53 protein-coding genes, 2 tRNA genes and 1 pseudogene (1 of these 56 running past the window's edge) are annotated in these 57,671 nt (G+C 58.6%); 38 read left to right on the top strand and 18 right to left on the bottom strand.

Going from position 1 to position 57,671, the window contains the following annotated elements:
• The 4 genes in view from ALQ04_RS14005 to ALQ04_RS13990 are tightly spaced (at most 11 nt apart) and all read left to right on the top strand, a layout consistent with a single transcriptional unit that may run on beyond the window.
• A protein-coding gene (locus tag ALQ04_RS14005) for a DUF1365 domain-containing protein (protein ID WP_122316348.1) crosses the window boundary here: on the top strand, nt 1–734 show its 3' portion. The gene continues 70 nt to the left of window position 1, outside the view; the window shows 734 of its 804 coding nt (coding positions 71–804); its start codon lies off the left edge, out of view; the stop codon is at nt 732–734.
• Nucleotides 718–1,989, top strand: a complete 1,272-nt coding sequence (locus ALQ04_RS14000) for a cyclopropane-fatty-acyl-phospholipid synthase family protein (protein ID WP_122316347.1) — start codon at nt 718–720, stop codon at nt 1,987–1,989. Before ALQ04_RS14005 ends, ALQ04_RS14000 begins: the two co-directional genes overlap by 17 nt.
• Complete coding sequence (locus ALQ04_RS13995; RefSeq protein WP_122316346.1) at nt 1,982–2,485, top strand: DUF2878 domain-containing protein; 504 nt, start codon at nt 1,982–1,984, stop codon at nt 2,483–2,485. The genes ALQ04_RS14000 and ALQ04_RS13995 overlap by 8 nt, the downstream gene beginning before the upstream one ends.
• An 11-nt stretch (nt 2,486–2,496) precedes the next feature.
• Complete coding sequence (locus ALQ04_RS13990; protein WP_122316408.1) at nt 2,497–2,796, top strand: YkgJ family cysteine cluster protein; 300 nt, start codon at nt 2,497–2,499, stop codon at nt 2,794–2,796.
• A 70-nt stretch (nt 2,797–2,866) separates the two neighbouring features.
• On the opposite strand, the gene ALQ04_RS13985 is transcribed toward ALQ04_RS13990, so the two are convergent.
• The 6 genes from ALQ04_RS13985 to hemA all read right to left on the bottom strand — a co-directional run bounded on the left by ALQ04_RS13985 (nt 2,867) and on the right by hemA (nt 8,264).
• Nucleotides 2,867–3,385, bottom strand: a complete 519-nt coding sequence (locus ALQ04_RS13985) for an acyloxyacyl hydrolase (protein WP_122316345.1) — start codon at nt 3,383–3,385, stop codon at nt 2,867–2,869.
• A 116-nt stretch (nt 3,386–3,501) separates the two neighbouring features.
• On the bottom strand, nt 3,502–4,317 hold the full coding sequence (murI, locus tag ALQ04_RS13980) for a glutamate racemase (RefSeq protein WP_122316344.1): 816 nt from the start codon (nt 4,315–4,317) through the stop codon (nt 3,502–3,504).
• Nucleotides 4,310–5,077 carry a molybdopterin-synthase adenylyltransferase MoeB gene (locus ALQ04_RS13975; RefSeq protein WP_183142172.1) on the bottom strand — a complete coding sequence of 256 codons (768 nt, stop codon included), beginning with the start codon at nt 5,075–5,077 and terminating at the stop codon, nt 4,310–4,312. Before ALQ04_RS13975 ends, murI begins: the two co-directional genes overlap by 8 nt.
• Nucleotides 5,071–5,907 (bottom strand): peptide chain release factor N(5)-glutamine methyltransferase, encoded by an 837-nt coding sequence (gene prmC / locus ALQ04_RS13970; protein WP_122316342.1) that lies wholly within the window; start codon nt 5,905–5,907, stop codon nt 5,071–5,073. Before prmC ends, ALQ04_RS13975 begins: the two co-directional genes overlap by 7 nt.
• A complete protein-coding gene (gene prfA, locus ALQ04_RS13965) occupies nt 5,908–6,990 on the bottom strand; it encodes a peptide chain release factor 1 (RefSeq protein ID WP_122316341.1) in 1,083 nt (360 codons plus the stop codon). It lies immediately after the preceding gene.
• Nucleotides 6,987–8,264: a glutamyl-tRNA reductase gene (hemA, locus tag ALQ04_RS13960; RefSeq protein WP_122316340.1), complete on the bottom strand. Its 1,278-nt coding sequence runs from the start codon at nt 8,262–8,264 to the stop codon at nt 6,987–6,989. The genes prfA and hemA overlap by 4 nt, the downstream gene beginning before the upstream one ends.
• A 227-nt stretch (nt 8,265–8,491) precedes the next feature.
• Here hemA and ALQ04_RS13955 point away from each other — a divergent pair, with 227 nt between their 5' ends.
• From ALQ04_RS13955 to ALQ04_RS13915, 9 genes are all read left to right on the top strand, one after another.
• On the top strand, nt 8,492–10,219 hold the full coding sequence (locus tag ALQ04_RS13955) for a tetratricopeptide repeat protein (RefSeq protein ID WP_122316339.1): 1,728 nt from the start codon (nt 8,492–8,494) through the stop codon (nt 10,217–10,219).
• Nucleotides 10,220–10,223: 4 nt separating this feature from the next.
• Nucleotides 10,224–10,841 carry a lipoprotein insertase outer membrane protein LolB gene (gene lolB, locus ALQ04_RS13950; RefSeq protein ID WP_122316338.1) on the top strand — a complete coding sequence of 206 codons (618 nt, stop codon included), beginning with the start codon at nt 10,224–10,226 and terminating at the stop codon, nt 10,839–10,841.
• A 2-nt stretch (nt 10,842–10,843) separates the two neighbouring features.
• Nucleotides 10,844–11,692: a 4-(cytidine 5'-diphospho)-2-C-methyl-D-erythritol kinase gene (gene ispE, locus ALQ04_RS13945; protein ID WP_122316337.1), complete on the top strand. Its 849-nt coding sequence runs from the start codon at nt 10,844–10,846 to the stop codon at nt 11,690–11,692.
• A gap of 38 nt (nt 11,693–11,730) precedes the next feature.
• Nucleotides 11,731–11,805 (top strand) — tRNA-Gln (locus tag ALQ04_RS13940).
• Between the two features lie 46 nt (nt 11,806–11,851).
• Nucleotides 11,852–12,793, top strand: a complete 942-nt coding sequence (locus ALQ04_RS13935) for a ribose-phosphate pyrophosphokinase (RefSeq protein WP_025258597.1) — start codon at nt 11,852–11,854, stop codon at nt 12,791–12,793.
• A 138-nt stretch (nt 12,794–12,931) separates the two neighbouring features.
• Entirely contained in the window at nt 12,932–13,537 is a 606-nt protein-coding gene (locus ALQ04_RS13930; protein ID WP_122316336.1) for a 50S ribosomal protein L25/general stress protein Ctc, read from the top strand.
• Nucleotides 13,538–13,701: 164 nt separating this feature from the next.
• Nucleotides 13,702–14,286 carry an aminoacyl-tRNA hydrolase gene (pth, locus tag ALQ04_RS13925; RefSeq protein WP_122316335.1) on the top strand — a complete coding sequence of 195 codons (585 nt, stop codon included), beginning with the start codon at nt 13,702–13,704 and terminating at the stop codon, nt 14,284–14,286.
• 21 nt (nt 14,287–14,307) lie between these two features.
• Nucleotides 14,308–15,408, top strand: coding sequence for a redox-regulated ATPase YchF (ychF, locus tag ALQ04_RS13920; protein WP_122316334.1), 1,101 nt, complete (start codon nt 14,308–14,310; stop codon nt 15,406–15,408).
• Between the two features lie 230 nt (nt 15,409–15,638).
• Nucleotides 15,639–16,871 (top strand): MFS transporter, encoded by a 1,233-nt coding sequence (locus ALQ04_RS13915; protein WP_122316407.1) that lies wholly within the window; start codon nt 15,639–15,641, stop codon nt 16,869–16,871.
• Here ALQ04_RS13915 and ALQ04_RS13910 read toward each other — a convergent pair.
• Nucleotides 16,868–17,101: a hypothetical protein gene (locus ALQ04_RS13910; RefSeq protein WP_122316333.1), complete on the bottom strand. Its 234-nt coding sequence runs from the start codon at nt 17,099–17,101 to the stop codon at nt 16,868–16,870. The two genes, ALQ04_RS13915 and ALQ04_RS13910, sit on opposite strands and share 4 nt — an antisense overlap.
• A 104-nt stretch (nt 17,102–17,205) precedes the next feature.
• On the opposite strand from ALQ04_RS13910, the gene ALQ04_RS13905 reads away from it, so the two are divergent.
• The 4 genes from ALQ04_RS13905 (at nt 17,206) to ttdB (ending at nt 21,178) form a co-directional block, all read left to right on the top strand.
• Nucleotides 17,206–17,979, top strand: a complete 774-nt coding sequence (locus ALQ04_RS13905) for a helix-turn-helix domain-containing protein (RefSeq protein WP_122316332.1) — start codon at nt 17,206–17,208, stop codon at nt 17,977–17,979.
• Nucleotides 17,980–18,230: 251 nt separating this feature from the next.
• The gene (locus ALQ04_RS13900; RefSeq protein ID WP_122316331.1) at nt 18,231–19,613 is read left to right on the top strand and encodes a dicarboxylate/amino acid:cation symporter; all 1,383 of its coding nucleotides are present in this window, start codon (nt 18,231–18,233) and stop codon (nt 19,611–19,613) included.
• A 60-nt stretch (nt 19,614–19,673) separates the two neighbouring features.
• On the top strand, nt 19,674–20,573 hold the full coding sequence (ttdA, locus tag ALQ04_RS13895; RefSeq protein ID WP_122316330.1) for a L(+)-tartrate dehydratase subunit alpha: 900 nt from the start codon (nt 19,674–19,676) through the stop codon (nt 20,571–20,573).
• Nucleotides 20,570–21,178 carry a L(+)-tartrate dehydratase subunit beta gene (gene ttdB, locus ALQ04_RS13890; protein ID WP_122316329.1) on the top strand — a complete coding sequence of 203 codons (609 nt, stop codon included), beginning with the start codon at nt 20,570–20,572 and terminating at the stop codon, nt 21,176–21,178. The genes ttdA and ttdB overlap by 4 nt, the downstream gene beginning before the upstream one ends.
• Nucleotides 21,179–21,211: 33 nt before the next feature.
• On the opposite strand, the gene ALQ04_RS13885 is transcribed toward ttdB, so the two are convergent.
• Nucleotides 21,212–21,649, bottom strand: coding sequence for a YqaA family protein (locus ALQ04_RS13885; protein ID WP_122316328.1), 438 nt, complete (start codon nt 21,647–21,649; stop codon nt 21,212–21,214).
• Between the two features lie 40 nt (nt 21,650–21,689).
• Nucleotides 21,690–22,877, bottom strand: a complete 1,188-nt coding sequence (locus ALQ04_RS13880; RefSeq protein ID WP_122316327.1) for a TDT family transporter — start codon at nt 22,875–22,877, stop codon at nt 21,690–21,692.
• Nucleotides 22,878–22,980: 103 nt separating this feature from the next.
• Between ALQ04_RS13880 and ALQ04_RS13875 the strand changes: the two genes are divergently transcribed.
• The 6 genes from ALQ04_RS13875 (at nt 22,981) to ALQ04_RS13850 (ending at nt 29,578) form a co-directional block, all read left to right on the top strand.
• Complete coding sequence (locus tag ALQ04_RS13875) at nt 22,981–23,892, top strand: LysR family transcriptional regulator (protein ID WP_122316326.1); 912 nt, start codon at nt 22,981–22,983, stop codon at nt 23,890–23,892.
• Nucleotides 23,893–24,204: a hypothetical protein gene (locus ALQ04_RS13870; RefSeq protein ID WP_122316325.1), complete on the top strand. Its 312-nt coding sequence runs from the start codon at nt 23,893–23,895 to the stop codon at nt 24,202–24,204.
• Between the two features lie 153 nt (nt 24,205–24,357).
• Nucleotides 24,358–25,434, top strand: coding sequence for a dTDP-glucose 4,6-dehydratase (gene rfbB / locus ALQ04_RS13865; RefSeq protein WP_122316324.1), 1,077 nt, complete (start codon nt 24,358–24,360; stop codon nt 25,432–25,434).
• Nucleotides 25,431–26,336, top strand: a complete 906-nt coding sequence (gene rfbD / locus ALQ04_RS13860; RefSeq protein ID WP_122316323.1) for a dTDP-4-dehydrorhamnose reductase — start codon at nt 25,431–25,433, stop codon at nt 26,334–26,336. The genes rfbB and rfbD overlap by 4 nt, the downstream gene beginning before the upstream one ends.
• Nucleotides 26,333–27,223, top strand: coding sequence for a glucose-1-phosphate thymidylyltransferase RfbA (gene rfbA, locus ALQ04_RS13855; RefSeq protein ID WP_122316322.1), 891 nt, complete (start codon nt 26,333–26,335; stop codon nt 27,221–27,223). Before rfbD ends, rfbA begins: the two co-directional genes overlap by 4 nt.
• A 363-nt stretch (nt 27,224–27,586) precedes the next feature.
• Nucleotides 27,587–29,578 (top strand): bifunctional diguanylate cyclase/phosphodiesterase, encoded by a 1,992-nt coding sequence (locus tag ALQ04_RS13850; protein ID WP_122316321.1) that lies wholly within the window; start codon nt 27,587–27,589, stop codon nt 29,576–29,578.
• A 101-nt stretch (nt 29,579–29,679) separates the two neighbouring features.
• Here ALQ04_RS13850 and ALQ04_RS27690 read toward each other — a convergent pair whose 3' ends face one another.
• Nucleotides 29,680–30,711 carry a methyl-accepting chemotaxis protein gene (locus tag ALQ04_RS27690; protein ID WP_409077258.1) on the bottom strand — a complete coding sequence of 344 codons (1,032 nt, stop codon included), beginning with the start codon at nt 30,709–30,711 and terminating at the stop codon, nt 29,680–29,682.
• 1,677 nt (nt 30,712–32,388) lie between these two features.
• On the opposite strand from ALQ04_RS27690, the gene ALQ04_RS13840 reads away from it, so the two are divergent.
• From ALQ04_RS13840 to pcsA, 7 genes are all read left to right on the top strand, one after another.
• Nucleotides 32,389–32,465 (top strand) — tRNA-Met (locus ALQ04_RS13840).
• 194 nt (nt 32,466–32,659) lie between these two features.
• A complete protein-coding gene (locus ALQ04_RS13835; protein ID WP_122316320.1) occupies nt 32,660–33,169 on the top strand; it encodes a sigma-70 family RNA polymerase sigma factor in 510 nt (169 codons plus the stop codon).
• 3 nt (nt 33,170–33,172) lie between these two features.
• Nucleotides 33,173–34,111, top strand: coding sequence for a FecR domain-containing protein (locus ALQ04_RS13830; protein ID WP_122316319.1), 939 nt, complete (start codon nt 33,173–33,175; stop codon nt 34,109–34,111).
• Nucleotides 34,112–34,230: 119 nt separating this feature from the next.
• The gene (locus tag ALQ04_RS13825) at nt 34,231–36,657 is read left to right on the top strand and encodes a TonB-dependent siderophore receptor (protein ID WP_122316318.1); all 2,427 of its coding nucleotides are present in this window, start codon (nt 34,231–34,233) and stop codon (nt 36,655–36,657) included.
• 432 nt (nt 36,658–37,089) lie between these two features.
• Nucleotides 37,090–39,471 (top strand): TonB-dependent siderophore receptor, encoded by a 2,382-nt coding sequence (locus ALQ04_RS13820; RefSeq protein ID WP_122316317.1) that lies wholly within the window; start codon nt 37,090–37,092, stop codon nt 39,469–39,471.
• Between the two features lie 197 nt (nt 39,472–39,668).
• Complete coding sequence (locus ALQ04_RS13815; RefSeq protein ID WP_122316316.1) at nt 39,669–41,684, top strand: alkaline phosphatase D family protein; 2,016 nt, start codon at nt 39,669–39,671, stop codon at nt 41,682–41,684.
• Nucleotides 41,685–41,778: 94 nt separating this feature from the next.
• Nucleotides 41,779–42,498 carry a phosphatidylcholine synthase gene (gene pcsA / locus ALQ04_RS13810; protein ID WP_122316315.1) on the top strand — a complete coding sequence of 240 codons (720 nt, stop codon included), beginning with the start codon at nt 41,779–41,781 and terminating at the stop codon, nt 42,496–42,498.
• Between the two features lie 49 nt (nt 42,499–42,547).
• On the opposite strand, the gene ALQ04_RS13805 is transcribed toward pcsA, so the two are convergent.
• On the bottom strand, nt 42,548–43,750 hold the full coding sequence (locus ALQ04_RS13805) for a sugar transporter (RefSeq protein ID WP_122316314.1): 1,203 nt from the start codon (nt 43,748–43,750) through the stop codon (nt 42,548–42,550).
• A gap of 357 nt (nt 43,751–44,107) precedes the next feature.
• On the opposite strand from ALQ04_RS13805, the gene ALQ04_RS13800 reads away from it, so the two are divergent.
• Entirely contained in the window at nt 44,108–44,554 is a 447-nt protein-coding gene (locus ALQ04_RS13800) for a universal stress protein (RefSeq protein WP_122316313.1), read from the top strand.
• Here the strand turns inward: ALQ04_RS13800 and ALQ04_RS13795 are convergent.
• From ALQ04_RS13795 to ALQ04_RS13785, 3 genes are all read right to left on the bottom strand, one after another.
• Nucleotides 44,522–44,920 carry a DoxX-like family protein gene (locus tag ALQ04_RS13795; protein ID WP_122316312.1) on the bottom strand — a complete coding sequence of 133 codons (399 nt, stop codon included), beginning with the start codon at nt 44,918–44,920 and terminating at the stop codon, nt 44,522–44,524. The two genes, ALQ04_RS13800 and ALQ04_RS13795, sit on opposite strands and share 33 nt — an antisense overlap.
• Nucleotides 44,913–45,356 carry a thiol-disulfide oxidoreductase DCC family protein gene (locus ALQ04_RS13790; protein WP_122316311.1) on the bottom strand — a complete coding sequence of 148 codons (444 nt, stop codon included), beginning with the start codon at nt 45,354–45,356 and terminating at the stop codon, nt 44,913–44,915. The genes ALQ04_RS13795 and ALQ04_RS13790 overlap by 8 nt, the downstream gene beginning before the upstream one ends.
• A 136-nt stretch (nt 45,357–45,492) precedes the next feature.
• A complete protein-coding gene (locus ALQ04_RS13785) occupies nt 45,493–45,834 on the bottom strand; it encodes a zinc ribbon domain-containing protein YjdM (protein ID WP_122316310.1) in 342 nt (113 codons plus the stop codon).
• A 126-nt stretch (nt 45,835–45,960) separates the two neighbouring features.
• Here ALQ04_RS13785 and ALQ04_RS13780 point away from each other — a divergent pair, with 126 nt between their 5' ends.
• The 3 genes and pseudogenes from ALQ04_RS13780 (at nt 45,961) to ALQ04_RS27680 (ending at nt 48,417) form a co-directional block, all read left to right on the top strand.
• Nucleotides 45,961–46,632, top strand: a complete 672-nt coding sequence (locus ALQ04_RS13780) for an HD domain-containing protein (RefSeq protein WP_122316309.1) — start codon at nt 45,961–45,963, stop codon at nt 46,630–46,632.
• Between the two features lie 156 nt (nt 46,633–46,788).
• Nucleotides 46,789–47,334 (top strand): annotated as a pseudogene (locus ALQ04_RS27685) (MCP four helix bundle domain-containing protein); the annotation flags it as partial.
• 207 nt (nt 47,335–47,541) lie between these two features.
• Entirely contained in the window at nt 47,542–48,417 is an 876-nt protein-coding gene (locus tag ALQ04_RS27680; RefSeq protein WP_409077257.1) for a methyl-accepting chemotaxis protein, read from the top strand.
• 108 nt (nt 48,418–48,525) lie between these two features.
• Here the strand turns inward: ALQ04_RS27680 and can are convergent, their stop codons facing one another.
• The 3 genes from can to ALQ04_RS13760 all read right to left on the bottom strand — a co-directional run bounded on the left by can (nt 48,526) and on the right by ALQ04_RS13760 (nt 50,504).
• Nucleotides 48,526–49,161, bottom strand: coding sequence for a carbonate dehydratase (gene can, locus ALQ04_RS13770; RefSeq protein WP_122316307.1), 636 nt, complete (start codon nt 49,159–49,161; stop codon nt 48,526–48,528).
• A 94-nt stretch (nt 49,162–49,255) separates the two neighbouring features.
• Nucleotides 49,256–49,708, bottom strand: coding sequence for a ribosomal protein S18-alanine N-acetyltransferase (gene rimI / locus ALQ04_RS13765; RefSeq protein ID WP_122316306.1), 453 nt, complete (start codon nt 49,706–49,708; stop codon nt 49,256–49,258).
• Nucleotides 49,701–50,504, bottom strand: a complete 804-nt coding sequence (locus ALQ04_RS13760; RefSeq protein WP_122316305.1) for an energy transducer TonB — start codon at nt 50,502–50,504, stop codon at nt 49,701–49,703. Before ALQ04_RS13760 ends, rimI begins: the two co-directional genes overlap by 8 nt.
• Nucleotides 50,505–50,648: 144 nt before the next feature.
• Between ALQ04_RS13760 and mksB the strand changes: the two genes are divergently transcribed.
• The 3 genes from mksB to mksF are packed head-to-tail and all read left to right on the top strand — an operon-like array spanning nt 50,649 to nt 55,439.
• Nucleotides 50,649–51,926 (top strand): Mks condensin complex protein MksB, encoded by a 1,278-nt coding sequence (gene mksB / locus ALQ04_RS13755; protein ID WP_122316304.1) that lies wholly within the window; start codon nt 50,649–50,651, stop codon nt 51,924–51,926.
• Nucleotides 51,916–52,620 (top strand): Mks condensin complex protein MksE, encoded by a 705-nt coding sequence (mksE, locus tag ALQ04_RS13750; protein ID WP_122316303.1) that lies wholly within the window; start codon nt 51,916–51,918, stop codon nt 52,618–52,620. The genes mksB and mksE overlap by 11 nt, the downstream gene beginning before the upstream one ends.
• A complete protein-coding gene (gene mksF, locus ALQ04_RS13745; RefSeq protein ID WP_122316302.1) occupies nt 52,617–55,439 on the top strand; it encodes an Mks condensin complex protein MksF in 2,823 nt (940 codons plus the stop codon). The genes mksE and mksF overlap by 4 nt, the downstream gene beginning before the upstream one ends.
• Before the next feature lie 88 nt (nt 55,440–55,527).
• On the opposite strand, the gene ALQ04_RS13740 is transcribed toward mksF, so the two are convergent.
• Nucleotides 55,528–56,583: a tartrate dehydrogenase gene (locus ALQ04_RS13740; protein WP_122316301.1), complete on the bottom strand. Its 1,056-nt coding sequence runs from the start codon at nt 56,581–56,583 to the stop codon at nt 55,528–55,530.
• A 135-nt stretch (nt 56,584–56,718) separates the two neighbouring features.
• Between ALQ04_RS13740 and ALQ04_RS13735 the strand changes: the two genes are divergently transcribed.
• Nucleotides 56,719–57,630: a LysR family transcriptional regulator gene (locus ALQ04_RS13735; protein ID WP_122316300.1), complete on the top strand. Its 912-nt coding sequence runs from the start codon at nt 56,719–56,721 to the stop codon at nt 57,628–57,630.
• Nucleotides 57,631–57,671 lie beyond the last annotated feature (41 nt).

Raw genomic sequence — 57,671 nt, 5'->3', positions numbered from 1 at the left:
ATCGAATCGGCCTGCTGTATCTGGATCTGGACGAACAGGACGCGGTGCTCAACCTGTCGCCGCTGGCCGGCAACAAACGCTTTTCGCCATTCTCGTTCAGAGAGCATGACTACCTGCCGGAACTGACCGGGCGCGGCGTGCCGCTGCAGGAAGCGGTGCGCGAGCGCGTCGGGATCGCGCTGGGACATATGCCGCTGGGTCGGGTATGCCTGCTGACCCAGGCGCGCAGTTGGGGCCTGTCATTCAACCCGGTGAGTTTTTTCTACTGCCATGAAATCGACGGGACTCTGGCTGCGATCTTCTGTGAGGTCACCAATACGCCCTGGGGCGAACGCTATCACTATGTCCTGCCCGCCAACGGCGAAGGCCATCAGCACTTTGCCGTGGCCAAGGCGTTTCATGTGTCGCCGTTTCTACCCCGCGACCTCGAATACCGCATGAGCTTCAGCCAGCCCGCCGAGCGAATCGGCGTGCACATGGCCGACTGGCAAGGCGAGCTGAAAATGTTCGATGCCACTCTCAACCTGAGGCGTCAGAGCCTCAACCGTCAAACGCTGCACCGTTACCTGCTCACCTTCCCGTGGATGACTGCCAAGACATGTCTTGCAATCTATTGGCAGGCCATACGCCTTTTCCTCAAGCGCATACCGATTTTCAATCATCAGACTGCTGACGGTGACTACCGTACCGGCACCCCGCAACCCAAGGATCGACGTAATGAAAAACATCAGTAGTAGTGGTTTTTCTGCCAATCTGGGTACTCGTAATCTGACCGGTAACCTCCTGCGCCGTGGTGTGCTGCGCCAACTGGCCAAGCTGCGCAACGGCCAGCTGGTGGTGATAGAGGGCACCGAACGCCATGTCTTCGGCAAGGCCGGGGCACTTATTCAGGGCGAGATTCATATACGCGATTCCGCCATCTGGGGCATGGTTGCCAGCGGCGGTTCCATCGGTGCCGGTGAAGCTTTCATTCATGGCTACTGGACGACGCCGGACCTGACCGCAGTGGTGCGGGTTTTCGTCAGCAATCTCGATGTGCTCGATGCCATGGAAGGTGGTATCGCGCGCCTGACACGACCGCTGGTCCAGGGTCTGCACTGGCTCAACCGCAATACCCGTAAAGGCTCGCAGAAAAACATCGCGGCACATTACGACCTGGGTAACCAGCTGTTCGAGCAGTTTCTCGACCCGACGATGATGTATTCGGCCGCACAGTTCCTGAGCGAAACCGACACCCTTGAGCAGGCGCAACTGAACAAGCTGGAGCGCATCTGCCAGAAGCTGGCGCTCAAGCCCGAAGATCACCTGCTGGAAATCGGCACGGGCTGGGGCAGCATGGCGATTTATGCGGCACAGCATTATGGCTGCCGGGTCACCACCACAACTCTGTCCAGGGAACAGTTCGCCTACACCGAAAAACGCCTGGAGCAACTGGGCTTGCAGGATCGCGTCACACTGCTGCTCAAGGACTACCGCGACCTCACCGGCCAGTACGACAAGCTGGTGTCCATCGAAATGATCGAAGCGGTGGGCCACAAGTTTCTGCCGACGTACTTCAAGCAATGCTCGCACCTGCTCAAGAGCAACGGGCTGATGCTGTTGCAGGCCATCACCATTCGCGAGCAGCGTTATGAGCAGGCCAAAAGCAGTGTGGACTTCATCCAGCGCTACATCTTCCCCGGTGGAGCATTGCCGTCGGTGCACAAGATGATGGAAATCGTCGGAGGCGATACCGACATGAACCTGCTGCATATGGAAGATTTCGGCCTGCACTACGCACGGACCCTGCACCTGTGGCACGACAACTTCCGTCATGCCCACAGCGCATTGCTGGAACTGGGTTACGACGAGTACTTCCTGCGCCTGTGGGAGTTCTATCTGTGCTACTGCGAAGGCGGATTCCTGGAACGCACCATCGGCACCGCCCAATTGCTGCTGGCCAAGCCTGAAGCATTGCGTGCACCTGTGCTGGGACTGTTCGATGCTTAAAACCCTCGCCAATGCGCTGCTGTTCCAGATTGGCTGGTTCGCCTGCGTGCTGGGTGGCAACAGTGCCTGGCTGCTGATTGCAGTCGCTGTGGTGGCGATTCACGTGTTGTGGAGAAACGAAGTCAGGTTGTTGCTGGCCGTCACGGTTACGGGAACGTTGCTCGACAGCATCCTGATGAATATTGGAGTATTCGACTTCGGCACCGATGGCCCACTGATTCCCCTGTGGCTGGTCATACTCTGGGCGGTGCTGGCCACCACACTCAGGCATTGCCTGGCCTGGACCGCCTGCCCATGGTGGCGCGCCAGCCTGCTCGGCGCGATTGGCGGCCCGATGTCGTACTATGCCGGCTCGCAACTGGCAAACGTCCAGTTGCCCATGGGATTGTGGCCAAGCCTCGTGCTGTTGGGGCTGGTCTGGGCAGTCGTCTTTCCCTTGCTGCAACGACTGGCAAGCCATCCACTCATCAATACACGCACCGGAGCCTCCCACTGAAATCCCCGCTCATTACCCTGACCCAGCTTCCCAGCGAACCGGTCGTCACCTGCTCGACCTGCGCGGCATGCTGCTGCCAGCTGGAGGTGATGCTGATCACCGACACCGGCGTGCCCGAGCGCTATATCGATACCGATGAGTGGGGTGGCGAAGTCATGTTGCGTCTGGAGGATGGCTGGTGCGCGGCGCTGGATCGCGACAGCATGATGTGCACCATCTACGAAAGACGCCCGTTGATCTGCAGAGAGTTTGAAGCGGGAGCAGACGATTGTCTGAATGAGCGCAAGGGAATTGCGACGGCGTATCTGTAGGTGGGGTGCCATCATTCGCGAATAAATTCGCTCCGTGTGGGAGCGGATTCATTCGCGAAGGCGATGCTACTTAGAACGGCATCTTGTAGTGCAAGGCGTAGCTTTCTATCCCGTCGTTCGGCTGTTTGATGCCGGCGTTGGAATAGTGAGTGGCACGAATACCGACTTCATGCCCGCCCGCGAAACGCAGGCCAAAACCGATACGGTCTTCAAAGTTGAAAGCCGAACCCAGTTTGTTGTCTTCAACCTGAGTATTGGAGAATACCGAAACCCCAATACCCGCCTCGATATAAGGCTTCACGTTCTGTCCGGCGAACTCGTAGACCAGCACCGGCGAAAACGACAGGCTGTTGTTGCTGGATTGCTTGTCACCTTCCCAGTGCGTGTAGGCTCCATCCCAGTAACCGGTCAGGCGCCCCACGTCGCTTTTCAGCCAGCTTTTATCCCAGTCGAACTGCACGCCCAGACGATAAGTCATGGTCGATTGACTGGTATGGCCTACCGAAAACTCAACTCCGTCGGCTTGCGCCAATGAGCTTTGCCCCGCAAGAGCAGCCGCTATAACGGCCGCACAAAAGAGTTGCTTCATAGAAATATCCATTTCATATGTAGTTGTTAGTAAAGTGCTGGAAACCTGGCGGACGCAGTATAGAAAGCCGTAGCAAAGCGTTAGTTCAGCCCCAAAAAGTCTTTTTCACGATTTTTTTACAAACCCAAGCTTCGCACACTGCCGGGACTTTGCCATAGGGCTGGCAGAATTTTTTTGAAATCATTTGGATTGCCACTCGTCCAGTAGGACGTTTCGCATCCAGGCGTAAGACTCAAGAGATCGGATTGGGCCAGCAGGCGCTGGAGTTGACGGGCTACCGCGGCACCGGTGTCGATCAGACTGATCGAGTCGGGAATCATCTGACGCAGCAGTGGCTTGAGAAACGGATAGTGGGTACAGCCAAGGATGATGGTGTCACATCCTTCAGCCAGCAACGGCTCGACATAGCTCCAGAGCAACTGGCGAATGGTCGGGCTGAGCAGGTCGCCAGTCTCGATCAGCTCGACCAGACCCGGGCATGGCTGGGTCACCACCCGCACATCACTGGCAAAACGGTCGAGCAACGCCGCGAACTTGGCGCTTTGCAGGGTCCCGGTGGTGGCCAGAACGCCGACCACGCCGCTGCGCGTTGCAGCCGCAGCCGGTTTGACCGCCGGCTCCATGCCAACGATGGGCCAGTCGGGGTAGCGCTGACGTATCTGGGCAACGCCAGCCACTGTCGCGGTATTACAGGCCAGCACCAGAGCCTTGGCGCCTTGTTCACGGAGAAAACCGGCAATCGCCAGGCAGCGCTGGATAATGAATTCCGGAGTCTTCTCACCATAGGGAATATGCCCGCCGTCCGCGACATACAGTAGCGATTCGTCGGGCAGCAACTGGCGAATCTCGGTCAATACCGAAAGCCCGCCCACGCCGGAATCAAACACTCCAACCGGCGCATTGCGACTGTAAGGCGTACGAGTGTCAGTCATGCCTGGCCTGCCGAGCAGTACCGCAGACACCGCAGGCCGGATCACGCTTGACCTTCAATTCGCGGAAACGGCTGGTCAAGGCATCGATCAGCAGCAGACGGCCGACCAGAGGCTCGCCAAAGCCTGCCAACAGTTTCAAGGCTTCCAGGGCTTGCAGGCTGCCGACCAGCCCCACCAACGGGCCGATGACACCAGCTTCGCTGCAGGTCAGCTCGGCTTCGCTGCCGTGCCCGTACAGGCAGTGATAGCAAGGGCTCTCGGCGCGACGCGGGTCGAACACCGACAACTGGCCTTCGAGGCGAATCGCCGCGCCGCTGACCAATGGCTTGCCTGCGGCAACACACGCGGCATTCACCGCCTCGCGGGTTGAGAAGTTATCCGAGCAATCGAGCACCAGATCCACCGCCTGCACGGCAGCACTCAGCGAATCGGTATCCAGGGCCGCGCGATGGGCGACCAGCGTCACTTCAGGGTTAATGGCCGCCAGACGGGCCATGGCAGAGTCTACCTTGGTCTGGCCGACGCTCTGGCTGTCATGGATGATCTGGCGCTGCAGGTTGGTCAGGTCAACGCTGTCGAAGTCGGCCAGATGCAATTCACCCACCCCGGCTGCCGCCAGATACAGTGCCACCGGAGAGCCAAGGCCACCCAGACCGACGATCAGCGCACGGCTGTGCCTGAGCTTTATCTGGCCGTCGATGTCGACATGTTGCAGCAGGATCTGCCGGCTGTAGCGCAGCAGTTCCTGGTCACTCAGCACGGCAGGCATCCAAAGGTGATGCGCTCATGTTCGCCCAGATCGCGACGGGTCTGGACCCGCTCGAAACCACGGGTCGTCAGCAGATTGCGCACCGCAGCGCCCTGGTCATAGCCATGTTCGAGCAACAACCAGCCACCACTGCGCAGGTAGGCCGGCGCCTGCTCGACGATGGCGCGCAGGTCGTCCAGGCCGTCGCTGCCTGCAACCAGCGCACTGCTTGGCTCGAAACGCACATCACCGGCAGCCAGATGCGGATCGGTGTCGGCAATGTAGGGCGGGTTGCTGATGATCAGGTCGAACTGCCGCGCCTCCTCCAGCGCACTGAACCAGTGGCTGTTGAGCACCACCGCGTTGTCCAGTTGCAGGCGCTGGCGGTTGCGTTCGGCCAGGGCCACGGCTTCCAGCACGCGGTCCACGGCGGTCACTTTCCACAGGTGGCGCTCATTGGCCAATGCCAGGGCAATCGCCCCGCTGCCGGTACCGAGGTCCAGAATCTGTGCCGGTGCAAAAGCCGGTACCAGTTCCAGCGCCGCTTCGACCAGCATTTCGGTTTCAGGGCGTGGAATCAGGGTATGTGGCGCGACTTCCAGATCGAGTTTCCAGAAGCCTTGCTGGCCCAGAATATAAGCCACCGGCTCACCGGTGCGTCGACGCTGCAGATAGCCGGCGAAAGCCAGCGCCGCTTCGGTGCTGACAATCCGCTCGGGCCAGGTATGCAGGAAGCTGCGCGGCTTGCCCAGGGCAGCGGCCAGCAGCAACTCGGCATCCAGCCGGGCGGTTGGTGAGTCGGGAAGTTCAGCGCTTCTTAACAAGCTGGCGATGATGGTCATTTACTCACCCAGTGCCGCAAGTTGATCAGCCTGATATTCAGCGAGTAGCGGCTCTATCACTGCATCGACGCCACCGGCGAGAACTTCATCCAGTGAATACAACGTCAGATTGACGCGGTGATCCGTCACTCGCCCTTGAGGGAAGTTATAGGTGCGAATACGCTCCGAACGATCGCCCGAACCGACCAGCAGCTTGCGCTCGCTGGCGATGGCATTGGCTGCCGCGCTGGTCTGCTGATCATTCAGTTTGGCAGACAACCAGGACATTGCCCGGGCTCTGTTCTTGTGTTGCGAACGTTCTTCCTGGCACTCCACGACAATACCCGATGGCAAGTGGGTAATGCGAATCGCCGAGTCGGTCTTGTTGACGTGCTGTCCACCGGCGCCCGAGGAACGATAGGTGTCGATGCGCAGGTCCGCCGGATTGATCTCGATTGCCTGCTGCTCGTCAGGCTCGGGCAACACCGCCACGGTACAGGCCGAGGTGTGGATACGGCCCTGTGATTCGGTTTCAGGGACCCGCTGGACACGGTGGGCGCCGGACTCGAACTTCAGCTTGCCGTAGACATTCTCGCCTTCGACCCTGGCAATGACTTCTTTATAGCCGCCGTGCTCGCCTTCGTTCTCCGAAAGGATTTCCACCCGCCAGCCACGCCGCTCGGCATAGCGCGAGTACATGCGGAACAGATCGCCGGAGAAAATCGCTGCCTCGTCACCACCGGTACCGGCGCGGATTTCCAGAAACACGTTGCGGCCGTCATTCGGATCCTTGGGCAGCAGCATGCGCTGCAACTGCGCTTCCAGTTCCAGCAGTTGCTGCTTGCCTTCACGAACTTCCTCGACCGCCATTTCACGCATGTCCGGGTCGCTGTCCTTGAGCAGTGCCTGCGCACCGTCCAGATCGGCGAGCACCTTGATCCGCTGCCGGTAAACCTCGATGACCGGCTCTACTTCGGCGTATTCACGCGAATAGGCGCGGAATTTGGTCTGGTCGCTGATAACTTCCGCATCGCCAAGCAGCGCGGTCAGTTCTTCAAAACGGTCGCTGAGCACATCCAGCTTATTGAGCAGTGAAGCTTTCATTGCGAAGGTTTATCCGTCGAGCCCTCACCGAGGGCAAAAAGTTCCTGAGCCATGGCCAGCGCATCGACGCGCCCCTCGGCAGACAGCTTTTTAAGCTGGACGCTTGGGGCGTGCAGCAGTTTGTTGGTCAGGCCACGGGCCAGGTGAATCAATACTTCTTCGGCATTGCTGCCGTTGGCCAGCATGCGCTGGGCCTTGCTCAGCTCTTCGTCGCGCAGCCGCTCGCTTTGCTGACGATAGGCACGCAGTACATCGACTGCCGCCAGCTCGCGCAGGCGCGACATGAAATCGTCGGCGCCGACACTGACCAGTTGCTCGGCCGCCAGGGCCGCGCCTTGCCGGCTCTTGAGGTTTTCGGCGACCACTTCGTGCAGATCGTCGACGCTATACAGGTAAACGTCGTCCAACTCACCGACTTCGGGCTCGATATCCCGGGGAACGGCGATATCCACCATGAAAATAGGCTTGTGCTTGCGCAGCTTCAAGGCGCTTTCCACCGCGCCCTTGCCGAGGATCGGCAACTGGCTGGCCGTGGAACTGATCACGATGTCGCTGTTGACCAGCTCAGCCGGAATATCCGAAAGCAGTACCGCATGGGCGCCGAACTCGGCGGCCAGGATACTGGCGCGCTCCAGGGTACGGTTGGCTACCACGATACGCTTGACGCCCAGATCCCGCAGATGCCGGGCAACCAGGGTAATGGTTTCACCAGCACCGATCAGCAGCGCCTGGCTGCGTTGCAGGTCGCTGAAGATCTGTTTCGCCAGGCTGACAGCAGCAAACGCGACCGATACCGGGTTTTCGCCGATGGCGGTGTCGGTGCGCACCTGCTTGGCGGCACTGAACGTGGCCTGGAACAACCGCCCGAGCAACGGACCAACGGTCCCGGCTTCGCGGGCAACGGCATACGCGGATTTCATCTGGCCAAGAATCTGCGGCTCGCCGAGTACCAGGGAGTCCAGGCCCGAGGCCACGCGCATCATGTGCCGTACGGCGGCATCGTCTTCATGTATGTAGGCGCTGGCGCGCAACTCATCCAGGCTCAGGTGGTGATAATCCGCCAGCCAGGCCAGAATGCTTTCAGCTGCGAGCTGGTCGTGCTCTATATACAGCTCGCTACGGTTACACGTCGAGAGGATCGCGGCTTCGCGACTGCTGGTAAGACGGCAAAGCTGCTGCAAGGCCTCAACCAGCTGTTCCGGCGTAAATGCCACGCGCTCGCGAACGTCTACCGAGGCAGTCTTATGGTTAATACCAAGTGCAAGGAAGGCCATTCAGGGTCGCTGGTGGTGACGTGAAGCCCGCAATTGTCCTACTTCGATAAGCTCAGAACAACCACTGCATATTATTGTCCCACTAGAATCGCTCGTTGCGGGCCCTGTCCAAAGGCCAGCAACGCCGCCAAAACCGCTGTTGCAGTAGTTTTTCCGCCGGTTGTGGGTTTTGCCGACAGCCTTGTGTCATGATGCTCCAAACCGCAGGTAAGCCGCCTTTCTCATATATGACTAGATCCTCCGCGCTGTTCCTCGCCCTCGTCTTTCTTGGTGGTTGCCAGTCCACGGCACCCGTTTCACAGCAACCTGTGACGCCACAGAAAGACACCACTCCCGCGCCTGAAACCAAGCCGCTGGTCTATGGCTCGTTCACTCAGGAAACCCTGGTAAGCCTGCTGAGCGCCGAACTGGCTGGCCAACGCAACCGTTTCGACATTGCGCTGGATAACTACGTCACCCAGGCGGTTACCACTCAGGACCCTGGCGTTTCCGAACGTGCCTATCGGATTGCCGAGTATCTGGGCGCCGATCAGGCCGCGCTGGATACCGCACTGATCTGGGCGCGCAACGACGCGACCAACCTGGAGGCGCAAAGAGCCGCCGCCATTCAACTGGCGCGTTCCGGACGCTATGACGACTCCATGATGTATATGGAGAAGGTCCTGCAAGGCCAGGGCGACACGCATTTCGACTTTCTGGCGCTCTCCGCGGCGGAAACCGACACCGATACCCGCAACGGCCTGCTCAAGAGCTTCGACCGGTTGCTGGGCAAGTACCCGAACAATGGCCAGTTGATTTTCGGCAAGGCATTGCTCCTGCAACAGAACGGCGATTCCGAACAATCGTTGCGTCTGCTTGAAGACAATCCACCCAAGGAAGGCGAAATCGCGCCGATCCTGCTGCGTACTCGCCTGCTGCAAGGCATGAGCCGTGGCAAGGAAGCGCTGCCGATCCTGGAAAAAAGCCTCAAGAAATACCCGGAAGACAAACGTCTGCGCCTGACCTACGCACGCATGCTGGTCGAACAGAACCGCATGGAAGACGCCAAGGTCCAGTTCTCCAGCCTGCTGCAGCAATATCCGGATGACGACGACCTGCGTTTCTCGCTGGCACTGGTCTGCCTGGAAGCCAAGGCCTGGGATGAAGCGGCCGGCTATCTGGAGGAACTGGTCGAGCGCGGCGCGCATGTCGATTCTGCGCACCTGAATCTGGGTCGTATCCACGAAGAGCGCAACGACCCGCAAAGCGCCCTTGCCGAATACGCCCAGGTCGGGCCGGGCAGTGATTTCCTGTCTGCCCAGTTGCGCCAGAGCGACATTCTGATGAGCAACGGCAACGCGGCCGAAGCGTCCAAACGCCTCGCCGAAGCCCGCGATACGCAACCGGACTACGCGATCCAGCTGTACCTGATCGAAGCCGAAACCCTGACCAGCAACAATCAGCCCGATCGTGGCTGGCAAGTATTGAATCAGGCGCTCAAGCAGTACCCGGACGACGTGAACCTGCTTTACACCCGCGCCATGCTGGCGGAAAAGCGCAACGATCTGGCCCAGATGGAAAAGGACCTGCGGACCATCATCAAGCGCGAACCGGAAAATGCCATGGCTCTGAACGCCCTGGGCTACACCCTTTCGGATCGCACGACCCGCTATGCCGAAGCCAAGCAACTGATCGAAAAGGCCCACAGCCTCAATCCGGAAGATCCGGCCGTGCTCGACAGCCTTGGCTGGGTCAATTACCGCATGGGCAACCTGGACGAGGCCGAACGCTTGCTGCGCCTTGCGCTTGAGCGCTTCCCCGACCACGAAGTTGCCGCTCATCTGGGCGAAGTACTCTGGGCCAAGGGCGAGCAGCGTGAAGCCCGTAAAGTCTGGGGCAAAGCCCTTGAACAGCAACCCGACAGCCCTATTCTGCGCAGCACGCTGCTGCGCCTGACCGGATCAGAGACTCTTTGACGTTATGTTTTTGCGCCATGTAATCGTATTCAGCCTTATCGCCCTGCTCGCCGGCTGTGCCGGCATGACCTCCCGCGAAGCCCTTCAGGGCAAGGGCAATCCCGCGCAATGGCGCGAGCACAAGCAACAACTGAGCAGCCTCGATGGCTGGCAGATCAACGGCAAGGTCGGCATCCGCGCCCCTCGCGACTCCGGCAGCGGTACCCTGTTCTGGCTGCAACGCCAGGATTATTACGACATTCGCCTCTCCGGCCCGCTGGGACGCGGCGCGGCACGCCTGACCGGTCGTCCGGGCAGCGTGAGCCTGGAAGTCGCCAATCAGGGCCGCTATGAAGCCGCGACGCCGGAAACCCTGCTGCAAGACCAGTTGGGCTGGAAGCTTCCGGTTTCGCATCTGGTCTGGTGGGTACGCGGTCTTCCCGCTCCCGACAGCAAGAGCCGCCTGACCCTGGATGACGACAGCCGGCTGGCCAGCCTTGAACAGGATGGCTGGCAGGTGGAATACCTCAGCTATGCCGAGCAGAACGGTTACTGGCTGCCCGAACGCATCAAACTGCATGGCCAGGACCTCGATGTCACGCTGGTGGTCAAGGACTGGCAGCCTCGCAAGCTGGGGCAATGAGCATGAACACGCCACAACTGACCCTGCCGGCTCCGGCCAAGCTGAACCTGATGCTGCACATTCTTGGCCGTCGTCCTGACGGCTATCACCAACTGGAAACCATCTTTCAGTTTCTCGACTACGGCGACGAACTCGGTTTTGCCGTACGCGAGGACGGTGAAATCCGCCTGCAGACCGATGTTCCCGGTGTTCCCCACGACAGCAATCTTATCGTCAAGGCAGCCCGGGCACTGCAGCAACAGTCCGGCTGCACACTGGGCATGGATATCTGGCTGGAAAAACGCCTGCCCATGGGCGGCGGCATCGGCGGCGGCAGTTCCGATGCGGCAACGACCCTTCTGGGTCTGAATCATCTGTGGAATCTTGGCTGGGACGAAGATCGTCTGGCCGCACTGGGCCTTACGCTGGGCGCCGACGTCCCGGTTTTCGTGCGTGGACGCGCAGCATTTGCCGAGGGCGTGGGAGAAATCCTGACCCCCGTAAACCCCGAAGAACCGTGGTATTTGGTACTTGTGCCGCAAGTATCTGTAAGTACAGCAGAAATTTTTTCAGATCCACTGTTGACACGTGACACTCCTCCCATTAAAGTGCGCCCCGTTCCCAAGGGAAACAGTCAAAACGACTGTAGAGCGGTTGTAGAGAAGCGTTATCCAGATGTACGTAACGCTTTGAATTTGTTAGGTAATTTTACCGAAGCAAAATTAACCGGAACTGGAAGTTGTGTGTTTGGGGCCTTCCCAAACAAAGCTGAAGCTGATAAAGTCTCGGCCCTTCTTACAGAGACCCTTGCAGGGTTCGTAGCAAAAGGAAGCAACGTTTCGATGTTGCATCGCAAGCTACAGATTCTGTAAACGGAATTGAGTGCCAGGCACTCAGATTGATTCAATACAGGGGCGTCGCCAAGCGGTAAGGCAGCAGGTTTTGATCCTGCCATGCGTTGGTTCGAATCCAGCCGCCCCTGCCATTTTCTATACTCATCCAGGTATACCCTCAGCCTCCAGGTACTGCGCGTGTCCAAGATGATGGTCTTTACGGGGAACGCTAACCCCGATCTGGCTCGGCGTGTAGTACGTCAGCTGCATATCCCATTGGGTGATGTCTCTGTCGGTAAATTCTCCGACGGCGAAATCAGCACTGAGATCAATGAAAACGTCCGCGGTAAAGATGTCTTCATTATTCAGCCGACTTGCGCTCCGACAAACGATAACCTGATGGAACTCGTCGTGATGGCTGATGCCTTCCGCCGTTCCTCAGCGTCCCGAATCACTGCTGTGATTCCTTACTTTGGTTATGCCCGTCAGGATCGCCGTCCGCGTTCCGCACGTGTTGCAATCAGCGCGAAAGTCGTTGCTGACATGCTGACCGTGGTGGGTATCGATCGTGTTCTCACGGTTGATCTTCATGCTGACCAGATTCAAGGTTTCTTCGATATTCCGGTAGATAACATCTACGGCTCCCCGGTTCTGGTGGATGACATCGAAGACCAGCGCTTTGAAAACCTGATGATCGTTTCCCCGGATATCGGTGGCGTCGTGCGTGCACGTGCCGTTGCCAAATCCCTGGGTGTCGATCTCGGGATCATCGACAAGCGCCGTGAGAAAGCCAATCACTCCGAAGTGATGCATATCATCGGTGATGTCGAAGGGCGTACCTGTATTCTGGTCGATGACATGGTCGATACCGCCGGCACTCTGTGCCATGCGGCCAAGGCCCTGAAAGAGCATGGCGCTGCCAAGGTCTTTGCCTACTGCACACACCCTGTGCTGTCGGGTCGGGCGATCGAAAACATTGAAAATTCCGTGCTGGACGAACTGGTGGTGAGTAACACCATCCCGTTGTCCGCTGCTGCACAAGCCTGTAGCCGTATCCGTCAACTGGATATCGCACCGGTAGTCGCTGAAGCGGTTCGCCGTATCAGCAACGAAGAATCGATCAGCGCGATGTTCCGCTAAGGGTTTTTCCCTGGCCTGCATCTCGTCGACGAAAAGCGCCCCGCCCTGACATTCGGTCAGGGCGGGGCTTTTTTGCCCATATCGTCCCGGCGCTGGTCGCAAACGCCGAGCCGAATGTGGTTATTTTGGAGAAACAACATGAATGATTTCACTCTGAATGCTGAAGTGCGTTCCGACCTGGGGAAAGGTGCGAGCCGCCGCCTGCGTCGTATCGCAAGCCTGGTTCCAGCTGTTGTCTACGGTGCCGACAAGGCTCCTGAGTCCATCAGCATGCTGGCTAAAGAAGTTGCCAAGCTGCTGGAAAACGAGGCTGCTTTCAGCCACGTTATCGAGCTGAACGTTGGTGGCACCAAGCAGAACGTCCTGATCAAGGCTCTGCAGCGTCACCCGGCCAAAGGCCACGTGATGCACGCTGACTTCGTTCGCGTTGTAGCTGGCCAGAAACTGACCGCTATCGTTCCGGTTCACTTCATCAATGAAGAAGCTCCGGTCAAGAAAGGCGGCGAGATCTCGCACACTACTACCGAGCTGGAAGTTTCCTGCCTGCCAAAAGATCTGCCTGAGTTCATCGAAGTCGATCTGGGCGCTCTGGAAATCGGTTCCAACGTTCACCTGTCCGACCTCAAGGCGCCAAAAGGCGTTGAGTTCGTCGCACTGGCACACGGCACCGACCTGGCTATCGCCAACGTCCACGCTCCACGTGTAGCTGCTGAAGACACCAAAGAAGAAGGCGCTGCCGAGTAATTCATTACTCGATAACGTCGGAGTTGCTCAGGAAACATCGCGAGCGATAGCAGGCAAAGCGGGCGGGATCGCGGAGTTTACATCATGGTAAATGAGCATTTTTCGTCCACCGTAGCCGCTGTCGTCAGCGGTGTTATCCACAACTCCAAGGAAGAGCCCCTGTCGTGACCGCCATAAAACTGATCGTTGGCCTGGGAAATCCAGGCGCAGAATACGAACAGACCCGGCATAACGCAGGGGCTCTTTTCGTTGAGCGTATTGCTGCGGCGCAACGAGTCGATCTCGTTCCCGAGCGCAAATTTTTCGGCCTGACCGGGCGTTTCACGCATCAGGGTCAGGATGTTCGCCTGTTGATCCCCACCACGTACATGAACCGTAGCGGCCAGGCCGTAGCGGCGCTCGCCGGTTTCTATCGAATTCCGGTCGACGCAATCCTGGTGGCCCACGACGAACTCGACCTGCCTCCCGGCGTTGCCAAACTGAAAGTTGGCGGCGGGCATGGCGGTCACAACGGCCTGCGCGACATCATCGCGCAACTCGCCAACCAGAACACTTTCCATCGCTTGCGGCTCGGCATCGGCCACCCAGGCGATGCCAGCAAGGTATCCGGTTTTGTCCTGGGTCGAGCGCCACGCGCCGAACAGGAGAAACTGGACGCCAGTATCGACTTTGCCCTCGGCGTGCTGCCGGATATCTTCGCCGGTGAATGGAGCCGGGCGATGAAAAACCTGCACAGCCAGAAGGCCTGACATCACTCGAGGGGAAACACCATGGGATTCAATTGCGGCATCGTCGGCCTGCCTAACGTCGGCAAGTCCACCCTGTTCAATGCCCTGACCAAATCCGGGATTGCGGCAGAGAACTTTCCCTTCTGCACCATCGAGCCGAACAGCGGCATCGTGGCCATGCCCGACCCGCGTCTGGCGGCTCTGGCAGCCATCGTAAACCCCAAGCGCATCCTGCCGACCACCATGGAATTCGTCGACATTGCCGGCCTGGTTGCCGGTGCCTCGAAAGGTGAAGGCCTGGGCAACAAGTTCCTGGCCAACATCCGCGAGACCGACGCCATCGCTCACGTGGTGCGCTGCTTTGAAGACGAGAACGTGATCCACGTTTCCAACAGTGTCGATCCCAAGCGCGACATCGAAATCATCGACCTGGAACTGATCTTCGCCGACCTCGACAGCTGCGAAAAACAGCTGCAGAAAGTCACCCGCAACGCCAAGGGCGGCGACAAGGAAGCCGTGACCCAGAAGGGCCTGCTCGAACAGCTCATCGCCCACTTCACCGAAGGCAAGCCGGCACGCAGCCTGATGAAGAACATGAGCACCGAGGAAAAAGCGGTCATTCGTGGCTTCCACCTGCTGACCACCAAGCCGGTCATGTACATCGCCAACGTTGCTGAAGACGGCTTCGAGAACAACCCGCTGCTGGACGTGGTCCGCGCCATCGCCGAAGAAGAAGGCGCGATGCTGGTACCGGTCTGCAACAAGATCGAAGCGGAAATCGCCGAGCTGGACGACGGCGAAGAAAAGGACATGTTCCTCGAAGCCCTGGGCCTTGAAGAACCAGGCCTGAACCGCGTAATCCGCGCAGGCTACGAAATGCTTCACCTGCAGACCTACTTCACCGCCGGTGTAGAAGAAGTCCGCGCCTGGACCGTCCGCGTCGGTGCCACTGCACCACAGGCCGCTGGCGTGATCCACACCGACTTCGAGAAAGGCTTCATCCGCGCCGAAGTCATCGCCTACGAAGACTTCATCCAGTTCAAAGGCGAAGCCGGTGCCAAGGAAGCAGGCAAATGGCGCCTGGAAGGCAAGGAATACATTGTCAAGGACGGCGACGTGATGCACTTCCGCTTCAACGTCTGACAGCAGCCGTGGCATTCCACGGAGCTTGATGCACACCAAAACCCCCGTATTCGCCTGGCGATACGGGGGTTTTGCGTTCAAGGGGCAATCATTACGTCAATGTCCGTATCAAGATAGTTCACGCCGGTATCACGTGAGACAGGCGGCAAGGAGCTGCATAACCTGTGCAGGCCATTGAATCGCGGTCGCCACGGATCGTGTATGTCTCACTCGCCAGCCGAACTCTGCCCATGACTATCAAGCCAGCCGCTCTCGATAACATCGCGCCGCCTCTCGCCGCCCAGGAACCCTCGGGCTTTCTTGTCCGCATCGTCGGTGCAGCTGCATTCGCCCATCTGCTAAATGACTTGATCCAGGCCGTCTTGCCTTCGATCTATCCCATGCTGAAAAGCAACTTCTCGCTCAGCTTCGCGCAGATTGGCTGGATTGCACTGGTCTACCAGATCACTGCGTCGTTGCTGCAACCCTGGATCGGCATGTACACCGACAAGCATCCGAAGCCTTATCTGCTGCCATCCGGGATGATTATCACGTTGCTGGGTATCGCCCTGCTCGCCTTTGCCAACAGTTATGAAATGCTGCTGATCGCCTCAGCGGTGGTTGGAGTAGGCTCTGCCACTTTCCATCCGGAAGCGTCGCGGGTGGCCAGGATGGCTTCGGGTGGGCGTTTCGGCACTGCGCAGTCGACGTTTCAGGTCGGCGGCAACACAGGCTCTGCCATTGGCCCGTTGCTGACGGCAGCGATTGTCATTCCTTACGGCCAGTCGGCAATCGCCTGGTTCATGCTGGTGGCAGGCCTGGCGGTGTGGGTGCTGTGCAGAATCACCGGCTGGACCATTCGTCATGGACAAACCCAGCTCAATGCCCTGAAACGCAATCAGGCTGCCGGCCTGAGTCGCAACAATATCATTCGGGCCATTCTGGTGATTGCACTGCTGATGTTTGCCAAGTTTGTCTACATTGCGGCATTCACCAACTACTTCACGTTCTATCTCATCGAGCGCTTCAGCCTGTCAGTCCAGCAGAGCCAGTTGTATCTGTTTGCATTTCTGGCGGCGGTTGCTCTGGGAACATTTGCCGGCGGGCCGGTGGGTGACAGGATCGGACGCAAGGCCGTGATCTGGGTATCGTTTCTCGGCGTCGCGCCTTTCGCGCTGATACTGCCCTACGCCAATCCGGTCTGGACTGTAGTGCTCGCAGTAACGATAGGCCTGATCATGTCCTCGGCCTTTGCCGCGTTGGTGGTATATGCCCAGGAGGCGGTACCCGGCCGCGTCGGCATGGTGTCCGGCATCATGTTCGGCCTGATGTTCGGGATCGGCGGCATCGGTGCTGCCGGCCTGGGTGAGCTGGCAGATATCCATGGCATCGTCTGGGTCTATAAACTCACTTCGTTCCTGCCGTTGCTGGGCGTGGTCACGGCCTTGCTGCCCGTGACCAAGGCGAAGCAACTGGCTGGCTAGTGGCTTGCGCGGTTTTCCAGTTGCACGCGCAGGCGATAGGACAGTTCCACAAGCGCAGAGAAATGCTGCTGCCGGGCCTGCGCGATCCTATGCATCAACTCGGTATGTTCGCTGTTCCTGGCACTGGCAGCCTTGCCTTCTGCTGCACTGATTTGAGTGAGCAGGTACTGGTATGCAGCGTCCACTCGCTGTAATTGTTCAATCAGAGGTTCGGCATTGAGTATGGGCATGATCGGGACTCAACCATCAGAGAGAAGATGCAACCCATGCTAGGGTGCAACGCAAATGCCGTCTCACTCGTTAAAGGCCATCGCTACCGCGAAAGAGGCACTCCATGATCACGCCGCTGGATGAGTTTCTGCTGGAGGAGGATGAATGGACCTGGGCCATTACCAGCAGCGCGACGGATTATCCTGACGGCTGGCTGATCCAGGCCCATACACACGGCAGGCATCAGTTGATTCATGCCATCGAAGGGGTAATGACGGTGCATGCCGGAGCCGTACGCTGGACGGTGCCGCCCAGTCGAGGCATCTGGATGCCGCAGGGCCAGACTCATGCGATTCGCTGTATCGGCCCGGTAAAGATGCGCAGTATCTTCGTGCAGCCGAACGACGCACTGAACCTCCCCGCACAAAGCAAGGCGATCAGTATTTCTCCGCTGTTAAGCGAGTTGATCAAGTCTTCCGTGGATATCGTGCCGCCTTATGGCGCAGATTCGCGGGAAGCACGAATCATGCGTCTTATCCTCGATGAGATCTGTGTGCTGCCGACCTTGCCGCTCAAATTGTCGCAGCCCAATGATCGACGGCTAAAAGTCATCTGCGCATCCCTGCAGGAAAATCCGGGGGATAACTCGACCATGGCTGACTGGGCGGCGCGACTGAAGATCGACGAAAAAACCATTCAGAGGCTGTTCCACAAACAGACCGGGATGACCTTCGGTCAGTGGCGTCAACAGGCTCGATTGCTGCTGGCGCTGGAGCGTATTGCCCAGGGCGAAAAGGTCATTGATGTCGCCGGACTGCTTGGTTATGACAGCCCAAGCGCTTTCGCCAGCATGTTCAAGAAGCAATTCGGTACGACGCCCAGTCGCTTTTTCAAGTAACCCCTGCAACGCCATCCCCTCCCCCCGATTGGAAGTTCGGCTCAACACTACTGCCAATAATTAACTGCAAGTTAACAATGAAGTGAATTTCATTGTATTACCGCACTTCAAAAAAACCATTACCTTTCCTTCCGTGTTTGACCCCACAAAACCTGGGCTATCCAGCCGTAACAACCCGGTTCTGTCTGCAGTACTCGATAGCCCAGTCGCCACCAAATAATCCGACTCATAAAAATAATGCGGAGAAGGCTATGGCCAAGCGATTCATAGGAAAGCTGTATGTGCAGGTTCTCATCGGCGTGGCCACGGGCATATTGCTCGGGGTGTTCTGGCCGCACATCGGCGTCGACCTGAAGCCTCTGGGCGATGCATTTATCAAACTGATCAAGATGGTTTTTGCGCCGATCATTTTCGCCACCGTGGTGCTTGGCATCGCCAGGATGGAGAACATGAAGGAGCTTGGCCGGGTCGGTTCCCGCGCGCTGATCTATTTCGAGGTTCTCTCAACCTTCGCCCTGGTACTGGGCCTGGTAGTGGTCAACTTCGTTCAGCCCGGCCAGGGCATGAACGTCGACCCCGCCACGCTGGATACCAAGAGCATCGCCAACTACACGGCTGCGGCGTCGAGCGGATCGGTGGGGTTCACCGGCTTCCTGCTGCAAGTCATTCCTGCCAGCGTGACGGACGCATTTGCCAAGAACGAGATCCTGCCGATCCTGCTGTTCTCGACCCTGTTCGGTATCGCCCTCGCCCACCTGGGTCCGCGCGGCAAACCGATGGTCGATGTGCTCGAAGCCTTCTCCCATGGCATGTTCCACATTGTCGGCATGATCATGCGCCTGGCACCGCTGGCCGCCTGTGGCGCGATGGCCTTTACCGTCGGCAAATACGGCCTGGGCTCGATAGTTTCGCTCGGCAAGCTGGTGGCAACCATGTACGTCACCTGCTTCCTGTTCGTGGTGTTCGTTCTCGGTTTCATTGCTCGCCTGTCCGGCTTCAGCCTGTGGAAATTCCTCAAATACCTCAAGGAAGAGCTGTTCACCGTACTGGGCACCAGTTCCTCGGAATCGGTCGTTCCGCAACTGATGACCAAGCTGGAAAAGGTCGGTGTTTCCAAACCCGTCGTGGGTCTGGTGATTCCTTCAGGACTGACCTTCAACCCTGACGGCCAGTGCATCTACTACACCATGGCGGCCATCTTCATTGCCCAGGCCACCAATACGCCGCTGACCCTGATGGACCAGTTGATTGTTCTGGGCGTACTGCTGCTGACCTCCAAGGGTTCGGCAGGCGTTACCGGCTCGGGCTTCATTACCCTGGCCGCCACCCTGGCTTCGATGGACAAGATTCCGGTGGCCGGCATGGTTCTGCTGCTGGGTGTCGACCGCTTCATGTCCGAAGCCCGCGCCATCACCAACACCATCGGTAATGCCGTCGGCACCATGGCAATCGCCAAATGGGTCGGTGCGCTGGATAGCACGCGCATGAATCAGGTGCTCGATGGTCGCCAGGACCCGGACCAGGAACCAGTCCAGGCCCCTGAAGCAGAGCAGCCTTCGGAACTGCATCTGGCAAAACAGTCTTCGCCCGCAACCCCACCCGTGAACCCCATAGCAACGGGCACCCGCGCATAACCGCATGCGCACCCTAAAAGCCCGTTCCATGAGCCTTGTGAAGCAGTAAGGAGAATAAAAATGGATAAAGAAGCAGCCGTGCTATCGCTCACCGACACGATGGCGAAATTTACCGCCTACATCGGCAAGCGCCTGCCAAAGGACGTAAAAGAAAAAACCGCCAAGTTACGTGCCGCCGAAACCAATCCACTGGCCATCGCGGTCTACGATTCGATGGCCGAGAACCAGGAATACGCCGACAAGCTCGACCGCCCGAGCTGCCAGGACACCGGAGTCATTCAGTACTTCATCGCTGCCGGCGCCAGCTTCCCGTTGCTCGGCGAGCTGGAAGGCATCATGCAGAACGCCACTCTGGAAGCCACGATCAAGGGCCCGCTGCGCCACAACGCGGTGGAAACCTTCGACGAGAAGAACACCGGCACCAACACTGGCTCGAAAATCCCGTGGCTGGACTGGGAAATCATCCCGAATGCCGATTATGCAATCGTCGACGTGTACATGGCCGGTGGCGGTTGCACGCTGCCGGGTTCGGCCAAGGTGCTGATGCCGGGCCAGGGCTACGAAGGCGTGACTGAGTTCGTCTTTGATGTGATCACCTCGCGCGGTATCAATGCCTGCCCGCCGTTGCTGGTCGGCGTCGGTGTTTCCACTTCGGTTGAGACCGCTGCACGTCTGTCCAAGCGCGCCATCCTGCGCCCGGTCGACTCCAGCCATCCCAACGAGAACGCCGCGTTGATGGAAAAGCTCCTCGAAGACGGCCTCAACGAAATTGGCATCGGTCCACAAGGCCTGACCGGCAATAGCAGCGTCATGGGCGTCAACATCGAGTCCTCGGCGCGTCACCCTTCAACCATTGGCGTCGCCGTTTCCACCGGCTGCTGGGCCCATCGTCGCGGCAAGATCCGTATCAATGCCGACCTCTCTTACGACATTCTTTCTCATGAAGGAGTAGTACTGTGAAAAAGATCCTCAGCACCCCGATCAAGGATGAAGATCTGGCTGACCTGAATGTCGGCGACGTGATTTACCTGACTGGCCAACTGGTGACCTGCCGGGATGTGGCGCACCGTCGGTTGATCGAACTTGGCCGCGAGCTGCCGGTAGACCTGCGTGGCGGCGCGATCTTTCATGCCGGTCCCATCGTGCGCAAGAAGGATGACGGCAGCTTCGAGATGGTTTCCATCGGTCCGACCACCAGCATGCGCATGGAAAAATTCGAGAAGAAGTTCATCGAGGAAACCGGCGTCAAACTGATCGTCGGCAAGGGCGGCATGGGGCCGGAAACCACTACCGGTTGCCTGGAAAACATGGCGGTACACGCCGTATTTCCTGGCGGCTGTGCAGTGCTTGCCGCCACTCAGGTCGAGGAGATCGAACGCGCCGAATGGCAGGACCTCGGCATGCCTGAAACACTCTGGGTAAACCGGGTTCGGGAGTTTGGCCCGTTGATCATTTCGATTGATACCAAGGGCAACAATCTGTTCGAGCAGAACAAGGCCCGCTTCAACGAACGCAAGGTTTCGGTCATCGAGAAGATCAACAGCCAGGTCCGCTTTATCAAGTAATCCGGCTGAGTGACCATGGCAGAAAAGCCGTGGTCACCCGCCTTGCAGAACAAATACCGTCAACACCAGATAGCGCCCCCCTTTGGCCAGGGTGACGATCAGAATGAAACGCCAGAGTGGCTCACGCATGACGCCCGCAACCAGGGTTAGCGGATCGCCAATGATTGGCACCCAACTGAGCAGCAATGACCAGTGACCGTAACGGGCATAGGATTGCCGGGCTTTTTCGAGTTTGCTTTCGCTGACCGGAAACCAGCGTTTGTGGCGAAAACGCTCGATACTGCGCCCCAACAGCCAGTTCACCACCGATCCCAGAACGTTACCGAGCGTCGCCACCAGCAGCAGTACAACCGGCAGGTACTTGCCGGACAGCAGCATGGCGACGAGTACGGCTTCCGATTGCATCGGCAGCAAGGTTGCAGCGCCCATGGCCGCGAGAAAAAGGCCAATGTAGCTCGTCAGTTCAAACACCCGGCAAACGCCTCCATCATTCAATACGGCCAGGCCGGATTCAGCTTTTCTGTGCAGTACATGCACCGACGACCTTGTTCAGCGAAGCGATGCAGGGCGATACGAACAGGTTGCCGCGATAGGCACCAGCCAGGGTTCGGGAAGCGACTATCCACCACATCACCGCAAGCAACACAACCAGCGCCACGCCCAGCACATCGAAAAACCACAGGTGCAATATCGCGCCGAGCTTCAACGTGGTGACAGCATACACACCCAACGGGAAGATAAAGCCCCACCAGCCCAGATTGAACGGCACGCCGGCCTTGAAGTAACGCACGGTGATCAACAGCGCGAGCGCCATCCACCACAAACCCAGCCCCCAGAAAAGAATGCCGACAATCAGGCCGATGCCTTCAGCCACAGCACCAATGCCCGCCAGACCCTGAGCGGCAAAGATTGCCGGGGCGTCGCTGCCCAGTACCAGCATGCCAAGGGCGCCGGTGCCAATCGGGCCCAGCGACAGCCAGCTCGAGGCAGCCATGCTTTCATGAGGCAACTTGTGCAGTGCCATGCGCAACAGCAGGATCACCAGAATGCTCAAGGCCACCGGCACCGAATACGCCCACAGCACATAGCTGGTGATCAGCATGCCGAACTGTGCGCCGTTATCAGCCAGGTGTGGCGCAAGCAGTGCACCACTGGCCGCAGCGACTTCGGCAGCCACTACCGGCAACAGCCACACCGCGGTCATCTGATCAATGCTGTGTTGCTGGCGGGTAAACATCATGAAGGGAATCAGCACCCCACAGGCCAGCGCCATCGCCACGTCGATCCACCATAAGGCCTCGGCCAGCGCAATCACCGAAATGCCCCAGCGCGGCAGCCCGTACATAAGCAGCCCGTTGATGATCGTGGCCAGCCCCATGGGAATCGTGCCGAAGAACATTGAAACCGTGGAGTGGCCGAAAACCTGTTTGGCCTCATCGAAAAACAGTATCCAGCGACTCGCGTACATCACGCTGAAGAGCACGAACAAACCGATATTGAACAACCACAGGAGCTCGCCCAGGCCCTTGAGCCAAGGCGCAGAGAACGGCAGTTGTCCCAGCGCCAGAGCCAGCACGCCGGTGCCCATGGTCGCCGCGAACCAGTTAGGTGTGAATTGCCGGATGACTTCACGGGGTGCCGAAAGAGCCGCCAGTGGACGGGCATATCCCATGATCGCTGCGGGCCTGGTTTCGCTCATGTGCATATTCCTGCTGGATGACATGGGCGAAGTCTAGAGAAAGCAAAATAGTTATAAAAATGGGTAATATAGGTTTTAATTACCTATTTTTCAGGTAGATAAAGTGAAGCTGAGTCTTCGTCAATTGCAAATCTTCTGCGCCATTGCCCAACATGGCGGCACGACCAGCGCGGCACTGGCGGTATCGCTCTCGCAATCGGCTACCAGCGCAGCGCTGAACGAACTGGAAAGCGCTCTGGAAACACGCCTGTTCGATCGGGTAGGCAAGCGTCTGGTGCTGAACGACAACGGCCATGCCCTGCTGCCTCAGGCCAGAAAAATGCTCGAAAGCGCCCAACAGATCGAAGCCGGTTTCCTGGCCGGTAATGCGGATATGAAAACCCGCCTGCGGGTGGGTTGCAGCACTACCATCGGCAATTATGTGCTGCCGCTGATCCTTGGAGAGTTACAACAGTCGGCGCCTCTATTGCGGGTCGATGTCGCGATGGGCAACAGCATGGCCATTGCCAGGAAAGTCGCTGACTTTGAAATCGACATGGGGCTGATCGAAGGTCCGTGCCACTTGCCCGAACTCAGTGCCGAGCCCTGGCTGGTGGATGAACTGTTGATCGTCGCCGGCCGCCAGCATCCACTGGCGCAACAACCGGATGTCAGCCTGAGCGATCTGCAAGGCGCCGAATGGCTGCTGCGCGAGCCGGGCTCGGGTACCCGGGAAGTGGTCGAACAATTGCTGCTGCGGCATTTGCATGGTCTGTCCGATATCCGCCAGATCGGCAGCTCCGAAGCCATCAAGCACACGCTGGCGCAAGGCATCGGTATCAGTTGCCTGTCGCGCTGGGTGGTTGCCGACCTGCTGGCGTCACGGCAATTAAAGGCTCTGGACGCGGGCCTGCCGTCCTTTACCCGACGTTTTTTCCTGATCCGCCATCGCGACAAATTCATCTCGACCAGGCTTGAGCGTTTCTGGAGTGGTTGCAGCCAGTTTGAAAAAAATCGTTTGCCGGGAGTGATATAGATGCAGCCACTGAGCGCCCGCGAGGTCTATCAGCAATTGCGAGACGCAGCCCAGGGCATTCGCCTGCTACGTCTCGAACAATCACTCGCATCAGGTTTGTTACGTATCACTGTCGATGACTGGTGCCTGACCCTCGATTTCAGCGAGAACCATCTGCAGCATTGCCAGCATTATCTGAGCCCCGAAGGCCGGGAATGGAGCCTGGATACTCAACGCTACGGCACTGATCCGATCAGCCTGCTGAGCACCTGGGAACTGGCGCAGATCGAGCGATTGCTGAGCAAAGCCTACGATGGCGATTTTTCCATGTAAAATACCGCCTTGTACTATCGTCAGGTCAGCTTGTCCCTTACAGTCGCGACCTCCGAAAGCTCGCGCACTCAATGAACGGCAAGGTATCAGGACGGCCCCATCAAAATGGCAGAGCCTCGTGAAGTCTTGTAAGAACCCAAGGTAAAAACTCTCGTGAAGATTTTAGTAACAGGTGGTGCAGGCTTCATCGGCTCGGCGGTCATTCGCCACATCATCGCCAACACGACCGATGCCGTGGTCAACGTCGACAAGCTGACCTATGCAGGCAATCTCGAATCCCTGCAAGCGGTGGACAACAGCGAGCGTTACGCTTTCGAGCATGTGGACATCTGCAACCGCGAACAGCTTGACCGGGTATTTCGCGAGCATCAGCCCGATGCCGTGATGCACCTGGCGGCCGAGTCGCATGTCGACCGCTCGATCAGCGGACCTTCCGAGTTCATCCAGACCAACATCATCGGCACCTACACGCTGCTGGAAGCCGCGCGCGGCTACTGGAACGGGCTGGACGATACGCGCAAGGCTGCATTCCGCTTCCATCACATTTCCACCGATGAAGTGTATGGCGACCTCGAGGGGCCGGAAGACCTGTTCACCGAAACCACGCCTTATCAGCCAAGCTCGCCGTACTCGGCCAGTAAAGCCAGCTCCGACCATCTGGTCCGCGCCTGGACTCGCACCTATGGTTTGCCGACTCTGGTCACCAACTGCTCGAACAACTACGGGCCATGCCATTTCCCCGAGAAGCTGATCCCGCTGATCATTCTCAATGCCCTGGAAGGCAAGCCACTGCCGATCTACGGCAAGGGCAATCAGGTCCGTGACTGGCTGTACGTGGAAGATCACGCCCGCGCCCTGTACAAGGTCGTGACCGAAGGCGAGATCGGCGAGACGTACAATATCGGCGGTCACAACGAGAAGCAGAACATCGAAGTGGTGCATACCGTCTGCGCCCTGCTCGACCAGCTTCGTCCCGATTCGGCGTTCCGTCCGCATGCGGATCTGATCACTTATGTTCAGGACCGTCCCGGACATGATCTACGCTATGCAATCGACGCCAGCAAGATTCAGCGTGAGCTGGGCTGGACACCCGAGGAAAGTTTCGAGTCCGGTATCCGCAAGACCGTGCAGTGGTACCTCGACAACCCGGAATGGGTCGCTCATGTGAAAAGCGGTAGTTATCAACAATGGATCGATAAAAACTACGCCACGCGCACCGGAACAGTATGAAAATTCTTCTGCTTGGGAAAAACGGTCAGGTTGGATGGGAGTTGCAGCGCTCGCTTGCCGTGCTTGGCGAAGTCATAGCGCTGGACAGGCATACCGCGCAGACCGCTTATGGCGAGCTGTCAGGCGACCTGAGCAACCCGGACGGCTTGCGGGAAGCGATTGCTCGTGTCCAGCCTCAGGTCATCGTCAATGCTGCCGCCTATACCGCCGTCGACAAGGCTGAGACAGAACGTGACGCAGCCCGTCAGATAAATGCCCTGGCCAGCCAGGTCATGGCCGAAGAGGCCTGCCGGCTCGACGCCCTGCTGGTTCACTATTCGACCGACTATGTGTTCGATGGCACAGGCACAAGCGCCTGGAAAGAAACCGATGCGGTTTCGCCGGTCAACCATTACGGCGCAACCAAGCTCGAAGGCGAGCAACTGATTAGCGCCTCGGGCTGCAAGCACCTGATCTTTCGTACCAGTTGGGTGTACGCCGCACGCGGCAACAACTTTGCCAAGACCATGCTGCGCCTCGCCAGGGAGCGCACGACGCTCAATGTGATTGCCGATCAGCTCGGCGCCCCAACAAGCGCCGAGCTGCTGGCGGATGTCACGGCTGCGACTCTGCAACAGGTCCTCACTCGCCCGGAACTCAGCGGGATCTATCATCTGGTGCCGACAGGCGAAGTGTCATGGCACGCCTACGCGCAATATGTCATCGACTTTGCCCGGGCCAATGGTGAGCGACTGGCAGTAGAAACCGTCACCCCAATCGGAACAGTCGATTACCCGACTCCTGCGCAACGGCCTCTGAACTCGCGTCTGAACACAGAAAAACTGCGTAAGGCCTTTTCCCTGCACTTGCCGGATTGGCAAAGTGGTGTAACCCGAATGCTCATGGAAACCCTGAACAAATGATCACGACCAATCGTAAAGGCATCATCCTGGCTGGTGGCTCGGGCACTCGCCTGCATCCGTTGACCCTCGGCGTGTCCAAACAAATGCTGCCGATCTACGACAAGCCGATGATTTTCTACCCGCTGTCGGTATTGATGCTGGCAGGGATGCGCGAAATCCTGATTATTTCCACGCCTGACGATCTGCCCTCGTTCCGCAAACTGCTGGGCGACGGCAGCCAATACGGCATCGAACTCAGCTATGCAGAACAGCCAAGCCCGGATGGCCTGGCCCAGGCCTTTCTGATCGGTGAAGAGTTCATTGGCAAGGACCCATGCTGCCTGATCCTTGGCGATAACATTTTCTACGGCCAGCACTTCTCGGAAAAACTGCACGCCGCCACCCAGCAAAGCAGCGGTGCAACGGTATTCGGCTACCACGTCTCCGATCCAGAGCGTTTTGGCGTAGTGGAGTTCGACGAAAGCGGTCGGGCATTGAGCATCGAAGAAAAACCGGCCAATCCGAAATCCAGCTATGCCGTCACCGGCCTGTATTTCTACGATAACCAGGTGGTCGATATCGCCCGCAACATCAAGCCTTCCGAGCGTGGCGAACTGGAAATCACCGATGTGAACAGCGCCTATCTGGAGCAGAAAAACCTGACGGTGGAAATCCTGGGCCGTGGTTTTGCGTGGCTGGATACCGGGACTCATGAGTCCCTACTGGAAGCCAGCCACTTCGTGCACACCATCGAGCAGCGCCAGGGCTGGAAAGTGGCCTGTCTTGAAGAGATCGCCTACACCAACGGCTGGATCACGGCTCAGCAATTGAGTGAGCAGGCTGAAAAACTGAAAAAGACCGGCTACGGGCAATACCTGCAAAAACTGTTGGACATGGGCTCTTTCTAAACGCCCGCAAGACAGTTGCTCGCGTCTGCCTTTAGCTACTTGCAGTAGCTAAAGGCTTCCCTTCTGCACCTATCCCCTCTCCAGACCCGCCAGCAAACAGCGTCCCGGACCTTGCCGATGACTGATTGCTCAAGCTCTTCCCTCACGCGGCCGATAACGGCTTGACCATGTGCTCGCAGGATTGTCACAGCGATCTCGATAGTGATTGCATTTAGCCATCATTTGGATCAAAGATGCATTCAGCCCCAGAGCCTTGTAGCGCATCTGGCCAGGCTCACCACAGGAATGCAGTCTGCTTCTCTACCCCATGGATCTCACCTTACAAACGGACGCCCATAGAAAGTACCTGTCGGGAAAGACAAGATGAACAAGGCCCATCTGAAGGCTGAGCTTCTGCAATACACGTTAGGCAGCAACCTTGCAGGTCTGTGGGCTCAACTGGTCGCCGCAATCGGTGTAGTGCTGCTGGTCCAGACCTCGGAAACCGAAACGGAGTGGAGCTGGGTCTGGCTGGCCGTCACGGTGCTCACGCTGAGCATTCGCTGGGCCTTGCATCGTTACCTGATCAAAGACGTCTATACGCCCAAGGGTCAGTCGATCGAATGGCTTGAGCGAGCCTGGCAGCTTCAAGGCGCCGGGTTGTTCGCCACCGGTCTGCTGTGGGCGATTCTGATCCTGAGCGAATTCAACACCTATCCACCGGCCCAGCAGTACCTGATCATCATGGTGGTGTCGGCCATGGCCGGCGGTGCCAGCGGAATTCTCGCGCCGATGCGCATCATGGGCCCGGTGTATTTCGGCCTGATGATGCTGCCTGCGTGCTTCCAACTGGCCGTGCAGACCCCGTCGCAGTGGATTCTCAGCGTCATTGGCGTAGTGTTTTACTGCCTGATGATCGCCGGCCATCGCAACAACTATGCGCGGCTACGCAAATCCATCGAGTTGCAGAACGAAAACCTGGACCTGGTCGAACAACTGACCCTGCGCACCAGGGAAGTCCTTGCGACCAACGCCGAGCTTGAAGAGCGCGTCGCTGATCGGACCCGCTCCCTGCACATCCTGGCCCATCACGACTCACTTACCGATCTGCCGAATCGGCGTGGCCTGATGTACGAACTAAGCCCGCTGGAAAATGCTGCGCCGCAATTGCGCGCCGTCCTGTTTCTCGACCTCGACCACTTCAAGCAAATCAACGACGGGCTGGGCCACGCCTGCGGTGACGAAATTCTGCAGGGCGTTGCCAGACGCTTGCAGTCCTTGCTGCCCGACAACTCCTCCATTGCTCGCTGGGGCGGCGACGAGTTCATTGTCGTGACCCCACCATTGCTCGATATTCGCAGCCAGGCGTGGCAACTGGCGGAAACCCTTGGGGAAGCGCTGATCAAGAACTTTGAAGTCGACTCGGCCTCACTGCGCATCGGCGTGAGCATCGGCATTGCCATACAGGGTGACGATGGTGAAAACATCGAAGACCTGCTTCAGGCCGCCGACCTGGCCTCGGCCGAAGCCAAGCGTCAGGGCCGTGGCCGTATCGTGTTTTTCGATCAGGAACTGGCCCGGATCCAGCGCCGCAAGCTCGACATCAATATTGCCCTGCGCCATGCCGTGCATGATGAAAGCCTGTCGCTGGTCTTCCAGCCGTTGATCTCCGCAAAAACCGGCGAGGTGATGTGCATCGAAGCCTTGCTGCGCTGGAATCCGCCTTCGCTGGGCGCTGTCGGCCCACAGGAATTCATTCCGATCGCCGAGGAGTCGGACCTGATCGTCGAGCTGGGCGCCTGGGTATTGCAGAAAGCCTGCAGAGCGGCTGCCACCTGGGAGAAGACCGCGACGCAACTGCCTTCGGTGGCCGTCAACGTATCCATACGCCAGTTGGTAACGCCCGGCTTCACCCGCTTTGTCGCCCGGACTCTCGCCATTGAGCATCTGTCGCCTGCCCGGCTGATCGTGGAAGTCACCGAGTCGGTGTTCGACGAAGCCTGGAAGGATCGCATTCTCGAGTCGCTGCATCACCTGAGACAATTGGGCGTGCATATCCACATCGACGACTTCGGCACTGGCTATTCATCGCTTTCCAGATTGCGCGAGCTGCCTATCGACGGCATCAAGATCGACCGCTCGTTCGTCGCCCAACTGGATGACCGGGCTCTGGCCGTGGTGGAAAGCGCAGTACTCATCGCCCAACGCTTTTCCCTGAAAATCGTCGCAGAAGGCATCGAAACCCATGCCCAGGCGCAATGCCTGCATGCCATGGGCGTGGACGAATTCCAGGGTTATCTGCTGGGCAAACCGCAATCCGGTGTGCAACTGCAAAGCGTGACGCCAACCTGGATCAAGGCACCTGTAGCGGTCTGAGGTTCCTGTGCGGCGTAAAACAGCGAGCCCATAATGCAAAACACCTCAACCGCCGAACCGACGATTGAGGTGTGATTGGGCAAGGCTGTTGCCGAGACCGATTACCCCAACTGGAAGCGCGCCGTATTGTCGTTCAAGGCACGGCTGCCCTTGCTCAGGGTGTCAGCCGCCTGATTGACGGCACGGGCACCATCGAGCAAACGACCTGCCGCCTGATCGACCTGCTGGATATTGTTGCTGACTTCATCAGCGGTCGTGGCCTGCTCTTCGACGGCGGTGGAAATCTGCACCAGGGTATCGGTCACGCCTTGCACGGCACTGGCAATTTCACCCAGTCGCACACCCAGGCCAGTTACCGATTGAGCATCGTTGACCGCCTGCCCGCACGCGGCTTCCATCAGGTTTACCGCCTGGGTCACAGTGGAGCGCAAGCTGTCCACGGTGCCGGCGATTTCCGCAGTCGACGCCTGGGTACGTTGCGAGAGACTGCGCACTTCATCGGCAACCACCGCAAAACCACGCCCCTGCTCACCCGCCCGCGCAGCTTCAATGGCCGCGTTGAGCGCCAGCAGGTTAGTCTGTTCGGCAATGCCACGAATCGCGTCGACGACTGACTGAATCTGCTGGCCCTGTTCGCTGACTCGTCCCAGAGCCGCAGCCGTATCGGTCAGGCGCTGATTGAGCTGCTGGATGCTGTCGGTGGTGCGGCGACTATCGCGACTGCTTTCTTCAGCGATCTTGCGTGTCTGACGCGCACTGTCGGAAGCCTGTTCGCAGCTTCTGGCCACGCCTTGGGAAGTCGCGGCCAGCTCAGTGGCCGCCGCAGCGATCTGACTGATCTGATACTGCTGCTCTTCGACCTCGCTGAGCGTACCGTTGGACTGGTTATTGAGCGTCAGCACTGCATCGCCCAGTTGCCGGGTTTCGTGATTGACGCCCAACAGGCTGGTGCGCAGTTGGACCACCGCAACGTTCAGCGCCTTGCTGATCGCTGCCAGTTCATCACGCCCCTCAACCGACACCTCAACGCACAGGTTGCCGTCACGCAGCGACTCGGCGAGCGTGGTAATGCCGCTGGCACTGCGGCGGATGGAAGACTGCAGGCAGACGAACAGATAGAGCGCAACCAGCATCAACACACCGAAGGTCACCGCCAGCGGGATGAACTGCATGTTGGAGGTGTCGCGATAATATTCCAGCCGATCGTTGAGCGAGTTCAACGACTGCTTGCGCAACTGCGCCAGACCGCCCAGCAACGCATCGATGCTGCGCTCGAACTCTTCGGGCTTGAGCTTGATGGTGCCACCAAAAACGCCCTCGTCGAGCACTTTCAGTTCGCTGTCCATCATCGCCGAAGTCGCCTTGTACTTGACGGCCCAGGGCTCCAGCTCAGGAGGCAGCTTGGACAACAGCAGGTTACCCGCCTTGTGCATCTGGTCCTTGGCATCATCGATACGGCTGCGCAGGTCACGCATCTGCAAACGACTTTGCAGACTGAACTGCCCTGAAGCCACGGATGTTTGACCGATACTGGCCATCCGGCCAATACGCTCGATCAAATCCGGCATCTGCTGCGTGGAGAGCTGCATCAGCATGTAGGTTTCAAGCCATGGATCGAGAATCAAACCGCTGTCCATCGCGATTTGCTCACGCAGCGCCTGGGTCAGGCTCAAGGATGCGGTAAAACGATCATAGCCATCCGGCCACCAGCCGACGGTACGCAACGAAGCTGAGTCCAGGCCCTTCACGGACGCCTGCAATGCCCTGTAACGCTCCATGGCATCGGCTGAGGCACCTTCCTGTGTCAGTTTGGCGCCCACAGCCTCAAGCGCCTGAGTGATTTTCGGAATATTGGCATCGAGCTTCGCAATGGCAGCTTTCGCAGCCGGTGTCGGCTCACGAAGAATATCGGCGGCCTTCCAGCGGGCAGCGTTGTCACGTTGTGCCGACAACTCGACGTCGAGGTCATCAAGCACCAACAACTGACGCACACCCGACTGCTCGCCCGTAATGACCGCAAGCTTGTTCCGGTAATCCTGAGCAATCATCCATACGCTGCCCAGCAGCGGCAGCATGAACAACAGGAACAGGACCTGAAACTTGCGTGCGAAACCAAAATGCCCCATCAGGCGAATACCTGGCGATAGAAGCCCACTCATGTCCGACATCCCCCATGGACCGCCTGCAAGAACGGGTAATCCCGTGCAGGTGCCATTCTTAAAAAGCCAAGTAGCAAAATGCCATGTTATTGATTTAATGACGACAGGCATCGCATCTCGTTCATCCGAAAAGCGAAATCGCCTGTTTTTCCGGGAGCCCGAAAAGGCTCTGGTTCAGTGCATTGGCTGAAACAAAGCAAGATCTGGACCGACGCGGGCTTTATTGCCGTCAAACGCAGCAAATTGCGCAGTGAAGCAATCGAATGCATGCAAAGTGAACCGCCTTCGTGGACAACCCTGGGCCAACAGTTCCCTTTCAGGAAAAACTCGCATCGATAAACCGACAGAAACGCCTTTCAGCATTCGGAAACCCGAACACCAGCCGCTCACGGAACAGCACCTCGAAAGGTCTGGAAAATGAAGTATTCAAAGATGTCACTGGAGGAAACATTCGATGGGAATGTCAGGAGACGAATTCAGACTGCATGAAAGCCGGTGAAGGGAGTCGACAAGGCAAGCCATCGCCTCCTGCAAAGCCCCCGAAAACCCGGCGCTTGCAGCCGATCCGAGCTAACCGATTGATCAAACGTAATTATTTTTCACATCGACGCTTGACACATAGTCGTTCTGCGCGAATAATGCGCGCCACTTGGCTACATAGCTCAGTTGGTTAGAGCATAGCATTCATAATGCTGGGGTCCGGGGTTCAAGTCCCTGTGTAGCCACCAAGTTGAACAAGAAGCCCGCCTCGTGCGGGCTTTCTTGTTTTTGGCATTTCTCGTCTTGCCATATCGCCATCCTTCAGCGACCACGTTTGGTCGCCAAAACCGCCCCCTCTCCTACAAAAACCTCACCCTTGCAAAATCATCCTGCAGGCACGAAAATGAGATTCATTATCATATAAGTCTTTTCAGGTTGAGCCATGTCTTCCGTCGACCGCCTGCATCAACAGACCGTGCACGCTCTTTATGCCGATCATCACCACTGGCTCTGTGGCTGGTTACGCAAACGCCTGGGCTGTGTCGATCACGCGGCGGACATGGCTCAGGATACGTTCATTCGGGTGCTGACCCAGCGCAAGGCACCTGAGCTACGGGAGCCGCGTGCTTATCTGAGCACCATCGCCCGCAGCCTGATGATCGATATGTTCCGGCGCAGGACTCTGGAGCAGGCTTATCTGGAAACCCTGGCGGCCCGGCCCGAAACGCTGGATATCTCGCCGGAAACGCGCTTTCTGATCATTGAGACATTGCTGGAAATCGACCGGGTACTGGATGGGTTGGGCGCTCGCACCCGGCAGATCTTCCTGATGTCGCAGCTGGATGGCTTGAGCTATGTCGAGATTGGCCGGCAATTGCAGGTTTCGGTCAATACGGTCAAGAAGCACGCTGTACGAGCGTTGATGCATTGCCTGTTGGCAACCGAGGAGTAAGACGTGGCGCTGAATCATGCGACTCTCGAAGCCGCCGCACGCTGGTATGTCGACTTGCGTTGCGAAGACTCCAATGAAGTCACCCGGGAAGCGCACCGGCGCTGGCTCGAAGGTGCGCCCGATCATCGTCAGGCTTGGGAACGGGTCATCCAGTTACAGGAACGCCTTGAGCGGATTGGTCCAGGTATAGCTCGCCCAACGCTGAACAGCGCACGGATCAAGCGCCGCGAGGTGCTCAAGGTACTGTCGCTATTGCTCGCTACCAGCGGTGCTGGCGCCCTGGCCTGGCGCACTACTTCATTGCCGTCGCTGGTGGCCGACCAGCGCACCTCCACCGGTGAAAGCAGGAGCCTGCACCTGGAGGATGGCAGCGTGGTCAAACTCAATACGGCCACAGCGATGAACGTTCGCTACAGCCCAAGCCTTCGCGAGCTGCAATTGCTCAGTGGGGAAATCCTTGTCGAAACCGCTCGCGATGCCCAGGCTCGGCCCTTTGTGGTGCACACTCGCGAAGGCAGTCTTCGCGCCCTGGGCACACGCTTTATCGTGCGCAGCGAAGAGGATCGCACGCGGGTCTGTGTGCTCGAACATGCTGTCGAAGTACGCACGGCAGCCACGACGCCAACGGTGCGGGTAGAGGCTGGCCAGCAGCTGTTGTTCAGTCGGAACGAGGTCGGCAGCCTGCAACCCGCCAGCCCGAACGCCGATGCCTGGACCCGTGGAATGCTGGTGGTCAACAACTGGCGCCTGGACGATCTGATCCTTGAGCTCCAGCGCTACCGTCCCGGTCATCTGGGTTGCGATCCCGCAGTCGCAGCGCTACGTATCTCGGGGGCCTTTCACCTGAACAATATCGATAGCGTTCTGGATAACCTGTCCGTCACCCTGCCCGTACGCACTCGCCAATTCAGTCGCTATTGGACCCGAGTGGAACCGGCCTGAATGCGCACCCAGAAATAAATCCCGCCCAGGGGTTGTTGATTCAAATTTTCATTCGACTTGGTAGATAGAGGCGCATCAAACGCCACCTACTCTACTGCCATTGGGCGAAAGGAAACGGTATGTCCGCACACAAGCCAACGACTCAACGACCCCCTTCACTGACCCGCATAGTGCGCCGGACGTTGCTTGGCATGGCACTGGGCGCACCGCTGACCGCGATAATGGTTGCTGCGCCAGCCTGGGCACAGAGCGCATCGAGCCAGTTCGATATTCCGGCAGGCTCGGTCAATACCGCACTGGCCCAGTTTGCAGCCACGACGGGGATCAATATTTCCTTCGACCCGACCTTGGCGCAAGGGCAGCGATCCGCTGGTTTGCATGGCGTGTATACAGTGGACTCGGGCTTGCGCCAACTGCTGGCCGGCAGCAAGTTGCAAGCGGTATTGCTGGGCAATGGCAGCTATTCGCTGATCGCCGTGGGCGACGCGGCGCTGCAACTGGACCCCACCAGCATCACTGGCAAATCGGCCGAGTCGGCGGCGGGTCCCGTGGAGGGTTACGTGGCTACGCGCAGCAGTGCAGGCACCAAGACTGACACACCGATCATTGAGGTCCCGCAGTCAATCTCGGTAATCACTCGCCAGCAGATGCAAGCACAGGGCGCACAGACTGTCACCGACGCATTGCGCTACGTGCCCGGCGTCAAGGTGGAAGCCTATGGCCTGGACCCCAAGGGTTTTGACTGGTTGTACATCCGCGGCTTCAATGGCCAGGCCAGTAGTGACTATCTCAACGGCCTGCGCCAGCAAGACAATAGCTATGCGTTTTTCCGTAGCGAACCGTACTCCCTGGACCGCGTAGACGTGGTCCGTGGCCCGGCATCCAGCCTGTTCGGTCAGGGAGATGCGGGAGGCATAGTCAACCGTGTCAGCAAAAAGCCCGAAGCCAATCACCTCAACGAAGTGCAGTTCACCGGCGGTAACCATGATCGCCTGCAAGGCCAGTTCGATATCGGCGGTGAGCTGACTGACGATCAAAGCCTGCTCTACCGCGTGGTCGGCTTGGCACGTGAAGCCGATACCCAAGTGGATTACGCTGACGGCCACGCCCTGAAAGACGACCGCCTGTATATCGCGCCGTCCTTCACCTGGGCGCCGGACGAAGATACACGCCTGACGGTGCTCACCGACTTCATGCGTGATTCAAACGGTGGTTCGCTGTTCGCCTACAGCACACCGAATGGCCACACCACCAACACGTTGATGGGCGACCACAGTTTCAACCGCCTGGACCAGGAGCAATACAGCCTGGGCTACGAGTTCAGCCATCGGCTGGACGACACCTGGGAGTTCCGCCAGAACGCCCGGTACGGGCAGGTCGACGTGATCTTCCAGAACCTGCTGCCCACCGCCGTCAACACTGCTACCGGCAACGTGACAAGAATCGCCGACCGTTTCGACCAGCACATGAACACGTTCAACCTGGACAACCAGTTGCAGGCCGACTTCAGTACCGGACCGATAAGCCACACGCTTTTGATGGGCGTCGACTACACCCACCAGGACACCGATATCACACGCTGGCGCACACAAGCGCCGAGTATGAATATCTACGCCCCGCAGTACGGCATGACTATCGCCCGCCCCAATGCCGCCAACAGCATCAACCCGGTTGATTACGACCAGACCATCGAACAGGTCGGCGCTTATGTTCAAGACCAGATCAAGTTCGACGACCATTGGATTTTCACCGCTGGCGGTCGCTATGACTATGTACGCAACGACCTGGACAACCACGTCGGCACCTCCTCCAACCAGAAAGACAATGCCTTCACCGGCCGCCTGGGACTGACCTATCTCACCGAGTTTGGCCTGGCGCCTTATGTCAGCTACGCCGAATCGTTCACTCCCAACACCGGCACCGATCGCAACGGCAGCGCCTTCGACCCGAGCATGGCGCATCAGTGGGAAGTGGGTGTGAAATACCAGCCTACCGATGCAATCCTGATGACTCTCGCGGCCTACGACCTGACCAAGACCAATGTGCTGACCACTGAAATCGTAGGCGGCGTGAACACCGGCTTTACCGTTGCGTCGGGCGAACAGCAGTCACGAGGCATCGAAGCCGAGGTCAAGGCCCGGCTGGATCAGAACTGGGATCTGATTGCCTCCTATACCTATACCAACGCCGAAATCACCAAGAGCAATCGTGGCGACGAGGGCAATCGCCCGGCCAACGTACCCAAGCACATGGCGTCCGCCTGGTTGAACTACACCTTCAGGGATAGCGCGCTCAACGGTCTGAGCCTGGGCGGTGGCGCCCGCTACACCGGCGTGCTGTATGGCGACAACGAAAACACCTACCACATCGATAACTACACGCTATTCGATGCGGGCGCGAGCTACCCGATCAACAAGCACGTGACCGTTTCGGTCAATGCGCAAAACCTGTTGGACACCGAATACGTGGCGACCTGCGATGACTCTTATGAGTGCTACCCAGGGATGCGGCGCACGTTGCTGACCAGCGTTAAATATTCATGGTGATCAGAGGGCTTCTGGCCGTCCGCTGCCTGGCGCAGATACGAATCCATTACGCTGTCAGTGCCAACTGAGTACATAGCCCGCCTCGTGCGGGCTTCCTGATTTTGGCTTCAGGCCTTTATCGCATTGCACTACCTCACCGCTGGTCGGATAAAGCCAAGGCTCTAGCCCGGACCTCTCCATATGTCATCAGACATCATGCAAGCGTTTCGACCAGACAGGCCGGGGTGATCGGGCCATTAAGAAGCCAGTACGGTCGACGCCCACATGCTCAAGAACCGTAAGCAAAGCGTGATTGCAAATCGTTTGTATTTACATCGATGTGAAAAAATTGTTAAATCCGCGCCTTCAACGTTGCCCTTTGCCACGTCGAGCGACCATCGCTACGCCCTCTGCAAAGCCGATCTGTCTTCATGCCCCTCTAGGAATCACGAGATGCTTCGTCCCTTTATACCCACGTTGACCGGTGCCCTGGCACTTGGTCTGTCAGCCGTTGCCATCGCAGCGCCTGTCAGCCTGAATCTGCCATCCCAGCCCCTGTCGTCTTCCCTGACCCAACTGGGCCAGGCCAGTGGCATGCAAGTGAGCTTCGATGCCCAGTCGGTCGCGGGTAAACAGGCGCCAGCCGTGCGCGGTAATCTGGAGCCGGCGCAAGCGCTGAATCAGTTGCTGGCGGGCAGCGGCCTCAAGGCCACGGTGCAGGGCAACTCTGCTCAGGTATTCCAGCAGCCAGCCGAAGGCCCGGTATCGCTGGGCAACGTGAATATCAATGCCGATGCAGGCCTTGCCGGAGTTGCGACCACCGAAGGCACCACGTCTTACACCACCGGCTCGATGAGTACGGCGACCAAGTTGCCGTTGTCGATCCGCGAAACGCCGCAATCGGTCAGTGTCATCACGCGCCAGCGCATGGATGACAAGGGCATGAGCGACGTCAACGACGTCGTCAAATACGCACCGGGCGTAACCCTGCGCAAGTTCGGTCAGGACCGCCAGCAGTTCCTGGCACGCGGCTTCACCATCGACAACCTGATGTACGACGGTCTGCCGAGCAGCCTGGGGACTTTCACTCAGGACACTATTTCCGAAGCGGACCTGGCCATCTATGACCGTGTTGAAGTCGTACGTGGCGCTACCGGCCTGATGACCGGTGCCGGCAACCCCTCGGCAACGCTGAACATGGTGCGCAAGCGCCCAACCGCAACGCCGCAGGTCAGCATCACTACCAGCGCGGGCAGTTGGGACCGTTATCGCACTGAAGTCGATGCCTCCAACAAGCTCAACGAATCGGGCACGGTCCGTGGCCGTGCAGTGGCGGCGTATGAAGACAACAAGAGCTTTGTCGACGAGCGCAACAAACAGCGCCAGACCTTTTACGGAATTCTGGAAACGGATCTGAGCGATGCAACCACCTGGAGCATCGGTGCTTCCAAGCAACGTGACGATGCAACTTCCGACTGGGGCAGCCTGCCGTCCGGTCCCAACGGGGAAAACCTGCATCTGTCGCGCTCGACCTTCCTGAGTAACGACTGGGCTTACTGGGATCGGGACAATGTCAGTGTATTCACCGATCTGACTCACCGTTTCGACAACGGCTGGAGCGCCAAGCTGGCGGCCGCCAAAATCTGGGCCGAGTCCAATTCGTTTTCCAGCTACCTGAACTACGGCGGCAGCACAGGTTTTACTCAGTCTTCCGGCCAATATGACACCACGGATGATCAGACCAACGTCGACGGTTCTCTCTCCGGTCCGTTCCAGCTGTTCGGACGTGAGCATGAGCTGACTATCGGCGCGAGCCGTCGTGAGGAAAAATTCGATCAGGTCGGTGGCTGGTGGTCGGCCTCCCCGTCAGTGGATATCTATAACTTCAGTCACAGCGTTATCGCCAAGCCTTCGCTGGCTGACCGCAACGCCTACCAGAACAGGTATACCGCAACTGAAGAAGCTTTCTATGCAGTCGCCCGTTTCAACCCGATCGATCCACTGCACGTGATCATCGGCAGCCGCCTGAGCTGGTACGACTACGATGATCGCAGCACCGACAACGATTATAAGGTCACTCAGGAAGTCACTCCGTATGCGGGCGTCATCTATGACCTGAACGATACCTACTCGGTCTACGCCAGCTACACCGAGATCTTCAAGCCACAGAACAACAATGATGCCTCTGGTTCGGTGGTGGAGCCGATGACGGGCAAGAGCTATGAAATCGGCCTGAAAGGCGAGTATTTCGACGGTGCGCTGAACGCCTCCGTAGCGCTGTTCGACATGACTCAGGAGAACCGTGCCTACGAACTGGCGGACCAGTCGACCTCATGCCCAACCTTCTCGTCCAGCCAGCTCTGCTACGGCTCGGCCGGTGAAGTCCGCAGCCGCGGTATCGACACCGAAATCAGTGGTGCGCTGACGCCGAACTGGCAGTTCTCCGCAGCCTATACCTATGTGCTGAGCCAGTACGTCAAGGATGCAATCGAACGCAACGAAGGCCGCTTGTTCGCACCTGAACAACCCAAGCACCTGTTCAAGGCCGCCACCAGCTACAACCTGGACGGCGATCTGAGCAAATGGCGCGTCGGTGCAGACGTGCTTGCCCAGAGCGAAACCTTCAACCGCGTCGGCAGCGGCTACGCAACACAGAATGCCTACTCGGTGGTCGGCCTGATGGCGGGCTACAAGCTCGATGAGCACTGGGATGGCCGCGTCAACTTCAACAACGTGTTCGACACCAAGTACTGGCAGGGCATTCCGACCGGTACCGGTAGTGGTGTCTACGGCGACCCGCGCAACCTGATGTTCTCGCTGAAGTGGACACTCTGATAGCAGAGATACACTGATCCACTCCTGAAAACCGGTGCCAGAGCTTCTGGCACCGGTTTTTTCATTCAGGCCTGAGCGCATCGACTGGAACAACTTTGAAACATGTTGCTCAGCGCGCCCCCACTGTCCTGAAGGAATTTTTCACACAGCCTACGGTAATATTTCCGGTCGAAATTCAGTCAGGACCTGAGAACAGGATGTCCGTACCCCCCGCCGTTCCGCTCCCGCCCTTACCCGCTGTACTCGCAGGCCCTATATTGCGCCGTCAGGAAGCAGATCGCCTGGTACTGTGGCTGACAGGATCGCGAGCGCTTTCTCTGACCTTGCGTCTGCAATTCAACGACGCCGACGGCGCGCAGACCTGCACGGACTATCCTCTCGATGCCGAGCAGTGCAAGGTTATCGCCGTGGGACGCCATGCCTTTGTGCATCTGATCGACGTCAGGCTGGACAGCGAACTGCCCAAGGACGCCTTGATCGATTACGACCTGCTGATCGACGGCGAACAACACAGCGGTATCGCCGACTGGGCACCTCATTTGCTGTACGCAGAGGCCGGCAGCCCCAATTTTGTGGTGCGCAGCAAGATCGACCAGATGCTCCATGGCTCATGCCGCAAACCGCATCATCCGGCGGCCGAGGGCCTGCTGTGCGTTGATCGTTTACTGGCCGATAGCCGCAACCCGCTGGATCGGCCTGCCCTGTTGATGATGAGCGGCGATCAGATTTACGCCGATGACGTGGCAGGTCCGATGCTGCGGGCGATTCATGCCCTGATCGAGCGCCTGGGCCTGTTCGGGGAAAAACTCGAAGGTGCCGTGGTCGACGACAGTGTTGACCTCTATGGCCATCCGGCCAGCTATTACCAGCGCGCCGATCTGCTTCCGGCACTCAAGAGCAACGACACGCTGCGCGAGCGCTTCTTTGGCGGCGTCAGCAAGCCGGTGTTCACCAGCAGCTCGGCGGATAACCATCTGGTCACTCTGGCTGAAGTCATGGCGATGTATCTGCTGGTCTGGTCACCGACACCCTGGACACTGATCGAGCCGGACATGCCGCAGCTCAACGCCGAACAGCGCGAGCGCTACGCCAGAGAGCAGCATCTGATCGACGACTTCAGGAGCAGCCTGGGCGGCGCTGCACGGGCCATGGCGCATCTGCCATGCATGATGATTTTCGACGACCATGACATCACCGATGACTGGAATCTGTCGGCCAACTGGGAAGAAAGCGCCTACGGCCATCCGTTCTCCAGACGCATCATTGGCAACGCCCTGCTGGCTTATCTGCTGTGTCAGGGATGGGGCAACAATCCCGATGCGCTGGATGAACTCATCCAGCAGGTCGCAGCCCTGAGCACCGAGGTGAATGAGCAGGACAACCGTTGGGACTGCAAGAATCAGGATGCACTGATCGACGCCTTGTTGCACTTTCAGCAATGGCATTACGTTTTGCCAACCAGCCCGGCCCTGGTGGTGCTCGATACCCGTACCCGGCGCTGGCGCAGTGAGTCGAACTTCAATCAACCTTCAGGCCTGCTGGACTGGGAAGCACTCAGCGAACTGCAACAGGAACTGATCGACCATCAGGCCGCGATCATCGTTTCACCTGCACCGGTGTTCGGCGTCAAGCTGATCGAGGCTATCCAGCGGGTATTCAGCTGGCTTGGCTACCCGCTGCTGGTGGATGCGGAAAACTGGATGGCGCACCGCGGTGCCGCACAGGTCATCCTGAATATCTTTCGCCATTCCAGGACGCCGGGAAACTACGTCATTCTGTCGGGCGACGTGCATTATTCGTTCGTCTACGAAATCCTCATCCGCCATCGCAGCGGCGGGCCGCGCATCTGGCAGATCACCAGCAGCGGTATCAAGAACGAGTTTCCACGCCGCCTGCTCGATACCTTTGATCGCCTGAATCGCTGGCTGTATTCGCCGCGTTCACCTCTCAACTGGTTCACCAAGCGACGGCTGATGAAAGTCATCCCGCGCACGCCCGAGCACAGCAAGGCCGGTGAACGACTATGGAATTCGGCGGGGATCGGCCAGGTATTTTTCAATGACAAAGGCCAGCCGACCCTGATCAATCAGCTGAATGCCGATGGCTCTGCGCCGACCTGTTTCGTCGAACCCGAGGAATACAAGGACCAGCGGTCCACCGCAGACAGCAGTTTTCTGGAAAATGACGGAAAAACCAGCGATAGTCACCGCTGAACCTTATCGCCGATTACCGGGTCGATAGTAGCTACATCATCTGTGATGCTCAGGCTTGTAACACTGACACGTATTATTCTCTGGAGAGCGCCCCGTGATAACCAATCAACGCATAGCCAGAATCAACGCATGGGGGGCTCACGGCTTCACCGCCACCGGCGTGGTCCTTGCGTTTCTGGCAACCATTGCATTGTTCAATAATGAGCCCAAGGCCTGCCTGCTATGGCTGGGTGTCGCCCTGATCGTGGACGGTGTCGACGGTTCGCTGGCACGCAAGGTCAACACGCACTCGGTACTGCCGCACTTCGATGGCTCGGCACTGGATCTGGTGATCGACTACTTGACCTACGTCTTTATCCCGGCACTGTTCATCTATCGCTACATCCCGCTGCCGGAATTCACGTTGCTGTTGAGCATATCGATCATTCTGGTTTCGTCGCTGTTCTGCTTCTGCAACGTCGACATGAAAAGCAAGGACAACTACTTCCAGGGCTTCCCGGCCGCCTGGAACGTGGTCGCCCTGAGCCTGTACATCCTGTCACCTGCACCCTGGGTAACCTTTGTCACCATCGTGGCCCTGGCCCTGCTGACCCTGACCCGGATGAAATTCCTGCATCCGTTCCGTGTACGCAAGTTCATGCCGATCAATATCGCGGTCACTACGGTCTGGTTGCTGTGCAGCGCTTCGCTGATCATCAATCACCCGCACAATGGCCCGGTGATGATGGGCATGTGGTTCGCCATGTCAGCCTATTTCATGGGGATCTGTATCTGGAGAACGTCGCTGGAATGGCTGGGCAGGCTCAAGGCCTGAGGGAAATGAGGGGCTGTTGATATTCAACAGCCCCTGATCGGCGATCAGCTCAGCACTTGCAGTTCGCCACTGCGGCAGAGTCCTGCCGACTGAAGAGATAAGTGCTGACGCAACACAGCAGCAACCCGCCAACGGCTACCAGGCCACCTACGACGCCCACTTCTGCTACGCCCAACTGGCTGCTGACCACGCTGCCCAGCAAGGCGCCGCCACCGATACCGATGTTGAAAATCCCGGAGAACAGCGACATCGCCACGTCAGTGGCATCCGGCGCCAGGGTCAGGACTCGGGCTTGCAGCAGCAGGCCGAAGCACATCATGGCCATCCCCCACACGACGCTCAATGATCCCAGGGCCGCCGCCTGACTCGCAAACGGCAGCAGCATCAGAAGACACAGCGCAACCAGAGTAATGGCCGCAATCAGCAAACCATTGGGGAAACGGCTGCTGAACAGGCTGAACACGATGGAGCCGATGATCCCGGCGCCGCCCGATAGCAGCAGCAACAAGGTCGTCATCTCACCGCTCAAGTGCGCCACGGTCTGGGCAAAAGGCTCGATATAGCTGTAGGCCGTGAAATGCGCGGTGACGACGATCGCGGTCAGTGCATAGAGCGCCACCAGCCGTGGCCGCTTGAACAGGATCGGCAGGCTTCTGAGCGAGCCGGAGTTCTGGCTGGGCAGCAGTGGCAGCGTACGGCTGAGCAGCAATACGGTCAGCGCGGAAACCCCGGCGATGCCCATGAAGGTCGTACGCCACCCCAGCGCTTCGCCCAGCACACGGCCCAAGGGAATGCCCAGCACCATGGCCAGCGACGTGCCTGTAGCCAGAAGTCCCAATGCCTGGACCTGTTTGCCCGGCGGCGCAATGCGTACCGCCAGCGAAGCGGTGATCGACCAGAAGATGGCATGCGCGAAGGCAATGCCGACCCGGCTTATCAGCAGCACGCCAAAGCTCGAAGCCGTGGCCGAGACAATATGGCTCACGACAAACAGAACGAATATGCAGACCAGCAACTTGCGGCGCTCGATGTTGCGGGTGATCAGCATCATCGGCAGGGACATCAGCGAAACGACCCAGGCGTAGATGGTCAGCATCAGGCCAACCTGCGCGGTGGTCATGTCGAAGCTTTCGCCAATATTGCTCAGCAGGCCAATCGGCACGAATTCGGTGGTATTGAAAATGAAGGCAGCCAGCGCCAGGGCAATCACGCCCAGCCAGCTACCGGTACGAACCTCAGAAGGTGTGTTCATCAAAACGCTCAAGGAGTATTCCAGCCCTCGGGCCGTTCGCCATGCATAGGCAATGCATGGCACCTGTACAGCAAAATCAGGCCAGCCCCTTCCAGACAACAAACGCAAAAACGCCCCGCCAGTGAAGGAATCACCGAGCGCAGCGTGCGATGTGAATTATTGTGGGTATGGGGATACAACCGGATGCCGGGAATTCTACGTCTGCAGCGGATAGATCACAACACGTCGACAAGCCACCAGCCAGCGCGGTGACAGCCGGTATGTCGATTGCGCCAGACGCAATTCATTGTTGCGGTCTGGAGCATTTACCGAAGGCCTGCGGCTATGCAGACTGACGACTCCCGAGGAGATGTCTGCATGTTCAAAACCATTCTGGTCGCACTCGATGGCAGCCCGCAAAGCCGCAAGGTGCTGGATCTGGCCAGTGCCTTTGCCTATTCCAATACCAAGTGCAATACCCACCTGCATCTGGTCTGCGTGCTGGACCCGGCCTATGCCCTGGATGACAGCCAGAGCCTATTCGCCAATCAGGAATATCCGGCCGCCGCCCATGAACAGCAACATGCCGAAAGCCTCATCGAAAATGCCCTGTTACAACTGCAGAACCGCGGCATCGGTTGCTCGGCCAAAACCCTGACCGGCGACCCGGCAAAAGCCATCTGCGCAGAAGCCGAACGCATCGAAAGCCAACTGATCGTCATCGGCCACCGGCACCTGTCGTTTCTCGGACGCCTGCTTGACCCTTCGGTGGGCGGCAAGATCCTCGATTCCTCACCTTGTCCGGTGCTGGTCGAAGTGCGCTGAGCGCTCGGCAAGCCAGACCACTGCACACAGGGCCAGACCGGCGCCGTTCAGGGAAACGGGACTGAAGGCCTGGATCATCAAGTGTGGAGTCATCAGCGCCACGTCAATCAACAGTCCAGCCAGGACGACAGCACTGACAATCACCGTCGTGCGCTTGAAATGCCCGGACATCAAGCCGATTGCCAGGCCCATTTCCGCAACACCGCTCATCCAGGCCACCCAGCGTGCATCTGCAAAACCATGGGCCTGGATCATTTCCAGCTCTCCCGGGCTCAGCCAGAGAATCTTCGGCACCAGCCCATGGTAGAAGAACATCAGGGCCAGACCGAGCCGGGCGACCCAGGCAATGCGTTGCAGCTCACTCATGAGCTGCCGCCTTGAGGAAGCGTTGCTCATGGTCGGCAGTGGGCAACAGACAACTGTCGTAACGGCCAAAAAGGCGATAGCGATTCAAGGCAATCCGGTCGTATAGCCAATCCCGCAATGGGCGCGGAAAGATGCGTAACGCAATCAGCCAGGACCAGGGGCGAGGCATCTTGCGCATGACCTGCACAAATGCGTCCGAACGCAGAAACAGACGGTTATTGTCGATCACCGCCATGGTGTCGAACTGATCGACCGGCAACCCCGCCCATTTCAGCAGCGCCTGCCCTTCGACGGACTGAACGGCGGCCAGTCGAATGCAGCGGGAAGTGTCATGGCGAATGAGAAACTTCGCCCAGCCATTGCACAGTTTGCATACGCCATCGAATAACACGACACATTCACCGGCCTGCAGATATGGAGCGGGTGTTGAAGGCATACAGTGTTCTCCTTGATGAACTGACACTTTACCCCTGACGCCAGCCAAATGAATCCCGCTGCCACTGAAAACAGAAACGCCCCGCGGTCGGGAAGCGACCAGCGGGGCGTCGGGATCAAGCGAAGTGCCGGTCGGCTCAGACCTTGCGGACGAACTCGGACTTCAGTTTCATGGCGCCGATGCCGTCGATCTTGCAGTCGATATCATGATCGCCGTCGACCAGGCGGATGTTCTTGACCTTGGTGCCGACCTTGACCACCAGCGAAGAGCCCTTGACCTTGAGGTCCTTGATCACGGTGACGGTATCGCCGTCCTGCAGCACGTTACCGGTGGAATCCTTGATGACTTTCACGTCATCGGCAGACTCTGCACTGTCGCCGTCCGCAGACCACTCATGGGCGCATTCCGGGCAGATCAGCATTGCGCCGTCTTCATAGGTGTACTCGGAATTGCATTTCGGGCAGGACGGTAAGCTCACAGTGTTTCTCGCATCGAGGTGGAAAAACCATGGATTATAAAGGGCTTTTCCGTTTTTAGGGGGATGGCGCTCGAACGTCATTCCCTATGGTGCTTTACTGACACAAATCCCATCAGGATTTTCTCGATGACATACGCTGCTTTCACGCCCTTTGAGGACTTCGCCAGACTGCTGATACCGCACACCCAGGCGAAAAGGATCGACGGATCCCACGATATCTCTCACTTGCTGCGAGTCTGGAAGAACGTCTGCGCCATCCGCGATCATGAAGGCGGAGATCAGGAAATCCTGCTGGCGGCGACACTGCTGCATGACTGTGTATCGGTGGAAAAGGACTCGCCCTTTCGCTCCAGCGCTTCACGGCTGGCCGCTTCCAGAGCCACCGACCTGCTGACCGAAATGGGTTGGAATCCGACCAGAATCGCCGCCGTCGCTCATGCCATCGAAGCTCACAGTTTTTCGGCGGCCATTGCTCCGGCGACGCTTGAAGCCCGGATATTGCAGGATGCCGACCGGCTCGACGCTCTGGGCATGGTCGGCGTGGCCCGGTTGTTCTATGTTTCCGGGCGAATGGGCAGTGCCCTCTACGATCCGCAGGACCCTCACGCCAGCGAGCGCCCTTACGACGACAAGCGTTTTGCCGTCGATCACTTTCACACCAAGCTGCTGCATCTGGCCGATAGTTTCCAGACCCCGACCGGCTCGAAAATGGCCCAGGTCAGGCATGCGCGCCTACAGCGCTGTCTCGATGAACTGATGGAGGAAATCGGCGCGCCCCAGCTGTCACAGCGCCCTTGAAAGGCTCAGCAGATTCTTGACGCCAGAATCTCCGCAGATGTCATAAAGACATCACATAACTGCCTTATAAACGGCTCCTTCGAGATACCCGTCTTATAGAGGTTGTTCGCTGTGAAAAAATTCCTGCCTCGTTTTTTGCGTCAGCAATCCGGAACGATGGTGTTGCGCCGCTTCAAGATCACTTCGCGCCTGGTGCTGTGTTTCGGCCTGACGTCGTTTTTGATGGTAGCGCTGGGAGCTTTCTGTCTGCTGCAGATGCAGGATATTCGTAATCAGGGAGAGGCAGTGGAAAGCGGGGCTCTGCCCAGTATTGCGATGGCCGATGCGATTGCCATTGGCCTGGTGAAGATGCGCAGTGAGACAACGCGCCTGATCGCCAACGCTGACGATCCCGGCGCAGTGATCAACAGCAAGATCAATGTCGAACAGCTCAGGAACGAGGTCGAAAAGGGTTTCACCGACTACCTGGCTCGCGTCCCCGAAGGCACCGAGCATGATTCGATCATTGCCCTGCAGGATGCCTACAAGGCGTTCATGCCCGGCCTGCAGGACGAAATCGTACTGATCGAGCAGGGCAAGCTGGACGAGGCCCGGATGCTTTCCAACACCATGCTGGCCCTGCAGGGCGACCTGATGGACATGCAGGTGCAACTGCTGCGCGAACTCAACAAGCAAAGTGCCGCTGCGGCCGTCGATGCCGCCAGCGCCAGCTACAACCAGACCCGCATCATCGCCCTCAGCGCCATTGCGCTGGCTCTGGTATTGACCCTGCTGCTGGCGTGGCGCCTGAGCGTGAGTATCATTCATCCGGTACGCTACGCCCTGCACATCGCCAACACCATTGCCGATGGCGATCTGACCGAGCAGACCATTCCTCAGGGCAAGGATGAACCGGCCCAGTTACTGATCATGCTGGGGCGCATGCGCAGCAACCTGCACGGGACGATCGACCAGATTTATGCCGCAGCCGCGCAGCTGTCTCAATCGGTACAGGAAATGGGCACCATTGCCGAGGCGAGTGCGCTTAACCTGCAACTGCAAAACAACGAAATCGAACAAGCGGCAGTGGCCGTCAATCAGATGAGCCAGGCAGCGGTGGAAGTGGCCGGCAATGCCAGCAATACCGTGACCGAATCGGAAGCCTCCAACCAGGCCGCAGCGCAGGGCCGGGAGCGCTTGTCGGCGACCATCAGCTCGATCAAGCAACTGACCAGCAATGTGCTGGACTCATCCCACCAGGCAGAAGGTCTGGCCGAGCGGACTCAAAACATCAGCAGCATTCTCGATGTGATTCGCGCCATCGCCAACCAGACCAACCTGCTGGCGCTCAACGCGGCCATCGAGGCCGCACGGGCAGGCGAAGCCGGACGTGGATTCGCGGTCGTCGCCGACGAAGTGCGTTCGCTGGCACAACGCACCAGCGCCTCGACAACGGAAATCGAGGAACTGATCAACGGTGTTCAGCAGAGCACTCAGGAAACCGCCAACACCCTGCGCCACACGGCCACGCAAGCCAACCAGACACTGGAACAGGCCGCCGCCACCGGTGAAGCGCTGACCGTGATCATCAGTTCGACCACCACCATCAACGACCGCAACCTGATCATCGCCAGCGCCGCAGAACAACAGGCACAAGTGGCTGGCGAGGTGGATCGTAATCTGAGCAGTATCCGCGACCTGTCCAGCCAGACAGCGTCCGGCGCACAACAGACCACAGTCGCCAGCAATGCATTGTCGATGCTGGCAACGGACCTGAACATGATGGTGCAGAGGTTTGTGTTGTAACAGTACACAACCTGTAGGAGCGAATTCATTCGCGAATGACAGCATTTCAGACAATGTATTTATTGCGGATGTGCTGGCATCTTCGCGGATGAATCCGCTCCCACACAATTACAACGGACGCAGGCGATACTGCGGTGGCAATTGCTCAGGGCTGCTGATGGTGGTGTTCAGGCTTTTCCAGCGACCATCCTTGATGCCGTAGATGCAGCCATGCACCGACAGGCTCTGGCCACGATGCCAGGCGTTCTGCACGATGCTGGTATGTCCGACGTTCGCCACCTGCTGAATCACGTTGAGTTCGCACAGCCGGTCAACCTGCTCTTCCTCAGTCGGCAACTGGGCAAGCTCTTCACGCTTTTCGTAATACAGGTCGCGAATCGAGCGCAGCCAGCCATCGATCAGGCCAAACTGACGGTCCTGCATGGACGCTCGCACACCACCGCAACCATAGTGCCCGGTCACGAGGATGTGTTTGACCTTCAGTACATCGACAGCGTACTGAATGACTGACAGGCAGTTCAGGTCGGTGTGTAGCACAACGTTGGCCACGTTGCGGTGTACGAACAGATCGCCCGGCAACATGCCTACGATCTCATTGGCGGGAACGCGCGCATCCGAGCAGCCGATCCAAAGATATTCCGGGGTTTGCTGGCGAGCCAGCTTGGCGAAGAACTCAGGGTCTTCCTGTTTGATCGCATCGGCCCAACGCTCGTTGTTATCAATCAGGTCTTGTAGATCGTTCATGCTATGACGCCTCGATAATGATGCCACTCTATGACTGGTGTCGCCCTCTGCAAGTCACGCAGTGCCATCACATCTTGTCGCCTGAATACGGGCGTTATTCCAGAAGCGTGCAGGCCATGACCACCGCATCTTCACGACCGCCCACCGCCGGATAATAATCGCGGCGACGGCCGATCTCGTTGAAGCCATAGTTTTCGTATAACCGATAGGCAGCTCGATTGCTGTCGCGCAGTTCCAGGAAGCATTCACGACCATTGAGCTGGTAGGCACGCTTCATCAGGTGATCGAGCAGGCGCAAGCCCAGGCCACGGCCCTGGCTCTCGGGTTTGACGGTAATGTTGAGCAGGTGCGCTTCGTCGATGATGATCTGAATGACGCCATGCCCGACCTGTTGCGCCCCCTCGAACATCAGCCAGATTTCATAGCTCTTGAGACCTTCAAGGAATATCCCTCGCGTCCAGGGATGACTGAAGGCGGCGTATTCGATCTTCAATACGGCATCCAGATCGGCCTCGGTCATCGGCCGAAAGGTTATTGCGTCACTCATCTATCGATTTCCAGCGCGCCATCAGCCGACGCATGGCTTGCCAGACGTCCGCCTTGCGTTGCGGCTCGTCCATCAGTAATTCCAGCCCTGGCAGCGCCCAGGCAGCCCCCAGGCCTTCGACTTGCAATTCACGGTTGAACGCTTCCACTTCGGCCTCGCCGGCAAAGCGCACCGCAGGCTGGCCGATCAGCCACAGGCAGGTACACGGCTCGTCCTCAAGCTGGGCGGCAACAAAGCCTTGCACAAAATCACGCGCCGCCTCAGGCCCCTGGTCCATGTTCCCGCGTACCAGCAGCGGCCAGCGTACGGGCTCGCCGATGATCTGCGGGTTATCGGGCAAACCGGCCGCGCGCAACATGTCCTTGAGCAACAGATAAGCCGGATCGCGGCTCTGGAAAGGCTGCCCGGTAGGCAGTTCAACCAGCAACAGGCAACGTCCGGCGCGCAGCAACTGCAAGGAAAAACGCGGTGGCGGCACGACAGCCACCTTGACCGGCGCCACAACGGCTTCCTCGGCCGCCGCCACCGGCAGGCTTTTGCTGGCTGACGATGGGCGTGGCACTTCGATCTTCGGCCGCTCGGACGAACGTGCCGCCGCCACGGCGCTCGACGCTGCCGGAGCCTGGGCCGCAACCGGCGCTTCAGGCACGACAGGTGCAACGCTTTCGACCTCGACCGGCAACGGCGCGAGCAGCTCCGGACGGGACGGAGCAGCGAAAGGCAGTTCAGTGCGCGGCAGCCAGTTGACCACCTGCATGGCGGTCAAATAGGCGCGGCGACGGGACTCGTTGAGCAAAGGTCGGCCACCTGTGGATAAGTTAAGCGCGCAATTCTAGCGCTGTTCGCAGTTTCGCGCCGCAGTTGATCGCCGGGAGATGAAATCTTGGGTGGCTGATGCAGTACAATCGCTGCTTTTCACTTGCCAACAGTCGGCCTACCAATGATCGAACCCAAGCGCGTCCTGCGCGCCCTTGCCGAGCACTGGGCGCTCCTCGAGCCTTTATGCGAACACTTCGACCAAGGCACCCTGAGCCTGAGCGAACTGCGCCTGCAACTGGCCGCTCAACAGCTGGACAGTACCGCGCAAGACATCACCAACCTGCTGGATGTATGGATTCGCCTGGACATTCTGGTGCCTGTCGCCAAAAGCCCGAACCGTTTCGAGCTCAACGCACAGATCCATGACTTCCTGTCCTATCTGCGCCGCGAGCACCGTTTGGGCCTGTGCCTGGAAATCGAAGCCTACCTGCGCCATCTGGAGCGGCTGGCCGGTTACATTCAGGACGCCTTCGACATTCGCGACGCCAACGACCTGGCCCGCCAGTTGCGCCTGCTGGACATGCGCGTGCGCGATGTCCTGAAGAAGCTCGCCAACGACGAACAGGCACTGGTCGCCGTGGCCGATCGGGCCAAGACCAGTGAACGGCAGATCCCCTTGCGCCAGCGCTACGCCGAAGTACTGGCGACCTGGGACGAATACGTCGAGCCGATGATCCAGTTGGTCAACGCCGACGGAGCATTCGAGCAAGGTGTGCGCAAGGTCGAGAATGTTCTGCTGCGCCTGCTGACCGAACAGCAGCGTCTTGGCCATCTGGTCGACGACGACATGCTGCTGCGCACCCATGCGCGCATCCTGGAAATGCAGACCAGCGCCCAGCTCACCCTGCGCCACGCCCGCGAACTGCTACTGCCGCTGCGCGAAGAAGCCCGTCGCCATAACGCCGTGACCCGTGGTGCGGCGCTGGCCCTGTCGGCCATCCGCCGCAAGGGGCTGGATGCCGTGCCGCAAGCGGCGATGCCGATGTTTACCCGTCCGCAGAGCACCTTCCTGGGCAGCGCCAGCCAGGTCGAGGCCTATGTCTACGCCCTGGCGCGCTTTGAACCCAAGCCGGCGAAATTCCCCAAGGCCAGCACCACCCGCAAGGGCGCTGCGCCTCAGGCACCGCGTACCGTCAAGGAAATGCTCGAACGCTGCGAAGACGCCCTGCCGATGCCGGACCTGATGGTCTGGTTGCTGGAGCAGGAACCCAACGGCGCCACCGACGAGTTGCTGTACTGGTTCTCGCGCCTGTCACGCGACAAGCGTTTCGCCCGTGAACGCCTTGAACGTCGCGAGTATTTCACTCAGGAGCACCGCGTCAGCCTGCGCTCCTTCGCCCTGCTCTCGACCCGAGACGAGCAGCCAGAGAATTCCGAGAGCACCCTTCATGCATCTTGATCTTTCCGAAATGTCCCAGCTTGCGCCGATCTTTCGCGAGCTGTTCAAGGGCTACCACATCAGCCGCCGCGACCCGGAGCTGTATGCCCAACTCTCCAATGCCCAGGACCAGTACCGCACGCTGTTCAAGGCACTGGGTTTCGAGCTGGTCTGCGATACCCGTGGCTTCTACTACTTCGTTCCGGAGCTGGCTGCTGCACAGGTAAACAAGACTGCGCAACGTCTGGCGCTGTTCACGTTCATCCTCGTCGAACATCTGGCCGATCAGGGCCGTGACCCGATGGCTGTGCTCGATGGCGGCACTCTGGGCCGCGATGAACTGCCATCGATGCTGGATAAATACCGCGATCTGTTCCTGCAGGCTGAAGTCCAGACTCAGGAAGAACTCGAAGAGAAGATCATGCGTCGCATGACTCAACTGGGTTTCGCCAGTGAAGAGGTCGGCATCTATCGCTTCCTGCCGCCGATGCACCGCTTCCTCGACGTATGCCTGTCGGTTCAGCAGGACCGCGACCTGGCTGCCAGCCTGCACAGCGACCTGCCTCTGCCAACGCCGATCCTGATCGACGAGGACAGCGACGAAAAACTGCTGCAGACCGATGATCCGCTGGATCTGGCTGAATTCGCCGAAGAAACCGAGGAGCAGGCCCTGGCCCGCGCAATCGCTGAAGAACAACAGGAGATGGGCGCATGAGCCAGGAACGTTATGGCATTCGCCGTTTTGCCCTGCTGAATACCGCAGGCTACAGCCTCGGTCTGTTCCCGCTGGAAAACCCGCTGTCGGTGTACGGCGCGAACAACCTGGGCAAGAGTGCGTCGATCAACGCACTGCAGTTCCCGATTCTGGCGCGCATGTCGGACATGAGTTTCGGCAAGTACAGCCTGGAACAATCCCGCCGTTTCTACTTTGCCTCCGACACCAGCTACATTCTGGTGGAAGTTTCCCTGCCCCATGGCCCACATGTGATCGGCGTCGTCGGCCGCGGCCCGGGCGGCGGCTTCGGCCACCAGTTCTTCGCCTATGCCGGTGAACTGGATCTGGGCCATTACCAGAAGAACGATACCTGCCTGCGCCAGAAAGAGCTGTTCAGCAACCTGGAAAGCAAAGGCCTGAAAGCCTACGAATTGAAGCCGGACGAATTGCGGCGCCTGCTGGTCGGCGGACACACCTCGATCCCGCTGGACCTGACGCTGATTCCGCTGCGCTCGACCAGCGAACAGAGCCTCAAGACCTTCCGCGCGCTGTTCATCAACCTGCTGCACATGCGCGAAATCACTGCTGCCAAACTCAAGCAACTGTTCCTCGATGCCTTCGAGCACAGCCTGCGTTCCGGCAGTGTCGATTACATCGCCGCATGCGAAGAAGCGTTCCGCGATGTGCGACGCATGGAGCAGGACTACAACTCGCTGGTGCTTGCCGGCCCGCTGGTCGAAGCCCTGGCCGCCGGCGTCAAGCAGCGCGATATCCTGCGCGGCAAGCTGCATCGCCTGTCACCGTTGCTGGACTCGCTGCTCGGCACCTGGTCGGACTACTCCAGCGCCCGCAAGGAAGAGCTGGTGATCCAGGCTGAGCATTACCGCGCCCAGCAGGACGAAATGCAGAATGACCAGCGCAGCAGCACTCAGGAGCTGATGCGTCTGGAGCGTGAAATCAGCGGCATTCAGCGCTGGATCGGCGAGCTTGCGGTACTCAAGAACCGCTTCGCACTGGTCGATGACGTCAAGGTCCTGGAGCAACAATTGCTTGCTGCCAAGGATGCCCACGACGAACTGGCCGGTGCGCTGGCCCAGTCCCGGCAGTTCAGCGCCGAGGACCTGGAAGAACGTCTGCGCGATCTGGAAAAACGCCTGAAGTCGGTCAAGCAGCAACTCGATCACGCCGACAACAACAGCTACGCACGCTTGCGCGAAGAGTTCTCGCAACCGGATGTCGAGCGTCTGATGCGCCTGTTCAACAGTGCGCTGTTCAGCCTGCCACTGGGCGAGCAAGGCATTGCGCTGGACGATGGCGACGCCTGGGTAAAATCCCTGGAAACCATCCTCGACGGCTTCAAGGGCGATCAATTCCAGGTACCGGGATTGTCGATCAACCTTTCGCATATCGAGCCGCCGGCGTTGCAGGCGCTGGCTGACCGCGCTGCATTGCGCGACCAGAAAGAACGTCTGGAAAAAGAACTCAAGCAACTGAAAACCCAGCAGGCTGTCGCCGCCGACCGCGCAGCCAGCAAGACCCGGACCGAGGCCTTGTACCAGCAGGTGCTCGATGCACAAAAGGCCCTGGAAGATTATCGTCGCTGCGAGACCCTGAGCGCCGAAGAAACCGGCAAGCATGAAGAGCTGGCACAGCAGGAGGCCGCCCAGGACGAACTCAAGCGCTCCAGCGATGCCTTCACCGAGCGCGTCCAGCAACTGTCCGCCAAACTGCAACTGGTCGCCCGGCAGATCGGCGACATGGAAGCCAAGCAACGCACACTGGATGACGCCCTGCGCCGTCGCCAGTTGCTGCCTGCCGACATGCCTTTCGGTACGCCGTTCATGGACCCGGTCGACGACTCCATGGATAACCTGCTGCCGCTGCTCAATGACTATCAGGACAGCTGGCAGAGCCTGCTGCGCAGCGACGGGCAGATCGAAGCGCTGTATGCCCAGGTTCGTCTCAAGGGTGTCGCCAAGTTCGACAGCGAGGAAGACGTCGAGCGTCGCCTGCAACTGTTGATCAACGCCTATGCGCACCGCACCGACGAAGCGCTGACCCTCGGCAAGGCGCGACGTGCCGCAGTAACGGACATTGCCCGTACCTTGCGCAATATCCGCAGCGACTACGACAGCCTTGAGCATCAACTGGCGCTGTTCAACCGCGAGATCAACAAACGTCAGGTTTCCAACCTGGCCAGCTTCCGTATCGTCCTCGCGCCGAACAAGGAAGCCCTCAAGCATATCGACCAGATCATCCACAGCGCCGGTCAGTATGAAGAAGGTGAGACCCTGTCGGTCTTCGACCTGAGCCAAAGCGCCGAGCAGGACAACAAGAACGAAGAGGCCAAGGAATACCTGGCACGACTGGTTGCGGCCAATCACAACCAGCTTGGCCTGAAAGACTTGTTCGAGCTGGCGTTCGAGATCACCAAGGTGCATGGCCAACCAGTTATCCACACCGATATCGATGGTGCGGCGTCCAACGGTACGACCATGACCATCAAGGCGCTGACCAACATGTATCTGTTGCTGCACTTGATGGATCGCGACCAGGCCGGACGTGTGCGCTTGCCGTACTACCTGGACGAAGCGGCCGACATCGACGAGAAGAACCAGGCGGCATTGCTGGAAACCAGTCTGCAACTGGGCTTTGTACCGATCCTGGCGAGCGTCAAGCCGCAAGTCTCGGCGCATGTGGCCATCGACCTGGAAGGCGGCAGTGGTCCCAACGGTATCTATATCGATGAGGCGGACTGGAAGTACATCCGTCGCCGTGAAGAAGTGAAGCAGGAAGAAGCTCCGGCACTGGCTGAATAATCGCGCCGAAGCATGCGGGTGGTGAAATCTCACCACCCCGCTCTTCAAGCCCGGGAGGCGTTCTCCCGGGCTTGAATCCATCACACAATCAACGATTGATCAGTTCGATTACCGCATCGGTGATCTGCCGGGTCGTGGCTGTGCCTCCCAGGTCGGGCGTATGCAGCCCGCTTTCCGTAACCGCTTCAATGGCCGACATCAATTGCTTCGCCGCAGCCGCTTCGCCCAGGTGCTCAAGCATCATGGCTGCAGTCCAGAAGGTGGCGATCGGGTTGGCTACACCCTTGCCGGTGATGTCGAAAGCCGAGCCATGAATGGGCTCGAACATCGACGGGAATTTGCGCGACGGGTTGAGGTTGGCAGTCGGCGCAATACCCAGGCTACCGGACAACGCAGCAGCCAGATCGGACAGGATATCGGCATGCAGGTTGGTGGCGACAATCACGTCCAGCGTCGAAGGTTTGAGCACCATGCGCGTGGTCACGGCATCGACCAGTTCCTTGTCGATTTTGACGTCGGGGAAATCCTTGGCGACCTCATAGAAAATCTCGTCCCACAGCACCATGCCGTGACGCTGGGCATTGGACTTGGTGACCATGGTCAGATGCTTGCGCGGACGACTCTGTGCCAGTTCAAACGCGAAGCGATGAATGCGCTCGACACCGGCACGGGTGAAGACCGAGACCTCGGTGGCGACCTCTTCCGGCAAGCCTCTGTGAACGCGACCGCCATTGCCGGAATACTCTCCTTCCGAGTTTTCACGTACTACTACCCAGTCGATCTGGTCGCCATTGTGCAGCGGGCTTTTGACCCCCGGTAGAACACGGGCCGGACGCACGTTGGCGTACTGGTCGAAACCCTGGCAGATCGGCAGGCGAAGGCCCCAGAGGGAAATGTGGTCGGGTACGTTCAGGGCACCCACTGCACCGAAGAAAATAGCGTCGAAGGTTTTCAGCTCTTCAAGACCGCCTTCGGGAATGTAGTAACCGTTTTTCAGGTAGTTATCCGAGTTCCAGTCGAAGTCTTTGACATTGATTTCAAATCCGGACTTTTTCGAGAGGGCTTGCAGCACCTCGACACCTGCGGCAATCACCTCGACGCCGATGCCATCACCTGGAACTGCAGCAATCTTGTATGCACTCATGGTCAACTCCACTCTTGATACGTTCTTGTTTTAACTGCGGAACAAGCTGTTCAGCAGGACGTGAGCGGAGTATATGTAGTGACTACAAAGCTGTGAGTTAATCAAAATCACTACATACATAACCTTGAGTTACGAATGAATCAGACTCTGGATCTGTCTTTTTTCTATTTGCTGGCCAATCAGGGCAGCCTTGCCGCCACGGCAAGAGAGCTTGGCATCACACCGCCCGCCGTCAGCAAGCGGCTCAGCGCACTGGAAGCCCGGTTCGGTGTGCGCCTGGTCAACCGCACTACCCGTTCGATGAGCCTCACCACCGAGGGCGAGCTGTACTTTTCTCATGCTGCCCGCATCCTGACCCAGATCGATGAAGTCGAGCAGTTGGTCAGCAGCAGCCGTGCAACGCCAAAGGGCCTGATTCGCGTCAACGCATCCCTGGGCTTTGGTCGCCGTCATATCGGCCCTGCGCTGGCAGCGTTCTTTTCTCGCTATCCGGAAGTGGAAATACAACTGGAAATCAGCGATCACCCACTGGATCTGGCCACCCATGGCTTCGACCTGGGGATTCGTTTCGGCACTCTGCCGGATGCGGCCTTCCATGCCCGCAAGATCGCCTCAAACCGTCGTTTGCTATGCGCCTCGCCGTTGTATCTGGAGCGTCATGGCGTTCCGCAGCGCCTGTCGGATCTGCAACAGCACAACTGCATATTCCTCAGGCAAAACGAAACCCCACACGGCGTATGGAGTTTTACCAACGGCGGGAAAACCCAGAACATCAAGGTGCGCGGAGCGTTGGGCTGCAATGACGGCGAGGTAGCACTGAACTGGGCGCTGGAGGGCTATGGAATACTGCTCAGGGCCGAGTGGGACATTGCCCGCTATGTGCGCAGCGGGCGGCTCCGACTGGTGCTGGAAGACCAGACACCGACACGTGCGGATGTCTATGCAGTCTATCCACAGCAGTTGCATCTCTCGGCCCGGGTTCGCAGCCTGATTGATTTTCTGGTCGAGCGATTCCAGCACATCGACAACCTGGATGAAGGGGAATAATCATCGAGGCATTAAAGAAGGCCACAAAGACAAAACCCCCA

Origin of the sequence: Pseudomonas cichorii, assembly GCF_003700275.1 — a bacterium.
In the GTDB taxonomy this organism is placed as follows: domain Bacteria; phylum Pseudomonadota; class Gammaproteobacteria; order Pseudomonadales; family Pseudomonadaceae; genus Aquipseudomonas; species Aquipseudomonas cichorii_B.
Note: the sequence above shows the minus strand (reverse complement) of the source record. Positions and strands in the feature narration are given on the sequence as shown.

Coding starts and splice junctions, on each gene's coding strand:
- ttdA (WP_122316330.1), top strand. CDS start 19,674: ATGGATAAAGAAGCAGCCGTGCTATCGCTCACCGACACGATGGCGAAA.
- ALQ04_RS13900 (WP_122316331.1), top strand. CDS start 18,231: ATGGCCAAGCGATTCATAGGAAAGCTGTATGTGCAGGTTCTCATCGGC.
- ALQ04_RS13815 (WP_122316316.1), top strand. CDS start 39,669: ATGTCCGTACCCCCCGCCGTTCCGCTCCCGCCCTTACCCGCTGTACTC.
- lolB (WP_122316338.1), top strand. CDS start 10,224: ATGTTTTTGCGCCATGTAATCGTATTCAGCCTTATCGCCCTGCTCGCC.
- ALQ04_RS13825 (WP_122316318.1), top strand. CDS start 34,231: ATGTCCGCACACAAGCCAACGACTCAACGACCCCCTTCACTGACCCGC.
- rimI (WP_122316306.1), bottom strand. CDS start 49,708: ATGAGTGACGCAATAACCTTTCGGCCGATGACCGAGGCCGATCTGGAT.
- mksB (WP_122316304.1), top strand. CDS start 50,649: ATGATCGAACCCAAGCGCGTCCTGCGCGCCCTTGCCGAGCACTGGGCG.
- hemA (WP_122316340.1), bottom strand. CDS start 8,264: ATGGCCTTCCTTGCACTTGGTATTAACCATAAGACTGCCTCGGTAGAC.
- ispE (WP_122316337.1), top strand. CDS start 10,844: ATGAACACGCCACAACTGACCCTGCCGGCTCCGGCCAAGCTGAACCTG.
- ALQ04_RS14000 (WP_122316347.1), top strand. CDS start 718: ATGAAAAACATCAGTAGTAGTGGTTTTTCTGCCAATCTGGGTACTCGT.
- ALQ04_RS13790 (WP_122316311.1), bottom strand. CDS start 45,356: ATGCCTTCAACACCCGCTCCATATCTGCAGGCCGGTGAATGTGTCGTG.
- ALQ04_RS13805 (WP_122316314.1), bottom strand. CDS start 43,750: ATGAACACACCTTCTGAGGTTCGTACCGGTAGCTGGCTGGGCGTGATT.
- ALQ04_RS13780 (WP_122316309.1), top strand. CDS start 45,961: ATGACATACGCTGCTTTCACGCCCTTTGAGGACTTCGCCAGACTGCTG.
- ALQ04_RS13850 (WP_122316321.1), top strand. CDS start 27,587: ATGAACAAGGCCCATCTGAAGGCTGAGCTTCTGCAATACACGTTAGGC.
- ALQ04_RS13820 (WP_122316317.1), top strand. CDS start 37,090: ATGCTTCGTCCCTTTATACCCACGTTGACCGGTGCCCTGGCACTTGGT.
- mksE (WP_122316303.1), top strand. CDS start 51,916: ATGCATCTTGATCTTTCCGAAATGTCCCAGCTTGCGCCGATCTTTCGC.
- ALQ04_RS13870 (WP_122316325.1), top strand. CDS start 23,893: ATGCAGCCACTGAGCGCCCGCGAGGTCTATCAGCAATTGCGAGACGCA.
- ALQ04_RS13915 (WP_122316407.1), top strand. CDS start 15,639: ATGACTATCAAGCCAGCCGCTCTCGATAACATCGCGCCGCCTCTCGCC.
- prmC (WP_122316342.1), bottom strand. CDS start 5,907: ATGACCATCATCGCCAGCTTGTTAAGAAGCGCTGAACTTCCCGACTCA.
- prfA (WP_122316341.1), bottom strand. CDS start 6,990: ATGAAAGCTTCACTGCTCAATAAGCTGGATGTGCTCAGCGACCGTTTT.
- rfbA (WP_122316322.1), top strand. CDS start 26,333: ATGATCACGACCAATCGTAAAGGCATCATCCTGGCTGGTGGCTCGGGC.
- ychF (WP_122316334.1), top strand. CDS start 14,308: ATGGGATTCAATTGCGGCATCGTCGGCCTGCCTAACGTCGGCAAGTCC.
- ALQ04_RS13800 (WP_122316313.1), top strand. CDS start 44,108: ATGTTCAAAACCATTCTGGTCGCACTCGATGGCAGCCCGCAAAGCCGC.
- ALQ04_RS13740 (WP_122316301.1), bottom strand. CDS start 56,583: ATGAGTGCATACAAGATTGCTGCAGTTCCAGGTGATGGCATCGGCGTC.
- ALQ04_RS13985 (WP_122316345.1), bottom strand. CDS start 3,385: ATGAAGCAACTCTTTTGTGCGGCCGTTATAGCGGCTGCTCTTGCGGGG.
- mksF (WP_122316302.1), top strand. CDS start 52,617: ATGAGCCAGGAACGTTATGGCATTCGCCGTTTTGCCCTGCTGAATACC.
- ALQ04_RS27680 (WP_409077257.1), top strand. CDS start 47,542: ATGCTGGGGCGCATGCGCAGCAACCTGCACGGGACGATCGACCAGATT.
- can (WP_122316307.1), bottom strand. CDS start 49,161: ATGAACGATCTACAAGACCTGATTGATAACAACGAGCGTTGGGCCGAT.
- ALQ04_RS13835 (WP_122316320.1), top strand. CDS start 32,660: ATGTCTTCCGTCGACCGCCTGCATCAACAGACCGTGCACGCTCTTTAT.
- ALQ04_RS13955 (WP_122316339.1), top strand. CDS start 8,492: ATGACTAGATCCTCCGCGCTGTTCCTCGCCCTCGTCTTTCTTGGTGGT.
- ALQ04_RS27690 (WP_409077258.1), bottom strand. CDS start 30,711: ATGCTGGTTGCGCTCTATCTGTTCGTCTGCCTGCAGTCTTCCATCCGC.
- ALQ04_RS13995 (WP_122316346.1), top strand. CDS start 1,982: ATGCTTAAAACCCTCGCCAATGCGCTGCTGTTCCAGATTGGCTGGTTC.
- ALQ04_RS13905 (WP_122316332.1), top strand. CDS start 17,206: ATGATCACGCCGCTGGATGAGTTTCTGCTGGAGGAGGATGAATGGACC.
- ALQ04_RS13910 (WP_122316333.1), bottom strand. CDS start 17,101: ATGCCCATACTCAATGCCGAACCTCTGATTGAACAATTACAGCGAGTG.
- ALQ04_RS13795 (WP_122316312.1), bottom strand. CDS start 44,920: ATGAGTGAGCTGCAACGCATTGCCTGGGTCGCCCGGCTCGGTCTGGCC.
- rfbD (WP_122316323.1), top strand. CDS start 25,431: ATGAAAATTCTTCTGCTTGGGAAAAACGGTCAGGTTGGATGGGAGTTG.
- ALQ04_RS13880 (WP_122316327.1), bottom strand. CDS start 22,877: ATGAGCGAAACCAGGCCCGCAGCGATCATGGGATATGCCCGTCCACTG.
- ALQ04_RS13930 (WP_122316336.1), top strand. CDS start 12,932: ATGAATGATTTCACTCTGAATGCTGAAGTGCGTTCCGACCTGGGGAAA.
- murI (WP_122316344.1), bottom strand. CDS start 4,317: ATGACTGACACTCGTACGCCTTACAGTCGCAATGCGCCGGTTGGAGTG.
- ALQ04_RS13735 (WP_122316300.1), top strand. CDS start 56,719: ATGAATCAGACTCTGGATCTGTCTTTTTTCTATTTGCTGGCCAATCAG.